This is a genomic window from Croceicoccus bisphenolivorans (genome assembly GCF_001634625.1).
In the GTDB taxonomy this organism is placed as follows: Bacteria; Pseudomonadota; Alphaproteobacteria; order Sphingomonadales; family Sphingomonadaceae; genus Croceicoccus; species Croceicoccus bisphenolivorans.
In genome coordinates, this window is record NZ_LRSE01000015.1 from 1 (window position 1) to 57671 (window position 57671).

At 61.5% G+C, this 57671-nt stretch carries 47 protein-coding genes and 1 pseudogene; 30 read left to right on the plus strand and 18 right to left on the minus strand.

What is annotated here, in order from left to right; genetic code table 11:
* Positions 1-223 (minus strand): hypothetical protein (locus A7A77_RS18265; RefSeq protein ID WP_216635590.1); only part of this gene is annotated, 223 nt, incomplete at its 3' end.
* A 305-nt stretch (positions 224-528) separates the two neighbouring features.
* Here A7A77_RS18265 and A7A77_RS14155 point away from each other — a divergent pair.
* Positions 529-3237, plus strand: coding sequence for a UvrD-helicase domain-containing protein (locus A7A77_RS14155; protein ID WP_245638494.1), 2709 nt, complete (start codon positions 529-531; stop codon positions 3235-3237).
* A gap of 31 nt (positions 3238-3268) precedes the next feature.
* Here A7A77_RS14155 and A7A77_RS14160 read toward each other — a convergent pair whose 3' ends face one another.
* From A7A77_RS14160 to A7A77_RS14170, 3 genes are all read right to left on the minus strand, one after another.
* On the minus strand, positions 3269-4957 hold the full coding sequence (locus A7A77_RS14160; RefSeq protein WP_066559729.1) for a DUF262 domain-containing protein: 1689 nt from the start codon (positions 4955-4957) through the stop codon (positions 3269-3271).
* A 222-nt stretch (positions 4958-5179) separates the two neighbouring features.
* A complete protein-coding gene (locus A7A77_RS14165; RefSeq protein WP_425388578.1) occupies positions 5180-5440 on the minus strand; it encodes a helix-turn-helix transcriptional regulator in 261 nt (86 codons plus the stop codon).
* Positions 5388-5870, minus strand: a complete 483-nt coding sequence (locus tag A7A77_RS14170) for a hypothetical protein (protein WP_245638496.1) — start codon at positions 5868-5870, stop codon at positions 5388-5390. The genes A7A77_RS14165 and A7A77_RS14170 overlap by 53 nt, the downstream gene beginning before the upstream one ends.
* A 381-nt stretch (positions 5871-6251) precedes the next feature.
* On the opposite strand from A7A77_RS14170, the gene A7A77_RS14175 reads away from it, so the two are divergent.
* The 18 genes from A7A77_RS14175 to A7A77_RS14260 are packed head-to-tail and all read left to right on the plus strand — an operon-like array spanning position 6252 to position 24036.
* On the plus strand, positions 6252-6566 hold the full coding sequence (locus tag A7A77_RS14175; RefSeq protein ID WP_066559731.1) for a hypothetical protein: 315 nt from the start codon (positions 6252-6254) through the stop codon (positions 6564-6566).
* A gap of 34 nt (positions 6567-6600) precedes the next feature.
* Positions 6601-6888, plus strand: a complete 288-nt coding sequence (gene traL, locus A7A77_RS14180) for a type IV conjugative transfer system protein TraL (protein WP_030538242.1) — start codon at positions 6601-6603, stop codon at positions 6886-6888.
* Between the two features lie 12 nt (positions 6889-6900).
* Positions 6901-7464, plus strand: a complete 564-nt coding sequence (locus A7A77_RS14185) for a type IV conjugative transfer system protein TraE (RefSeq protein WP_066559732.1) — start codon at positions 6901-6903, stop codon at positions 7462-7464.
* Positions 7465-7472: 8 nt separating this feature from the next.
* Complete coding sequence (locus A7A77_RS14190; protein WP_066559735.1) at positions 7473-8279, plus strand: type-F conjugative transfer system secretin TraK; 807 nt, start codon at positions 7473-7475, stop codon at positions 8277-8279.
* Positions 8279-9622, plus strand: a complete 1344-nt coding sequence (locus A7A77_RS14195) for a TraB/VirB10 family protein (RefSeq protein WP_066559749.1) — start codon at positions 8279-8281, stop codon at positions 9620-9622. Before A7A77_RS14190 ends, A7A77_RS14195 begins: the two co-directional genes overlap by 1 nt.
* Positions 9619-10488 (plus strand): DsbC family protein, encoded by an 870-nt coding sequence (locus A7A77_RS14200; RefSeq protein WP_066559751.1) that lies wholly within the window; start codon positions 9619-9621, stop codon positions 10486-10488. The genes A7A77_RS14195 and A7A77_RS14200 overlap by 4 nt, the downstream gene beginning before the upstream one ends.
* The gene (locus A7A77_RS14205) at positions 10488-11111 is read left to right on the plus strand and encodes a hypothetical protein (protein WP_066559754.1); all 624 of its coding nucleotides are present in this window, start codon (positions 10488-10490) and stop codon (positions 11109-11111) included. The genes A7A77_RS14200 and A7A77_RS14205 overlap by 1 nt, the downstream gene beginning before the upstream one ends.
* On the plus strand, positions 11108-13660 hold the full coding sequence (gene traC / locus A7A77_RS14210) for a type IV secretion system protein TraC (RefSeq protein ID WP_066559759.1): 2553 nt from the start codon (positions 11108-11110) through the stop codon (positions 13658-13660). Before A7A77_RS14205 ends, traC begins: the two co-directional genes overlap by 4 nt.
* Complete coding sequence (locus tag A7A77_RS14215; RefSeq protein ID WP_066559761.1) at positions 13660-14046, plus strand: hypothetical protein; 387 nt, start codon at positions 13660-13662, stop codon at positions 14044-14046. The genes traC and A7A77_RS14215 overlap by 1 nt, the downstream gene beginning before the upstream one ends.
* Positions 14039-14425, plus strand: coding sequence for a TrbI F-type domain-containing protein (locus tag A7A77_RS14220; RefSeq protein ID WP_066559762.1), 387 nt, complete (start codon positions 14039-14041; stop codon positions 14423-14425). Before A7A77_RS14215 ends, A7A77_RS14220 begins: the two co-directional genes overlap by 8 nt.
* Positions 14422-14943, plus strand: a complete 522-nt coding sequence (locus tag A7A77_RS14225; RefSeq protein ID WP_066559764.1) for a S26 family signal peptidase — start codon at positions 14422-14424, stop codon at positions 14941-14943. Before A7A77_RS14220 ends, A7A77_RS14225 begins: the two co-directional genes overlap by 4 nt.
* The gene (gene traW, locus A7A77_RS14230; RefSeq protein WP_066559766.1) at positions 14940-15569 is read left to right on the plus strand and encodes a type-F conjugative transfer system protein TraW; all 630 of its coding nucleotides are present in this window, start codon (positions 14940-14942) and stop codon (positions 15567-15569) included. Before A7A77_RS14225 ends, traW begins: the two co-directional genes overlap by 4 nt.
* Positions 15566-16579: a conjugal transfer pilus assembly protein TraU gene (traU, locus tag A7A77_RS14235; RefSeq protein ID WP_066559768.1), complete on the plus strand. Its 1014-nt coding sequence runs from the start codon at positions 15566-15568 to the stop codon at positions 16577-16579. The genes traW and traU overlap by 4 nt, the downstream gene beginning before the upstream one ends.
* Positions 16576-17331 (plus strand): type-F conjugative transfer system pilin assembly protein TrbC, encoded by a 756-nt coding sequence (trbC, locus tag A7A77_RS14240; protein ID WP_066559770.1) that lies wholly within the window; start codon positions 16576-16578, stop codon positions 17329-17331. The genes traU and trbC overlap by 4 nt, the downstream gene beginning before the upstream one ends.
* Positions 17328-19073: a conjugal transfer protein TraN gene (locus tag A7A77_RS14245; protein ID WP_066559773.1), complete on the plus strand. Its 1746-nt coding sequence runs from the start codon at positions 17328-17330 to the stop codon at positions 19071-19073. Before trbC ends, A7A77_RS14245 begins: the two co-directional genes overlap by 4 nt.
* 56 nt (positions 19074-19129) lie before the next feature.
* Positions 19130-19894 (plus strand): conjugal transfer protein TraF, encoded by a 765-nt coding sequence (locus A7A77_RS14250; RefSeq protein WP_245638497.1) that lies wholly within the window; start codon positions 19130-19132, stop codon positions 19892-19894.
* Positions 19884-21320 (plus strand): conjugal transfer protein TraH, encoded by a 1437-nt coding sequence (locus tag A7A77_RS14255; RefSeq protein ID WP_066559777.1) that lies wholly within the window; start codon positions 19884-19886, stop codon positions 21318-21320. Before A7A77_RS14250 ends, A7A77_RS14255 begins: the two co-directional genes overlap by 11 nt.
* Before the next feature lie 13 nt (positions 21321-21333).
* Positions 21334-24036, plus strand: coding sequence for a conjugal transfer protein TraG N-terminal domain-containing protein (locus A7A77_RS14260; protein WP_066559779.1), 2703 nt, complete (start codon positions 21334-21336; stop codon positions 24034-24036).
* A 4-nt stretch (positions 24037-24040) separates the two neighbouring features.
* Here the strand turns inward: A7A77_RS14260 and A7A77_RS14265 are convergent, their stop codons facing one another.
* The 6 genes from A7A77_RS14265 to A7A77_RS14290 all read right to left on the minus strand — a co-directional run bounded on the left by A7A77_RS14265 (position 24041) and on the right by A7A77_RS14290 (position 33956).
* Positions 24041-24247 carry a hypothetical protein gene (locus tag A7A77_RS14265; RefSeq protein ID WP_066559780.1) on the minus strand — a complete coding sequence of 69 codons (207 nt, stop codon included), beginning with the start codon at positions 24245-24247 and terminating at the stop codon, positions 24041-24043.
* A gap of 120 nt (positions 24248-24367) precedes the next feature.
* The gene (locus A7A77_RS14270; protein WP_066559781.1) at positions 24368-27766 is read right to left on the minus strand and encodes a TM0106 family RecB-like putative nuclease; all 3399 of its coding nucleotides are present in this window, start codon (positions 27764-27766) and stop codon (positions 24368-24370) included.
* Between the two features lie 18 nt (positions 27767-27784).
* Entirely contained in the window at positions 27785-29092 is a 1308-nt protein-coding gene (locus A7A77_RS14275) for an McrC family protein (protein WP_066559783.1), read from the minus strand.
* Positions 29089-31968, minus strand: a complete 2880-nt coding sequence (locus tag A7A77_RS14280; RefSeq protein WP_066559784.1) for an AAA family ATPase — start codon at positions 31966-31968, stop codon at positions 29089-29091. Before A7A77_RS14280 ends, A7A77_RS14275 begins: the two co-directional genes overlap by 4 nt.
* A 48-nt stretch (positions 31969-32016) precedes the next feature.
* On the minus strand, positions 32017-33504 hold the full coding sequence (locus tag A7A77_RS14285; protein ID WP_066559786.1) for a DUF2779 domain-containing protein: 1488 nt from the start codon (positions 33502-33504) through the stop codon (positions 32017-32019).
* 185 nt (positions 33505-33689) lie between these two features.
* Complete coding sequence (locus tag A7A77_RS14290; RefSeq protein ID WP_066559789.1) at positions 33690-33956, minus strand: DUF4258 domain-containing protein; 267 nt, start codon at positions 33954-33956, stop codon at positions 33690-33692.
* A 74-nt stretch (positions 33957-34030) separates the two neighbouring features.
* Between A7A77_RS14290 and A7A77_RS14295 the strand changes: the two genes are divergently transcribed.
* The 8 genes from A7A77_RS14295 to A7A77_RS14325 all read left to right on the plus strand — a co-directional run bounded on the left by A7A77_RS14295 (position 34031) and on the right by A7A77_RS14325 (position 47088).
* Complete coding sequence (locus A7A77_RS14295; RefSeq protein ID WP_066559792.1) at positions 34031-35023, plus strand: helix-turn-helix transcriptional regulator; 993 nt, start codon at positions 34031-34033, stop codon at positions 35021-35023.
* 182 nt (positions 35024-35205) lie between these two features.
* Complete coding sequence (locus A7A77_RS14300; RefSeq protein WP_245638495.1) at positions 35206-35379, plus strand: hypothetical protein; 174 nt, start codon at positions 35206-35208, stop codon at positions 35377-35379.
* Positions 35376-38888, plus strand: coding sequence for a helicase-related protein (locus A7A77_RS14305; protein ID WP_066559795.1), 3513 nt, complete (start codon positions 35376-35378; stop codon positions 38886-38888). Before A7A77_RS14300 ends, A7A77_RS14305 begins: the two co-directional genes overlap by 4 nt.
* Positions 38885-40216, plus strand: a complete 1332-nt coding sequence (locus A7A77_RS14310) for an AAA family ATPase (protein WP_066559798.1) — start codon at positions 38885-38887, stop codon at positions 40214-40216. Before A7A77_RS14305 ends, A7A77_RS14310 begins: the two co-directional genes overlap by 4 nt.
* 1 nt (position 40217) lies before the next feature.
* A complete protein-coding gene (gene ptuB, locus A7A77_RS14315; protein WP_066559884.1) occupies positions 40218-40856 on the plus strand; it encodes a retron Ec78 anti-phage system effector HNH endonuclease PtuB in 639 nt (212 codons plus the stop codon).
* Positions 40856-41368, plus strand: a complete 513-nt coding sequence (locus tag A7A77_RS17945; RefSeq protein ID WP_156500586.1) for a hypothetical protein — start codon at positions 40856-40858, stop codon at positions 41366-41368. Before ptuB ends, A7A77_RS17945 begins: the two co-directional genes overlap by 1 nt.
* Positions 41358-44255 (plus strand): DUF1156 domain-containing protein, encoded by a 2898-nt coding sequence (locus tag A7A77_RS14320; RefSeq protein WP_066559801.1) that lies wholly within the window; start codon positions 41358-41360, stop codon positions 44253-44255. The genes A7A77_RS17945 and A7A77_RS14320 overlap by 11 nt, the downstream gene beginning before the upstream one ends.
* Positions 44256-44265: 10 nt before the next feature.
* A complete protein-coding gene (locus A7A77_RS14325; RefSeq protein ID WP_066559804.1) occupies positions 44266-47088 on the plus strand; it encodes an ATP-binding protein in 2823 nt (940 codons plus the stop codon).
* Positions 47089-47192: 104 nt separating this feature from the next.
* Here A7A77_RS14325 and A7A77_RS14330 read toward each other — a convergent pair whose 3' ends face one another.
* Positions 47193-47378: a hypothetical protein gene (locus tag A7A77_RS14330; protein WP_066559812.1), complete on the minus strand. Its 186-nt coding sequence runs from the start codon at positions 47376-47378 to the stop codon at positions 47193-47195.
* 119 nt (positions 47379-47497) lie between these two features.
* Here A7A77_RS14330 and A7A77_RS14335 point away from each other — a divergent pair, with 119 nt between their 5' ends.
* The gene (locus tag A7A77_RS14335; protein ID WP_066559815.1) at positions 47498-48133 is read left to right on the plus strand and encodes a S24 family peptidase; all 636 of its coding nucleotides are present in this window, start codon (positions 47498-47500) and stop codon (positions 48131-48133) included.
* Positions 48134-48144: 11 nt separating this feature from the next.
* On the opposite strand, the gene A7A77_RS14340 is transcribed toward A7A77_RS14335, so the two are convergent.
* From A7A77_RS14340 to A7A77_RS14370, 7 genes are all read right to left on the minus strand, one after another.
* The gene (locus A7A77_RS14340) at positions 48145-49053 is read right to left on the minus strand and encodes an HNH endonuclease (RefSeq protein WP_066559896.1); all 909 of its coding nucleotides are present in this window, start codon (positions 49051-49053) and stop codon (positions 48145-48147) included.
* A 79-nt stretch (positions 49054-49132) separates the two neighbouring features.
* Complete coding sequence (gene mobF / locus A7A77_RS14345; protein ID WP_066559819.1) at positions 49133-52042, minus strand: MobF family relaxase; 2910 nt, start codon at positions 52040-52042, stop codon at positions 49133-49135.
* A gap of 43 nt (positions 52043-52085) precedes the next feature.
* Positions 52086-54416 (minus strand): type IV secretion system DNA-binding domain-containing protein, encoded by a 2331-nt coding sequence (locus A7A77_RS14350; RefSeq protein ID WP_066559821.1) that lies wholly within the window; start codon positions 54414-54416, stop codon positions 52086-52088.
* Positions 54406-54735 carry a hypothetical protein gene (locus tag A7A77_RS17535; protein ID WP_082836157.1) on the minus strand — a complete coding sequence of 110 codons (330 nt, stop codon included), beginning with the start codon at positions 54733-54735 and terminating at the stop codon, positions 54406-54408. Before A7A77_RS17535 ends, A7A77_RS14350 begins: the two co-directional genes overlap by 11 nt.
* 627 nt (positions 54736-55362) lie before the next feature.
* On the minus strand, positions 55363-55584 hold the full coding sequence (locus tag A7A77_RS14360; RefSeq protein ID WP_066559827.1) for a hypothetical protein: 222 nt from the start codon (positions 55582-55584) through the stop codon (positions 55363-55365).
* A 237-nt stretch (positions 55585-55821) separates the two neighbouring features.
* Positions 55822-56259: a hypothetical protein gene (locus A7A77_RS14365; RefSeq protein ID WP_066559829.1), complete on the minus strand. Its 438-nt coding sequence runs from the start codon at positions 56257-56259 to the stop codon at positions 55822-55824.
* A 123-nt stretch (positions 56260-56382) separates the two neighbouring features.
* Entirely contained in the window at positions 56383-56781 is a 399-nt protein-coding gene (locus tag A7A77_RS14370) for a single-stranded DNA-binding protein (protein ID WP_066559831.1), read from the minus strand.
* A gap of 236 nt (positions 56782-57017) precedes the next feature.
* Here A7A77_RS14370 and A7A77_RS17540 point away from each other — a divergent pair.
* Together A7A77_RS17540 and A7A77_RS14375 are read left to right on the plus strand one after the other, a co-directional pair.
* A pseudogene (locus A7A77_RS17540) lies at positions 57018-57212 on the plus strand (integrase core domain-containing protein); the annotation flags it as partial.
* 135 nt (positions 57213-57347) lie between these two features.
* Positions 57348-57578, plus strand: coding sequence for a hypothetical protein (locus tag A7A77_RS14375; RefSeq protein WP_054522874.1), 231 nt, complete (start codon positions 57348-57350; stop codon positions 57576-57578).
* The last annotated feature ends 93 nt before the right edge of the window (positions 57579-57671 follow it).

The following is a 57671-nucleotide window of genomic DNA, read 5'->3' on the forward strand; positions in this document are numbered from 1 at the left end:
CGAGTTGTGCCAAATGTTCTGACGACGGACACCCCAACTCGCTTTCGAGCCGGTCACGCGGGGATATCAGAGACTGCTGGGCACGATTGAGAACGGCTTCAGCTTTATGATTATCTGCCTCCAGAAGCGCATCTTGGTAGGCATCTTCAAGTTGCGCCCGATTTGCTCGGGGCGTCACATCCAATAGTGCGAAGGCATTTTTCGTTAAGTCAAACGCCGCCACCCCATTGCACTCCATACTTCATGTCGGAAAATTAGACCAAAGAAAGCTGACTAAGCAGTTCCTGTGGTTAAGAAAAGTTTAGCCGGCTGTCCCCCAATGCGTTACTTGGCATAAAGCATGGCGGCGGCCAGGAGGCAACGTTGAGAGTAAACTTACCAGCGCCGGATTTACATCCCGTTGCGAGCCCGAGTGCGCAGTCAAATTTCCAACCGCGCCCGTGACGCGCATTGGCGAATGTGGCAGCGAAACCCCTAATGCTTGGACGATCCCGCACATACCGGCCCAGCCTTTGGGCACGCCTTTTCTTGTCGGAGAATTGGAAGCTGGTCCTCAGCCCCGCTTTCCAGGATCGGCTTAGACTGAAATCGACTGGCCAGGACGAAATCCCGTGCCTTGGGGTCACCTCTGTTTCGTCAACCAAGGCCCTGCTTTGGCACACGGTCGAAATCCGGTCGAAGGGCCGTATCGATGCCCTGTCCGGCCTGACCGCCAAGGCAGCTCAGACTTTACGCGACGACTTGCTGGCTTTCGTGAACCAGCACCTCGCGGATCTCATCGATTCCGACAAGGAACGCCTGCGCGAGGTCGATAGCAAAATTCGCGCGATCACCGACAGCAACAGGCAATATCTTGCTCATGCCGACGTCAGCCGGGCGATTGCAAGCGTCCCAGGGAATGCGTCACTGGCATTGGCGCACCCCTTGTTCGATGCAGCTCTTATCCCGGATGCGCTCAGGGCCTATCTGCCAACCTCATTTGAGATGCTCACCGATCCGGGCGTTCGTAGCCGTTACAACGAAAACTTCGTTGTGCACGAGATGCGAAAGTTCGAGGGATTCTTCGCCGACCTTGGCGGATTTTCACTCTCCCAGGAACAGCGCGAGGCGTGCATCCGCCTGGAAGACAACAACCTGCTCGTTGCATCCGCCGGATCAGGCAAGTCTGCCACTATGGTCGGGAAAGTGGCCTATGTCCTCGAGAAGGGGCTCTACGATCCGAGCGAGATCCTCGTTCTCGCTTTCAACAAGAGCGCCGCTGATGAGCTGAAGGAACGGATCGCCAGACAGCTGACTGTCGAAGAGGAAACGCTGGAATGCCGGGTGACTACGTTTCATGCGCTCGGCCGGGGCATCATTGAAGAAACGGAAGGCCGACCACCGCAGCTGGCCAACTGGGTCGAGCATCCCGCCGGTGAAGCCCGTGTGATCGACAAAATCATACGCGAGCTGATGGAGGCAAACGAAGAGTTTCGTCGACTATGGATCGACCTCCTCTCCATTTTGCCGAAGGCTGACATCCCGGCGGAGGTCTTTGACTCGGAGGCGGATTACAATCGCTACATCGCCGATCGCAACGACAAGGGCGGCAGCACCATCGGCACGCTCGTCGAGGATCTATACGTCAAATCCCTGCAGGAGCAGCGGATCGCGAACTGGCTTTGGGTTCATTCGGTCGCGTTCGAATATGAGAAGCAAATTTCATTCGAAGAGGAGGATGGGAGCCGGCGATTTGTCCAGCCTGACTTCCACTACCCCCTGACCGACACGTTCCACGAGCATTTCGCAATCAACGCGGATGGTTCCTCGCCCTTTGCGAACTACGCTGAGCACACCAAGGGCAAACGCGCCGGTTACAAGCGCGAAGAATTGGATTTCTTCGAGACAACCTCGGCACAGGCGCGCGATGGAACGCTGTTGCCGCATCTTGAGGCAGAGCTGGTCAAACGCGAAATTCTGCTGACCGAGAAGAGTGTCGACGAAATCCTCAAGGCGATCGAGCCGGTGGTGATCACGCACTACCAGAAGCTGATCGGCGTGTGCATCAAGCATATCCGGGCTAGCCAGCTTACGCTGGAGATGCTGCTCGAGCGGGCCAAGTCCCTCCATGACAAACCCCGGGCGCAGCATTTCGCGCGTGCGGTCTGGCTGATCACCGAAGCCTATTCACGCAAGCTCGACGAGGCGAAGCGTATCGACTTCGATTCGATGATCGGCGACGCGGTGCGCCTCGTCGAGACAGGACGCTATCAGAGCCCGTACTCACTGATCCTAGTGGACGAGTTTCAGGACATTTCGGACCCGAGGGCCAATCTGATCAAGGCGCTCAAACACCAGAAGCCCTTCACGAAGGTTTTTGCTGTCGGAGACGATTGGCAGTCGATCTACCGCTTTGCCGGTTCGGACATTACGATCTTCACCCAGTTCGAGGCGAACTTTGGCGCTTGCTGGCAAGGTCGGCTCGAACAGACCTACCGCTGCAACCAGCTGCTCGCCGACACCGCAGCAGGCTTCGTCCAGCGTAATCCAGAGCAGATCAAGAAGACAGTGCGGTCGACGCGCGCCGCCATACCGCGATCAATCCGAGTCATTCCTGTAAGCGTCGAGTGGCGGAAACCGAGCTTTCCAAAAGCCTGTTTCCAGCTGCTCGATCGCCTGAACACATTCCTTGAAGGTATTGCGGGCCAATGGCGGCGTGAGGCAGGGCAAAAGCTGAAGGTGTTGGTGTTGTGGCGTTACAACCTGTTGGATCCATTTCACGGTCGGCACCCCGAATTTTCGGCAATCGAGGTCACCGGCCTGTCGTTTCATCGCTCCAAGGGCCTGGAGGCCGACTACACGATCCTGCTTGATGTCAGCGAAGGGGACTACGGCGTTCCAAGCCGGATCGAAGACGACGAGCTGCTCAATCTCGTCATCCCGCGTCCGGAGACGTTTGCCTATGCGGAAGAGCGCCGGCTCTTCTATGTCGCACTCACCCGCGCCAGCAGAGGGGCGTTCATCCTCTGCAACAGACGCAAGCCCTCACGCTACATTCGCGAGCTTTGCGAGATCGCCGGCAACGAAGTCCGGTTTGAAACCATCGATGGCAAGGAACTCGATCAGTGTCCCAGTTGCCTGGTCGGCGAGTTGGTTGAACGTAAAGGACGGAACGACACGACCTTTTACGGCTGCAATCAATTCCCCGAGTGCCGCCACACACAGCAGACAGCTCCGGCCTTGGCAAAGAGTGCTTGATCCATTGACAGGCCTGCGAGCGAAGCGTGCTCTAGGCCTCCTGGATGTCCCAATTCTCGTAGAGGATTTCGAGCAGTTGCTGCTGACGATCCTCTACAACCTTTGGGGTCCATTTCTTCTGCTTCATGACCTGGCTTGTTAGGGCATATGAGGATACATTTTTGGTTCCTGAGAAGTATATCTCGCATTTTGGGCCGAATTCGTAATTCTGCGCAGCCGAATTCTTCTTCTTATTAAGTGGAACGAGATTTGCGAGACGATGTACCCACTCCTTGCGTTCGGCTGGATCAGGCCACCATGTCCTCCACTCGCTGTCAGCTGGCACCGTCTGCGGGAGAACGTGCTCAATCGTGAGGACTGAGGGATCATAGGTTGCGGCCCCGTCAGAGATGAAGGAATCCAGGCGAAGGATCAGGTAATTGCGGCGCCGTGGCGTCAAATCATAAATGTCGCCGTCGAGTGCGTCGCGAGATGCTTCGTGATCCTCGTCGGTAAACTCGAATTGCGACATATCGTCTGGCTCTGCGCCTGACTGGATATCGCTGATGAGTTGCGCATAGACCTCGATGCGATCATTCACATTCCAGCGGCAAATGTGCATGTACGCGGCCAAACGCTCGAGCAATTCAAAGAAGCGCACGACCCGTTTGGGCTTGTTTCGCTGCTCCTTAAGATACAGCATTGCGGGCGGGATCCAGTCAGAATTGTCGATCCGCTGAAGCCATTTTATGTAATAATTGACATCCTCTGCATGAGACGTCGCTGAATACGAGGCATTGCGGATCGCATCCAAAGCATCTGAGAAAGGCTCGAGCACGTCATCGATGAAAATTTTGGGGTCCGGATTCTTCGGAAGGACGTGTGCACGGAACTCTTCAAGCAATATTCGCTTAGCCTTCTCCTTGGCGTAAATCATACGAATATATGTAAACAGGTCACGAAATCCGTCGCGTGTGAGCTCGACCTCCATCTCTTCCCATTTATCGTTATAAATTTGGCGATCATTCTCGCTTTTCAGCTTACCAATCGTGTCTGCCTTGATGATATCGGTCGGCTGAAGGTCGAGGCCACGGCTATTCATCACCGAGAATACGCGGAAAGCCGATTCCTGGCTGGCCGTCGAGACGGCAACCAGATAGCACCGCGTCAAAAGAAAGGTGACGAAAGCGCGCAACTTCTCTGGCGTCGGCAAGGCGTCGGCAACTGCCTGAACAAAATGCTTAGCGTTTGCCCGGATGTTGACCTGTGACTCGTTGTCCAGCGACGAAGGGTCGAGATCTATCAGAGCATCGAGCTTCAGACTCTGGATGTATTTGGCGAAGAAGGCTCTATCGCGCTCACGCAAGGACAGTCGGGGTTTAGGCAGGATTCCTTCCATCTTCTTGCCCGGCTCGAGGATGTACGGGCGGAGCTCCTCCTTGTCCTCACCATCGTTTGCGCAGGCCATTGCTGCCAGCAGAATTGTGAGTGTCGTTAAGCGCTGTTGTCCGTCGATGACCTGCGAATAAGCGCTATCCTCTGATTTGATCAGCACGATACTGCCAAGAAAGTAGCCTTCTTCCTCTTCAGCCCGAAAGAAGGTGATCAGGTCATCAAAGAGTTCGGCGGCCTGATCGGGAGTCCAGGCGTAAGGTCGCTGATAAGAAGGGATGACATATTCAAAATCGGACGAGAAAATCTTGGAAAGAGGATATTCGGCGCCACTAATCTTCTTCGACACGATCGTCTCCCTGCTGACAGGGCGAAAGTGCAGGTCGAGTCCGGACCTGTCAATCGGGCCCCACGGCAGGGAGGCCGGAACGTCGGACCTCAGGACTCAATATGCCTTGCGAGCGCAATACGAGAATTGCGCATAACGAAGGCATTGAACCAAAACGTTATCCCGCATTTCCCCGAAAATTGAAAATGCGGGATAAAAACATCTGCTTCAGGACATGAGCGGTTACCCAAGCCTGGTTGCGATCCAACCATCAATGTCCTCCTGAGCCCAAGCGACTGCGTATCCGCCAAGTTGTATGGGCTTCGGGAATTTCCCCTCCGCCATCCAGCGATAGATCGTCGATCGGCCAAGGCCTACGCGGTATTGCACTTCCTTGAGCCGGATGAGGCGTGTCACACGCCTCGGCTCTGGCATCACCTGCTGCTCCGCCTCAGTCATGGCGACCTCCCAACGTGGCAGCATAGATGTCGCCGAGCAGTGCATCTTTGCGCTCCAATTCGTCGATGTGATCGGCAAGAAGTCGTGCCACGCGATGCGCAGTGCCCTTGGCCCACCGCGGCTTCACGTCGTGCACCTGGTTCCCAAGAACGCGTTCGAGGGCCGCTGGCAGCTCGCAGATGAGTTCCTCGAAGAATTGGGCGATGTCGGTCTGAAGCCAGCGGGTCGCCTGGTCGCCGCCGGCACCCAAGAACAGCAGCAGGTGCGCATGCGGCGCCATGCCCGATGAGGCCAGGATACGCAGTGCTTCGCCAAGGCTCGGGCTTCTCTCGCCGCACAGCGTCCGGCGTAGCGCGTCTTTATGTAGGTCTGCCTCACGCGCAATTTCGCAGCGGTTGCGACCGCTCTGTTCGACGGCGGTGTGCAGAAGGTGCGCGAGGTCGCGCCGGGTCTGGCTTTCACCAAGTACGCCCATGTCGATCACTGGTGTTTCTCCTTTGTCCGGAATGATCGACTCACCGGCTATCGGATGAGGAAGGGTGTAGGAAAACGAAAAGAACATAAAAGGAACAAAGGGGAAGGCGCGAATCAGACGCTTCCCTCGATTCGCGCAGAAATCGGCCGACTTGGCGCGGATTCCGACTTCATTGGCGCGATCTTCGGCATGATTGACGCCCGAAGAGATCGAGGCAGCGCGATTGCCGGCTCGCGCTCCTCTTGATGTCGCTTTTTGCTTGGCCGGCAGGCCCCAGACGACGGTCGCGATTTCCTACAGGGGCATCGAGGGATCACGAAGAACAGACAGCGAACGGGTTGACCGCTTGCTGCTCCTTCAATCCTCGAAAGGCCTTGCCTCATGAATACCCCTCTCCAGCTTCCCCGGCGGACTCAGCTCAAGGACTACATCCTGCCCGCGCTGGTGGCGCTTGCCGGTGCTGGCGCGGCCTATGCCGGCGCCGACACCACCTTCGATCCCGCGCTCGTCAAGTTCACCGATTTTCTCGAGGGCTCGGGCGGCAAGATCATCACCGTGCTCAGCCTCGCGGGCGGCCTCATCGGCCTCGCTTCGGGTCGCTTCACGCTCGGCCAGATCGCCGTGCCGGTGGGCGTCGGCATCGGTGTCGGCACGGGCGTGCCGATCGTCACCTCGGTCGTGACCGCGGTCATCTGAACAGCGGATCCGGTCACGGCGGGAGGGCGGCAACATGGCCGACAAGTACCTCGTTCCCCAACGGCTCGACGATCCGGAGCTCATCGGCTTCTGGACCATCGACGAGTTCGCGGGGCTGTTGATCCCCTTTGCCTGGGGGATCCTGGCGCAGCACATCTTCATCGGGATCGCACTGTCCTTTGCGACCTGGTTCGTCTTGCGGAAGGCGAAATCCGGAAACGCGGGCTCGGCGCTGGTGCATGCTGCCTACTGGTACATGCCCGGGGGTTTCCTCGGGCTGAAGGCCACGCCGCCCTCCCATTGCCGCCTCCTGGCCGGCTGAGGGAGACAAGCGATGCGCGCAGAATTCGCATACGAAGAGGCCCAGAAATACCTGCGCCAGCGCAATTGGCTGGCGCTGGTCGCCGGCGGCCTCGCTGTCACCACGCTGTTCGGCGTGGGCGCGGCGGCGACCCGGGACCGGGAAGTCGTGTTGGTCCCGGTGACCAGCGAACGGCTCTCGCTCTCCAGTGCCGGACCGGATGCGCATTACCTCGAGCTCGTCACCCGCGACACCGCGCTGATGCTGCTCAACCGAAGCCCACAAGGCCTCGACTACTGGATGGCCGAGATACTGAAGCTCGCCGATCCGGCTTCCCACGGCCGCCTCAAGGCCGAGCTCGTCAAGATCGTCGACGAGCAGCGCGGCTCGGACATCTCCCAGGCCTTCGTCATCCGCAAGATGGAGGTCGACCCGGCCGCCCTCACTTCGACCGTCACCGGCACGCTCAAGACCTTCGTCGGCGCGCAGGTGATCGCCAGCAACGATCGCAGCTTCCGGTTCCGCTGGAGCCGGCATGGCCTCGCCCTCGGGCTCGTCGGCTTCGAGCAGCTGCAAGACCAAAGCCAGAAGGACTGAAGACGGCCATGAGCTATCTTACCCCAACGACCGCACTTGGTGCCGGTCTCGCCTGTTTCGGACTAGGCGTCACACGCCGTGTCGACATCGGTTTCAAGGCGCTTGGCGTCGCCCTGTGCGCCCTCGCGTTCAGCGCGTCCCCGGCCTTCGCCGACCAGTTCGTCGAAGCGGCGGACAACGCCAAGATCGACTGCGTGCTCTCGCGCGGCGAACTGACCCGCATTGCGCTGGTGGACGATGGCTTTGCCAACGTCTCGAAGATCGCCAGCGCCTATCCTTACAACGATTTCACCGTGACCCACGAGCCGGTCCGCGGCGACATCTACATTTCAGTGCCGCCCCAGTTTGCCGCCGACCGGGTCAGCTTCTTCGCCACGAGCAAGGCGGGCTACGTCTACAAGTTCGCGTGCCGGACGGCCGCCCAGGAAGCGAGCCAGATCTTCGTCACCAATCCGGCGCTGAAGACCCACGAAGCCGAAGACTGGGAGCAGACAGCAGGTCCCGATGAGGCGGCGATCCGCCTGATCGAAGCCATGGCAGGGGACGCGGTTCTTCCCGGCTTCTCCGCTCGCGCCGAACTGGGGCTCCCCCGCAAGACGGGCGGGATCGAGGTCCAGCTGGTCGCGGAATATTCCGGCGCCGAGCTCGTCGGCCAGCGCCTTGTCCTGCGCAACCTCGGCAAGGAGCCGCTCGACCTCGCAGCCGACCGTGAGGGTCCGGCCGGAACCATCGCCTTTGCTTATGGCCGCGATGCGCTGCGTCCGGGCGAGACGACCAGCGCCTTCCTTGTCTTCCGCAAGGGAGGGCTCGAGTAATGGCACACGAAACCGAACGGTCGGGCGGTGAACCTGCCGCCGACAGCAGCCAGGTGGCCGCCACTCCGGAAAGCCGGCGCGAAGTCGGACGCCGTAACCTCAATCGCCAGATCGCCCAGCGCCAGAAGGCTCTGCTCATTGGTGTTGGCGCTCTTGCCCTCGTCGGCGGCGCGACGTTCCTGTTCAGCGGCGACAAGGGCAAAGGCTCGGGTACTTCCGGCGAGGCGGTGACGATCGACACCGGCGGGCTCGTCAACCGCAACCTGTCGGAACGCGAGTTCGTCGCGACTTACGGCAACCGTGCCGATGCCCAGGACCGGGAGATCAAGGCGCTCAAGGAAGGCCAGGTCTCGCGTCCCGAGCTCGAACAGCAGCTTGCCGCGCTCAAGACCGAAAATGCGCAGATGCGCACCGACGGTCAGCACGCGATCGATGCAATCTCGGCAGAGAACGCGGCCTTGAAATCGCAGCTCGACCAGGCCTCGCGCGCGCCGGCTGCACCGGTCATGCCGCCGCCTGCCTATGGCCCTGGTGTTTCTCCGGGTACTGGCACCCCGGCACCAGGGACAAACCGGCAAGGTGCCGACGGCCCGGCAACCGACGCCAAAGTCAGCCTGATGAGCTTCGAGACCGGCGCTACCGGACCCAAGAAGCCGGGAGGCGACAGCGCGGCCCCGCAGCTCCTGCTGCAGGACAGCCCCGATTACCTGCCGCCCAACAGCTATGCGCCGGCGCGGGTCATTGTCGGTGTCGATGCCTCGACCGGCGTTGCCAGCCAGACCGATCCACTCCCGGTGGTGCTCAGGATTACCGGGCCGGCACGCTCGGTCATGCGAGGCGGCAAGGTGCTGACGACCGATATCACCGGCTGCCTCGTCAACGGCGCGGCCCGCGGCGATCTCAGCAGCGAGAAAGTCTATGTGAAGCTTGCGCGCATGACCTGTGCGCAGCCGGGCGGCCGCTATGCGATGAGCGAGGTCAAAGGCTTCATCAGCTTTGCCGGCAAGTCGGGCGTGCGTGGCCGTGTCGTCAGCCGCGAAGGCAGCCTTGTTGGCCAGGCCCTCCTCGCCGGGATCGTCGGCGGCTTTGGTCGGGGCTTTTCCGCCAATGCCAATGGCATCTTCACCGGCCAGATCGGGGCCGATGGCAAGCGTCAGGCGCTCTCGCCGACTGACATTGTCACAGGCGGCATCGGCCAGGGCGCCGGCGAGGCCGCCGACACGGTGAGCAAGTACCTCATCGAACGCGCCGAACAATACCAACCCGTCGTCGAGATGCCGACCGGCATCGAGGTCGAGATCGTCTTCCTCGACGGCGTTCACGTCAGGAGCAACACGAAATGAATTACACGGAATTCCGGCCGGGCTTCAAAGCCCGTGCCGCAACGGCGGCGCTTGCCGTCACCACAGCCTTTGCCGTCGTCAGCCTCGGTCTCGCTGCAGTGACGTCCGCGCCGGCTCAGGCGAGCGCCACGTCAAGCGCCGTGCGCGCCGCGCTCAAAGCGCGCCTTCCCAAGACGCCGATCGACGCGCTCACCTGCGAGGGCTTCGGCGGGCTGTGCGAAGTCGTGTCGGGGACTACGCTGTTCTACGTTGATGAGAGTGCCCGCTACCTCCTGGTCGGCCGGCTCTACGACATGGAGACGCGCCGTGATGTGACGGCAGCGCGGCTGCTCGAGCTCAACCCGGACCTCATCGCTGCCGGCGCGGCGCGCGCGGGCGGCGACAGCAAGGCGCAGCAAGACGAACCTGCGAACGCGGTCCCAACCAAGGTCGATCTCGCCAAATTGCCCGCCGATGGCGCCGTGCGCTGGGGCAATCCGGCAGGCCCCAAAGTCGTGGTCTTTTCGGACTTCCACTGCGGCTACTGCCAGCGCCTGACCGGTGAGCTCGCCAAGGCGGGCGTCCAGGTCGAGGAACGGCCGATCTCGATCTTCGGAGCCAAGAGCCGCGCGCTCTCCGAGGCCGTTCTCTGCGCGCTCGATCCGGCCGCCGCACTTCACGCCGCCTATGCCGGAGATGCGCCACAAGCGCGGCCTGGCTGCAAGCCCAAGGGCCTCGATGCGAACGAGGCTTTCGCAAAGGCGAATGGCTTCAACGGCACCCCGGTGCTGGTGCGGGCGACCGATGGCGCGGTTCTGCAGGGCTATCGCCCGGCAAGCGAGATCCGCCGCTTCCTTGGCCTCACTCCGAACAAGGGAGGCCAGTGATGGGCAGGCCCAACAGACTTTCACTCGCGCCGCTGCGTGTTGCGGCGCTCGTTGCCCTCGCTGTCGCGACCAGCGGCTGCGCGGTGCTCGGCGGCAACGTCAAGGGGAGCTTCTCGTGCCGCGCGCCGGAAGGCAATTGCGCGCCGACCTCGGTGATCGATGAAGCAGCCACCCAGGCTTCGGGCAAAGCGCCCGAAGCGATGAGGCCGCCCTCGGCACGCGTCCTGCCGCAGATATCCGAGGGACGGCTGCGCGTCGTGCTGGCGGCCTATCGCGACGACAATGGGCGGACGCATGAAGCGCGGGTCGTCGAGGTCCCGCTGCCGACGAGTGCTGCAAGCCAGTTTCAGGATCCGGCGAGCCGCCGCGAAGTCGCTCGGGCACTCGCCCGCGCGGTGAGTGCCGCGCGCCATCCCGAAAGCGCGGCGGAGCCGCCGCGCCCGATCGGTCCTCCGGCCGATCTTCCTGCCGATCCTACCACCACCGCCTTGCCGGACGTGCTCACTGCCCCCTTGCAGCACGCGCCGGCCGGGGGACCCGGGACTGCCTCCCTCCCGGCCCGGGTCCCCCAACCTGACGCACAGAAGGAGGAGCCCGCTCCTCAGGAAGGTCAAAAGCCATGACTCTCTCGCTTGCCAGGGCGCGCGACGCGCTGATGGGCTCGCTGTTCGCCGACACGGCCTCGGCCGAAAAGCCGCGCACGAGCTTTGCCCTCGACATGCTCTCGGACTGGCTCCCTTACCGGGTCTTCGACGAGAGCGCCGGGCTTTACCGCAATGCCCACTCCAAAGGTTTCATCCTCGAGGTGACGCCGCTCATCGGCGCCGATGAGCGCACCGGCGAAATCCTGGGTCAGTTCTTCTCCGAAGGGCTGCCCCAGGGAGCCTGCCTGCAGGTGCTCAATTTCGCGAGCCCGCGCATCGGGCAGGTCGTCTCACCGTGGTTCGCGCCTCGCTACGAGCAGGGCGGCGTCTACGAGGCGATCGCGCGCGAACGGATTGCCCGGTTCTACGATCTCGTCTGGGAGAGCGGTTCGGCGCATGCTCCCTTCCATGTCCGCAGCAGCCGTCTGATCGTCTCATTGGGCGTCCCCGAGAGCGCGTATGTCACCGATGCCGAACTCGCCGAATGCCGCGACGGGCTCCTGGGCCTCATCCATTCGCTGGGCCTTGAAGCCCATGCGCTGCGGCCGTCGGCGCTGATCGGGCTGATCGACGAGCTGACGTCGCCAACCACGGCCCGCGAACCCGAGCGTGAAAGCTGGAATCCGCTCGAGCAGATCGACGTCCAGGCGATCCGTAGCGACATCGAGCTCGAGGTCGAAGACGACCGCATGGTGCTGCGAACCGAGCGGTTCCGCGAGATCGGCCGCGACCGCGCTGGCCATCCCGAAGTCGGCGAATGCCTGCCCGACAGCTTCGATCTGCGCCATTTTGCCGTGCGCGCGTTTCCCGAACGCTGGGCGCCATGGGAATGCGCGCGCCTCATCGGCGACATGTTCACCGACAAGCTGCGGTTTCCCTGTCCGACCGCAACAATGCTGTGTCTGGTCTATCCCGACCAGGAAGCGGCGTCGGCGCGCGCGGGCTACAAGTTCATGCGCACCACGAGCCTCAGCCAGACCAAAAGCGCGCGTTTCCTGCCCAAGCTTGCCGACCAGTCGGCTGAGTGGCGGCATGTCCAAAACGAGCTGCAGGCCGGCAAGAAGCTGGTGAAGCTGTTCTACGGTCTCACCAGCTATTCGCCGCTCGGCCAAGGCGATGCACACGAGCGGGTGATCAAGGCGATCTTCAAGGCCGCGGGCTGGGATCTCGCTGACGAGCGCTTTCTCCAGCTCCAGGGCCTGGTCGCGGCCTTCCCCTTGAGCCTCGCCGATGGGCTGGCGGACGACATGCTTCGCCTGAAGCGCATGCGCACGATGCTCTCGACCACGGCGGCCAATATCGCGCCGATGCAGGGCGAGTATCTCGGCCGCTCCGTGCCGCATCTCCTGCTTGTCGGCCGCCGGGGCCAGCCCTTCTGGTGGTCGCCGTTCGAGAACGGAGCGGGCAACCACAACATCGCGATCTGCGGCAAGTCGGGTTCGGGCAAGTCGGTCCTGCTCCAGGAGCTTTGCGCGGCCTTGCGCGGTGCGGGCGCCAAAGTCGTCGTGATCGACGACGGCCGCTCGTTCGAGCACTCGGTCAAGCTTCAGGGCGGCCGCTTCGTCGAGTTCACGCTGGCGGCCGGCTTCTCGCTCAACCCCTTCTCGATGGTCGACGATGCCCGGGCGGCGAGCGATGAAGACTACCGGCTCGACTGCTTTGCCATGATCAAGGCGATCATTGGCCAGATGGCGCGGCACGATGACAAGCCGAGCGATACCGAGCGCGGCCTCATCGACCGGGCGGTGACGACGGTCTGGGACACGCTCGGCAGCGGCGGCAGCATCGACGATATCGCGGCCGCCCTTGGCGCGGGCGGCGGCGAGCTTGGGGCTAACCTGGCGACCGCCATCGCCCCCTACTGCCGTGGCGGCAGCTACGGCGGGTTCTTTTCAGGCAAGGCCAGCTTCGCGCTCGACGATGATTTCACCGTCTTCGAGATGAGCGACCTTGCGAGCCGCGAGGAGCTGAGGAGCGTCGTCCTCTCGGCGATCATGTTCATGACCGGCCAGGCCATGACGCGCACGTCGCGAGCAACGCGCAAGCTGCTGCTGATCGACGAAGCCTGGTCGATGCTGCGGGGCGGCTCGATGGGCGAGTTCGTCGAGACCTATGCCCGCACCGCGCGCAAATATGGCGGCGCGCTCGCGACCGCCACCCAGTCGCTCAACGACTACTACAAGTCGGACGGCGCCCGCGCCGCGCTCGAGAACAGCGACTGGATGCTGATACTCCAGCAGAAGGCCGAGACGATTGCCGATTTCCGGCAAAGCGCCCGGCTCGACATGGACGATCGTACTGAGACGCTGATCCGGTCCCTGAAGCGCTCGGGCGCGGAATATTCCGAGATCTTCATCAAGGGCCCGGAGACCGAGGCGATTGGCCGTCTGGTTCTCGATCCGCTTTCGGCGACGATCTTTTCGTCCGACCCCGACACCTACGCCGCGATCCAGGCGCTCGAGGCCCGCGGCATGCCGCTCGCCGACGCGATCCGCAAGGTTGCGGGTCTGCCGCTGGGAGAGCGCTGATGGCCTTTCACCAGACGCCCTTCGACCACATCGGCGTGTGGTCGCCGCCGCAGCGCTTGCTGCCGTTTCTGCAGGGGACTTGCTTCGTCCTCATCGAGGCCTCGCGTTTTGCCGTCACGAGCCTGCTGATCGTGCTCGGACTGCCGCTCTTTGCCTTCCTGTTCCTCGCGGGCTGGGACTTGGGGCTGCTCTTCACGCAGCTCGGCAACCTTGCCGACCATTACCGCGAAGCGAGCGCGATCCGGCGGATCGCCTTTTCGCAGGACCTCCAGGGCGTGTTCCTCGCGACCTCGCTCGGCGTGCTGCTGGCACGCGCACCGCGGTTCCTGAAGCGCCTCGAAACCGCGCTCGCTCCGGCCGCTCCCCGGGAGACCGACAATGGCTGACACGACCCTATTACAATCTTTTAATCGCCCACTGGCGCTGCGTCTGGGCGCGGTTCTCCTCGCGGTCTGCCTCCTTCTGTGGGGCGCCTGGGTCAGCCGCGAAGTGGCGCGCCCTCGCGAGCAGATCGTCACGGTTCGTCTGTCTGAAACGATTGCGCGCTTCGTCGATACCGAAGCGCGCAGCGGCAAGGCGCCCGAGGATGGGCAGGCACGAACGCTGGCTTACCTCCAGGCCGCCGAGGCCGCCGTGCGCGAGATGGGCAGCAATGGCAGGGTGGTGCTGGTCGCCGAAGCGGTATTGGCCGGCGATGTCCCCGATGCCACGGCCGAACTCGAGCAGCGCGTCGCCGCCAAGCTTGGCCGGGAGAAACGGCCATGACGGATCTTGTCGCCCGCACGCTGCGCCGGGTCCGGCGTCCGTTGCTCCTCACCGCGATTGTCGCCTTGCCATTTGCCTGGGCGCCGATTGCCGCTTTCGGCGAGGACCATGCGTTCCTCATCAATGCGAGCCCGAGCCTGCCCAACTGGGCCTTCTGGCTCGACAAGTCGGCGCCGATCGCACGTGGCAGCCTGATCTTCTTCGAGCCGCCAGCCTCGCCGCTGCTGGAGAGGCATTTCGGGAAAGGTCCGCATCTTTTCGGCAAGCGCGTGCTGGGCCTGCCGGGCGACGTGGTGAGCCACGAGGGCGCCGAGGTCCTGGTCAACGGGCGCAAGGTCGGCGCGCGCCTGGCGAAAACCCGGCTCGGGCTCAAGCTCAGCCCCGGACCCGAAGGCGTCATCCCGCAGAACTGCTACTATGTCGGCAGCGACCACCCGCGCGGCTTCGACAGCCGCTACGCTGAAGTGGGCTTGGCCTGCCGTGGCCACATTCTTGGCAGCGGGAGGGCGATCCTGTGAGGCGCGCGTTTCTCCTTCCGCTCTGCCTCGCCTGCGTCCCTGCGGCCGAGGCCCGTGACTATGGCCAGCACGGCGCAGTCTTCCCGGTGATCGAGCGCGATCTCCTCGAGCAGATCCATACGCGGCTGACCGCCATGGAAAAGTCGGGCGAGACCGCGCGGCTCAACCAGGAATTGCAACGGCGCACGGCGGCCCGGGTCAACCGGCCCGAGCCGGTCGGCGGGCTTGTCCGCGCGAGCGCCGCCCGCCGCTGGAGCTTTGATCCCACGATCACGCTCGAGACCGATATTCGAGGACCCAAGGGCGAGCTCATTCATGCCCGCGGCACGCGGGTGAACCCGCTCGACAGCGTGCCCCTGCGCGCCGAGCTCCTGTTCTTCGACGGCGATGATCCCGAGCAGCTCGCCTGGGCGCTGAGCCAGTCTAGGGCTGCGAAGCTCATCCTCACCAAAGGCGCGCCGCTCGAGCTGATGAAGGCACGGCAGCGGCGGTTCTACTTCGACCAGGGCGGCAAACTCATCCGCCACTTCGGGATCGGGGCGGTGCCGGCGCGGGTGCGCCAGCAAGGCCGCGCGCTCGAAGTCAGCGAGATCGTCCTTCCACCCCGTCAAGGAGCCCGCCCATGACACATCTTCGTCGTCTGGTAGCGGCTGCGCTCGGAGCGCTGGGCCTGATGCTGGCCAGTCCAGCCAGTGCAGATGCGGGCCCCGGCCGCTGCACCGGCAGCTTCGTCAACCCGATCACCGATATCTGCTGGTCCTGCCTGTTTCCGATCTCGGTCGGGGGACTCAAGATCTGGCCGTCGAGCCGTCCTGATCCTTCCAACCCGACCCTGCCACTGTGCCTATGCGGCTTGCGGCCCGGCATCGCCATGGGGTTCTGGGAGCCGGTTCGGCTTGCCGACGTCAGCATGAAGCCCTGGTGCTTCGTTAACCTGGGCGGGATGAAGCTCGATCCCGGCTTCGATATCGGGTTCCGCTCGATCAAGGGTCCGTCGGCGATCGGCGGGGCCAGCCAGAACTACTCGAGCTGGCACGTTCATTGGTATGCCTATCCGCTGATCTACTGGATGGAGATCGTCGCCGATTTCCTGTGCCTGGAATCGGGCTCGATCGACATTCTCTACATCTCCGAGATCGATCCGCTCTGGCAGGACAGCGAACTCACCGCGATCATCAATCCCGAGGCGGTCCTGTTCGCCAACCCGCTCGCGCTCGCCGCCTGCGCTGCCGATTGCGTGTCCTCGACGGTCCACCTGCCGGTCGACGAGATGTTCTGGTGCGCTGGCTGCCAGGGCTCGATGTACCCGATGAACGGCAATGTCTCGGCCTCGATCGGGCACGTCCAGGCCTCGCGGCTCGTGCTCTCGCGCTTCGCCTATAAGCTCCACCGCGAGCTCGTCGCCTGGGGCACGATGGGCAGCAAGGGGCTTTGCGGCAAGTACCTGATGCCGGTGATGCGCAAGCAGCAATACCGCTTCCAGGCCACCAATCCGAACCCGGCGACCAAGGGGCGCTATGCCTGCCCCCCGATCGGCGCCGCCACCACCTTTCAATCGGCTGGACAGGTCATCCCCGCGATCGGCGAGGACATGGGCTACCTCGTCTGGCGCAAGCGGAACTGCTGCGCGCTATGAACCGGAAACTTCTCCTCATCCCGCTGGGACTGGCTCTCCCTCTCGCAGGTCTCGCGCTCGCCCAGAGTGCCCCCGACGGCATCGATCTCGACGCCATTCGCGCCCGCTCGGCCGAGCACGCCGAGGACGCGGCCGCCCTGGCGGCGGCGGTCCGCGAGCGGGCCGAAGCGGTGCACGATGACGCACTCCAAACCCAGGACCAGGCCCAGGCCGCTGGCGCGCGCTATGCCGACAGTCTGCCATCCGCCACGAACAGCACGGACGTTCTCGATTTCGATGCGATGGTTCGCGAGCGGGCCGAGGCGGAAAAAGCGCCGCTTGGCGAGAGCCCGCGCTTCATCGCCTTTGCCAGCCTGTCAATGCCGCCCGAGGCCTTGAAGGCATTGGTGCGCGACATGGGCCGCGCCGGCGGCGTGACCGTGCTGCGGGGCTTTCCATCCGGCGAATCCGCGCGGTTTAAGGCGCTCCTGACCGAGATCTGGCAAGGCGAGGATGCCCCGCAGGCGCTCGGCATCGACCCGCGCCTGTTCCGCGCCTTCCACATCGAGGCAGCGCCGAGCTTTGTCATGGTGGGGAGCGATTTTTCTCCTTGCGATGGCTTTGATTGCCAGGACGTTCCGCCGCCTCACGACCGGCTGACCGGCAATGTGTCGGTCGGACAGGTCCTCGAAACCATCAAAGACGGTGCCGGCCCCGGCGCCGCGCTGGCGCGCCTTCACCTGGCCCGCCTCGAAGAAGGAGCGGATCGATGAGAAAGATCCTGACGCTGCTCTGCGCCGGGCTCCTATGCGCAGGCACAGCGCAATCTGCCACAGCCCAATCCAATTCAGGACAGACGACCGCGGATGCGAAGGCCGACGGAAAGGCGTTCGGCAATGCGGTGATCGACCAGGTGAAGAGTGCAGCGACGACTTCGCCCGATGCCTCGCGCGTGCCCGGCTTCAATCCTGCCGCAACGCAAAGCCTCGAGGATTTGGCAGATAATCCGGACCGGATCGAGGGCGCGGCGCGCAGTGCCGCCACCAGCAACACTGCCGTCCGCACGATCGAGGATTCGATGAACAATCGGGCGCGCTTTTCGCCCCAGGAGATCAAGAGCATCCTCGCGCGGTCGGGCGAGATCAGCGAGACCCCGCTCGACTACACCAGCGGCATGTCGGTGTCCGGCTCGAAGGGCAATTGCGTGCCGCTGCCGCCGGGCACCGGCTCGGTCGGCACTTACATGGCGACCTGCAACACCGGCTATACGGCCGAGCAGAAGTCCGCATCCTGTCCGATCACGCTCGAGGCCAGCGTGGCCCCGCGACAAATCTATGGCTATTACTGCGTCGGCGGAAGCGGGGTCGATCCCGCCAGCATCTACGCCTGCAATCATTATCCGGCGCCGCAGTGCACCGTCACCCAGTCCTGGCCGATCAACCTCTGCGATCCCTATCTCGGGATCTATTGGGGCTGCAATTACGGCGACCTGCACGTCGACCTGGTGAGCTGCACCGCGCCGGTTGATGGCGCAACGCCTTACACCACGACCACCGAAACCGTGGTGACGACCCAGCGCAACGAGAGCCAGTGCTCAGGCCTTGTGGGTGATAGCAATTGTTCGCAGGACAGCGAGGTCTGCACCGACAGCGATCCCGTCACCCGGATCGTCGACGGAGTGTCGGTGACCCAGCCCTGCTGGGGCTGGCAGCGCAATTACACCTGTTCGGCCAGGATCGCCGGCAATGATTGCAGCGAGCTCGAGGCCAACGGCAGCTGCCGCTTCGTGCGCGAGGATTGCCTGACGGGCGACAGTCCCTGCTCGACCGCCGAGCGCGTCTACGAGTGCCCGGTGCCGCCGAGTGAGAGCTCGGGCCAGCAATATGTCTGCGACGGCGACGTCTACTGCATCGACGGCTCGTGCGAGACCATCACCCGCGAGGCCAACGACGAATTCAAGGACGCGGTCGTCGCCTTGAACGCGATGGATCAGGCGCGGCGCGAATTCGATCCCGAGACCATGACCCTGTTCAAGGGCGAGCGCGAGACCTGCTCGTCCAAGGTCTTTGGCGTGCTCAACTGCTGCAAGGGCAAGGGCTTCCCGCTCATCCCCGGCGTCCAGCTGCTGGTCGCGCTCGGCTGCAGCCGCGAGGAAATCCTGCTGCACGAGCGCGATGCGCAAGGCCTGTGCGCCTATGTTGGCACCTATTGCTCATCGAGCTTCCTCGGCGTCTGCCTGACCAAGAAGAAGGTCTACTGCTGCTTTGAATCCAAGCTGACTCGTATCCTGCAGGAGCAAGGCCGCGCGCAGCTGCCCAAGCCCTGGGCCAAGCCAAAGTCCGAGCAGTGCCTGGGCTTCACGCTCGACGAGTTCGCCCGCCTCGATCTCTCCCGCATGGATTTCTCGGAAGTCTACGCCGAGTTCACCGACGCCGCGCGCCTCCCCGACGAGCTGCAGACCTCCGAGCTCATCCAGCAGAAAATCCGCGACTATTACGAAAGGAGCAATCCGTGAGCGCGTTTCGTACCTCTGTGAACGCCGCCCTCATGGCTGCGCTGCTCGTCCCGACAATGCCACTTTCGGCCCAGGACCATGGCCCGGAACAGGCCGTGACCGCCGACGAGGCCGATGCCTTCTACTGCGGTGAGCGGCGTCTCGGGTACTGGTTCTACTGCGTGCGGCCCAAGCGGGCCGAACCGCGCGAGCAAGGGCCGGCCCCTCAAGCGCAGTCGGCAACAGCCCAACTGGAAGCCGTCACGGCCGAGCTGCGCGAGTTGAAGGCCCGGGCGATCATCGAGCCGACACCTCAGAACGTGACCGCCTATATCCGCTTCCAGCGCGAGCAGCTCGATCGTGCCTCGCTGTTTTCCGACGTCTGGCAGCGCGCGATCTGGCAGGAGCCCGAGCTCGACTACACGCTCGAGCGCCCGGTCGGCACGCTGGCCAAGCGGCAATGGCAGGACGCCCGGGCCGCCGAGCGCGACACGGTCATGGCGCATCTCGGTGACCGCTATGGGCTGTTTTATTTCTTCGCCCAGACCTGCGGCGCCTGCGAAGTCATGAGCCCGATCGTCAAGGCGGTCGCTGATCGCTGGCACCTGACCGTTCGGGCGATTTCCACCGATGGCGGCCCCTCGCGTCATTTCCCGCAATACACCGTCGAGAACGGGCAGCGCCCCCGCATGGGGCTTGAACCCAAGATCACGCCGGCGCTGGTCCTGTGGGACAGCGAAGCGGGGCGCGCGATCCCGATCGGCTACGGCGTCCTCTCGGCCGACGAGTTGCAGGACCGCATCTTTCTCCTGACATCAAAGGAAGCCGGCCATGATTTCTAAGCTGCGCACGGCGGCGCTCGCGCTTGCCGCCACGAGCCTCGTTGCAACGCCTCTCCACGCCAGTGTCGGCGACAGCATGGACCGCTTCATGAACGACATGGGCGGCGCGGCGAATGTCACGGGTCCGAGCGCCTTCCAAGGGCAGTCGGCGGGCTACTACAGCCTCGGTAATGTCTGGACGCGCTTCCCGCAAAAGACCACCAACATCGCCAATCTCCAGCTGCCCCGCGCGCGGGCCGGCTGCGGCGGGATCGATATCTTCGCCGGCAGCTTCAGCTTCATCAACGCGAGCGAGATGGTCGCGCTGCTGAAGGCGGTCGCGAACAATGCCGTGGGCTTTGCCTTCAGCCTGGCGATCGACACGGTCTGCCCTGAATGTTCGAAGATCATGCAGGAGTTTGCGCAGAAGGCGCAGCTCATGAACAACCTGTCGATCAACTCCTGCGAGATGGCGCAAGGGTTGGTCGGCGGGATCTGGCCCAAAGGCGACCTTGCCGACAAGGCGATCTGCGAGGCGATCGGCAACAGCGAGGGCATCTTCACCGACTATGCCGCAGCCAAGCATGGCTGCGGCACGCGAGGGCAGCGAAGCTCGACCAACTCGGGAGCCGGGGCAGACTATGCCGACGTCAACCCGGCCGTGGCGCGCAACTACACCTGGCACGTCCTCAAGAAGTCGGCCTTCTTCACGTCCAACGGTTCATTCGACCGCGAGCTCGCCGAATATGCAATGACGCTGATCGGCACGGTTATCTACGTGCCGCCCAAGGACGATGAACCGGGCAAGTTTGTGCCGTTTGCGGGCGACGCCTCCTCGACGCTGGTCACGGCACTGCTTGATGGCACCCAGGGCCAGACCGTCCGGGTCTTTTCCTGCGATGAGGCCGACCAGTGCCTCAACCCGACCTTCCAGGACTTGAGCCTCAGTTCCGCCAAGGCGATCCGGCCGCGGGTGGCCGCGCTCATTGGCAGCATGGTGACCGCGATCCGCTCGGACACCGCGATTGGCGATGCCGAGAAGGAGTTGCTCCAGGTGGCTTCGGTGCCGCTCTACAAGATCCTGACGGTCCAGGCCGCCTATGGCCGGGGCATGGCGACCGATGATCGCGACACGCTCGCCGAGATCACCAGCATCGACCTGCTCTACGCGGTGCTCGACCGGATCGTGTCCGAGGCCGGCCGCTCGATGGCGAGCTTTATCGCAGCCGACGAAGCCAAGCTCGCGATCTGGCGTTCGCAAGTCGCGGACGTCCGCTCGAGCCTCGCGCAGCGCCAGGCGACAGGGCAAGCCAAGGTCTCGGCCATCATGCAGATCATCGAGAAGACAGCGATGATCGAGAACATGCTGGCTGCCTCGATGTCGCCCTCAATGGCGGCATCGCTCGACTGGTCGCGCGCGCTCCAGTCCCGTTCCATCGTCCCCTAAGGCGAGACAAGTCATGATCGAGATCTTCACGGTCGGCGGCGGCGAGTACATCGTCAATGTCCTCAATGCCGTCGCCAGCTGGACGGGCGCGGGTGGCTACAAGAGCCTGATCCAGGTCACCATGGTCATGGGGCTGGCGCTCGCGGTCATCGTGCTCGCCTTCAACCAGGATTGGCGGGCCTGGCTCAACTGGTTCCTTGGCGCGACGCTCATTTACATGTGCCTAATGGTGCCGCGCATGGACGTCCATGTGACCGACCGGGTCAACCCGAGCCTAGCCCCTGCGAACGTCGCCAACGTGCCGCTCGGCCTCGCGCTCATGGCGAGTTTCACGAGCCAGGTTGGCGACTATCTCACCCGCTCGGCCGAGCTCGTCTTTGGCCTGCCCGACGACCTCAATTACTCGAAGAACGGCATGATCTATGGTGCGCGGCTCATGGAGGCGACGCGCTCCCTGCGCATTTCGGACCCTGAGTTTGCCGCTAATCTCGACGAACATGTCCGGCAATGCGTGTTCTACGACCTGCTGCTTGGCCGCTACTCGATGAAGCAGCTCGCCGAGAGCGACGCTGTCTGGACCACGATCGCGCCCGGAAGTGCGGCGCGGGCGCAGAAGTTCCTCACGCGGCAAGCCGATGACAGTGTGACCGCGTCGATCGTCACCTGCCGCGATGCCTACACCGCGCTATCGAACCAATGGGCGGGCCTGATCGATTCCATGGCGCTCAGCGCCGGGCGGCAGCTCTATCCGCGCCAGACCGCGGCGCTCGCCAAGACCAAGCTGCTCGCCGACCTGCCAGTTGCCTACCAGTATCTCTCAGGCGTGTCGAAGAACGCGAGCGACATCTTCCGTCAGGTCCTGACGATCAACGCGATGAACCAGGCCATGCACGGGTTTGCGGGTGCGAGCGGCACCTCGAGCATCGACGTCTTCGCCCAGACCCGCGCCGACATCCAGACAGAGCGGACCTATGCCTCGATCGCGGAGAACGCGATGAAGTGGGTGCCGATCCTCAATGTCGTGCTGACCGTCGTTTTCTACGCGATGTTCCCGGTGATCTTTCCGCTGTTCCTGATGCCCAAGACCGGACCGGTAGCCCTTCGCGGCTACATCACCGGGTTCTTCTACCTCGCGGCATGGGACCCGCTCTTCGTGATCCTGCACATGATCCTGATGTTCAAGGGGGCGAGCGATGTTGCGGCGGCCGGCGGCGGCACCGGGCTCTCGCTCGCGACTTTCGCGGGCATGACCGACGTCAACCGCGATATCGGGCTTCTGGCCGGCTATCTCGTCGCCTCGGTTCCGTTCCTGGCAGGCGGTGTCGCCAAGGGCGCGCTCGCGATTTCCGGGCAGGCAACTTCCTACCTCAACCCCTCGCAGAATGCGGCAGAGGAAGCGGCGCGCGAGGCAAGCACCGGCAATGTCTCGCTCGGCAACAGCAATCTCGACAATTCGACGGTTTTCTCACGCCAGTTTGCCCAAGGGGCGCTCAACCCGAGCATTTCCTATGGCGCGCCGCAGACGCGCGGGTTCAGCGACGTGGGCACCCAGACGACAAGCTTTGGCGAAGCGGAATTCGCGACCGTGCCGAATTCGCAGTACCCGTTCACGCCAACGCTGGGGCAGGATTTCACGAGCAGGCTCTCGACCATGGCGAGCCAGAGCCGGGGGCAGAGCGAAACCTATTCGAACCTTGCCCAGCAATCGACCAGCTCGGCTGTCACCCGGTTCAACGAGATCCGCAACGCCTACAGCCAGGGACGGTCGTCGGAGACGGTGAGCGGCACTGGCAACAACGACAGCATCGGCACGGCCTTCAGCGAGGTCGACAACGCCTCCACCACCCTGCAACGGCAGTTTGGTCTGTCGCGCCGGGCCGCCGACGACATCACCGTGTCCTGGTTCCTCAATGGCCAGGCAAGCGCTGGCGTCGGAGGAAGCCTCGGGCCTGTTGAGCTTGGTGCTAAAGCCAGCGGGGGACGAAACCAGAGCTGGACCGACAGCGACGTCGGCATTGCTTCTGAGGATCGCAACCGGATTACCGGGACGTTGCAGCAGCTTTCGGACACGCGGAACTGGTCGAGCACGCGCGAAGGATTCCTGCGCCAGACGAGCTCAAGTTCGAGTTCGCAGGTCGCTACCAGCGCAGCCGGTCTCAGCCACTCTCTGACCGAAGCGCAGACCTACTCAGTCGAAGCACGGCGAGCCGAGGAACTGGCAAGTCGGCTCGAGAACCAGGCCTCCTGGTACGAAGGCGCGAACGCTACCGGTTCGCTCAACCTCAGCCAGGCTTACCGGGAATGGGGCATGGCGGAGGTCGAGGCGAACCGTGACTATTACGGCCCGGTCCGCTTCGACGACATCAATTTCCAGATGAGCGCACAGGGCCAGCAGCTCCAGGCACGGTTCGTGGAGACCTACGCCGACCGGCTGCACGATGACATTGAAGGGCAATTGACGCTGCCCGAGTTCGCGCCGGTCAGCCGTCCTGCCGTTGCGAGCCAGGCCAGCGTCCGCGCGCGTGGGCCCAGTGGCGGCGGTGGATCCGGCAGTCTTGGTGCTGCTCCTGACACCACGGGGATCAGCGAAGAAGTCCGTGCGGCGCAGGCGCGGGGCCGTGGCCGGATCGGTCAATCCAGGGGCAATCTCGATGCGACCACCCGAGGGGCCAAGGGAGCTTCGGAAGAGGCCGCAGACGAGGTCAAAGAGTGGTGAGGCCTTAAAGGATCAAATCGTTGATGATCACAAAAATGACGTACGCTGTGAGCAACGTGAAGACCGTGACCATTGCGGCGCGCCCCCACGGATCGGCCCAGGTCTTCTTCCACGTGTACGCAGTCAGGCGATTTTCCGCGATGGCCCGGTCGATCTCTTTGAGACCCTTCCAGTCCTCGGTCGCAACCGGGTCGTCAGATGACTTCAACATAGGGCACCTATTCAGCAGGCCGACTGCTCCAAAATCGCTGCAATATCGCAGATTTCCGGGCTTAATGCAGCGATTCTGACACACAAAATCATGGGTGCCAAGCGATGTTCGGCGGCATTTTCATGAACTGAGTTCAAGATATCGGCAGAAGGCGTTCGCAAGTTGCATCTGACGAGGTGTGCGGCATTCGGCTTCGAAAACTTGCGGAGAACCGACAAGGATCGTGACGCATTTTGCGCGTGAGGTCGCAACATTCAATCGGTTCAGGCTATACAGAAATTCCATCCCGCGCGGCGCATCGGCGTGCGAGGAGCTGGCCAGCGAATAGATCGAGATCGGCGCCTCCTGGCCTTGGAACTTGTCGACCGTCCCGACCCGCGCCTGGGGTAGCCGACGTTGGATCTCGAACACCTGGGCATTGTACGGGGCGATGATCAGTATGTCTGCGATTCCGAGCGGCTTTTCATTCCCCTCGCGATCGATCCAGGTCGCACCCTGTGCCAGTATGTCGGAGACCAGTTCGGCAATGACGTCAGCCTCTTCGGATGAGCAATTCTGGTTGCCGGAATGCTCAACGGGAAGGAACCTCAGACCCGTGCCATGGGCGATCCCCTTCGCGTTCACCCGCTGCCCGGCCGCTTCTGCCTTCGCTCCGAGCTTGCCCTCGTAGAACAGCTCGGATGTGAACGCACAGATATCCGGATGAAGTCGCCAGGTGACGTCGAGAAACAGGCCTTCGTCGGGTGCGATGGTCTGCTTGCCCGAAAGCAGGTGGTCGAGCGCAGAGCAGCCGGTGCCGTCCGGATGGCTGCCTTGCATGGGTTGGTCGAGTTGCTGCGGGTCTCCGAGCAGAACCAGCGTTTTGGCCGCCTGCGAAACGGCAAGCACATTCGCCAGGGACATCTGTGCCGCCTCGTCGACAAAGAGAACGTCGAGACTTTCGAAGGCATCCTCCGTCGACCACAGCCAGGCGGTTCCTCCTGCAACGCTGCAATCCGCGCTGAGCGCGGCGAAGACCTCCGCATTGCTCTTCTTCGCGAACCGCAGCCGGTCGGTCGCGTCCTCCTTGGACCCGCCCTTCGGCTTCTGGATGCAGATCAGGGGGGTATCGGTCTCCTCGGCGACCTCAATGACCTTGTTCAAGAGGTTGCGGATCACCTCATGACCGTTGGCCACGATCCCGACCTTGTTGCCCTGTCGGACAAGCTCGCAAATCATATGCCCTCCGGTGTGGGTCTTGCCGGTGCCAGGGGGCCCCTGAATCGGCAACACGCCTGCTGAGATGAGCGGTCCGATGCGCACGCCCGCATCGAGGGGCTTTTCACCGTCGAGCCGAACGGCGCTGCCATCTGCAATGCGCGGCGCGACGCGCATCAGCATGTCGCGCGCTGCCTGGTAGGCTTCGCCCTGGGCCATGCCATGCTCGCAGACGTGGGTTGCCAATCTGACCAGCGATTCCTGCATCGGTTTGGACGGCACATGCTCATGCACGAAGACGGCAACAGGATGTTCGCCCGCCATTGCCGAGGCCTTCTTGATGTCGATGGTGCGCTGTTCCCTCGAGATGTCCTCAACGGTGCCCAGCGTCTGGCCGCCCTGTGCTCGCAGCCCTTTGCCTGCGCGGATATCGGCTTCCTGCACCGGGAAGCTGTAGCGGTCGATCGGGCACTTGGCTGTGCCACCTACCGTTTCCAGGAAAGCGAGACCTGCAAGACCGGCGCGCTCGTCGATGAGCTCATCTGCGGAGAGGTCGCTGAGGCGGAAGTATTCCCACCAGGTCGCCTTTTCCTCGCGGCGATGCCACTCGAGAAGATTGGCAAGGAGCCAGCGCGCATGCTGCTCGGCGGTGCGCTCTTCCGGGTCGACAGGGACGTCGGCCGTCAGCTGCTCAATCAGCGGCGTGATCCGCTCGAGCCATTCGGAAAGGCCCTCGCTGGGCCCGCTCTCACCTGGCTCCGGTCTCGTGACCTCGATCCCCCGAGCAATGAGCTTGGCGCGTTCGGCCTCCAGCCAATCGCGTAGAGCCTCGGTCGAGACACAGTCGTCGCGGTTGTAGGCTTCTACGGTCTGCTTATCCTCTGGCAGAATTCCGGCCGCGTCGTTCAGTTCAAGGCTCACCTGCAGGCGGTTGAGCGCCAGGTTGGCATCGGGAAGGCTGGCGTCCCGAACATAGCCATAGAGCGGTTCGAGCTTCTTGATGGAATAGCTCTCCACGCCCGCGCGAAGCGAATGGCGGACGACGCTCAGCAAGTCGACGAACACGAGACCACGCAGCAGCGAATCCAGTTCGTCTTCGCGCGTGCCATATCGCCCCATCAGCCGCTTGAGCGCCCCAGGTTCGTACCCGCCGTAGTGGTAGACATGAAGCTGCGGAAAGAGCTTCATTCGCTCGAGCACGAAATCGATGAATGTCTCGAAGGCTGCCTTCTCGCCGGCACGGTCAAGCGCCCAGAGCCCGCGGTACTGCGGCTCACCCTTCTCGCGGAAGTGAAAGCCCAGGAGATATTCCAGCCCATGCTGGCCGACGAAGGAATCCCCCTCGAAGTCGAGAAAGATATCGCCGTCGCAAGGCTCGGGCAGGCAATTGAGGCCGAAACCTGCCACCGGCGCCAGCAGTTCGTATCGCAGTTCGCCACTTGCTTTGGTTTCAAGCTGGATCCTGGCCTGCTCGCGGACGCGGGTCAGAGATTCTTTCGAGCCACGCTCCGGCTTCCATTGCAGGGGCAGCGGCAGTTCCGCCAGCGCCGTCGCCGTCGTGACGCCGTGATCCTTGAGCTCTGCGATCTGCATCGAGGAGATGCCGGCTACGAGGCAAAGGTGATCGTCATCCCGGCGTTGCTTGTCGCAGCGCGTGCTCCAATTGCAGATATCGCAGTTTGACGTCGGCTCCGGGTAGGTCTGTCCGGGCTTGTCGGTTCCGATCGCACCAAGCAGTCCCTGCTTCACCTGACGATGATAGGCGGCGAAATCTGCGAGCCGATACCGCTCCGGTGCAAAGTCGGTCCAGGGCGGGATGACGCTGGCGAAGACCGGCATGGTGCCTTGCACTTCCCCGATGAGCTCGGAGTAGAGGCACAGCTGCAGAACAGTGCCGCCTTTCGTTTCCCTGGCGAGCTTGGTGTCGGCGGCTTCATAGGACCAATCGCCGAGGTCGCTTGGCGTATCGACGCGCTGAAGAATGTCGGCACGGCCGGCCCAGGATCCCCCTCGCAGCGCCCCCTGGACGATCACGTCAACGCCGGCCCGCATGGCGGCGATAGTTTGAGCGACGGCCTCCTCGGTGACATCCACACCGTCGATCACAACGGATGATAGGCCTAGGGCGCGCAGATGCTCTACATAGGCCAGTTCGTGCTGCTTGCCGCGCTCCCAGAGCGCCTCGAGAGCTGGATCGAAGAATTTCGGACGCGAAAGCTCACCGCGCGCTGCCGAATGCTCCAATTGGGTCAAGTGCCGGCAGTTGAGATATCCCACCAGATCGGTAGCGCTGAGGCGCGGCGTTCCATTTTGAATTTGCACGATTTAGCCCCCGAAAACTCAGCACACTTCAGCTTCGGCAAACTCGAGCGTGAGCTGCCGTAATTGTTGGATGACGGCCTGCCGGGAGCCGAGTTCGACGCTCATCGTGTGGAGCCTGGTCTCATCCGCGCCGATCCGGTGCGAAGCCAGAGCACCAGGGCTGTCAGCCAGTGCGAAGTGATGCGGGTAGAGCAGACTGAGGCAGTTGCAGTGGTAAATCTGACCATAGGCCATCATCTGATAGACGTCGGCTTGGGAGACCCCCTGCTTGGGATCATCGATCCGCGAGGAAATCCGCTTCCACTTGGTGTCGATGATCTGCACGACCTCGTTGCCACGCTTCACCAGGATATCGGGCCTAGTCTGAAACACCTGGCGGCCATCGGTCTCATTCTCGAGGCAGAAGAGACGTCCGCCTTGAAGGCTGACGCTGAATCCTGTGCCCGAGAGCGCGCGCTTGAGCAGGCGGCCGACATACTCCTCGAAGAGGGTATTCATTTCAAAAAGAAGCGAGAAGCCGTCCTGCCGGCCCATCGAACTTGTCTGGAACCGGTCGCCGAGGAGAAGCCGGGCTAAGGTGATCAGCTCTTTCCAGCGCGCGTTGGTGCGATCCAGATGCACGTCATCCCAGCGCAGCCTGCTTACCGGAACATTGGCAATGTCGGCATAGGCGAAGCCCAACTCGGCCAGCCTGCGCTGGTTGTCCGCATTGTTCGAAACACGCAGCAACCGGGAAACAGCGGCTTTCATGATCTGATTGAGCGGGGTGTCAGGCGACAGCTCGTCGAAACGGCAGGCGAGACGCTGGGGCGAGGCGGCGAGACGCGTAAACTGCCGCACCACATCAAGGCGCCCACGAAGCGCGGGCAATTCATCCTCGCAGGCCATGTAGCGACGCGGCATGCCCTGACGCAGGGCGTCGGCAAGCTTTCGGGAAAACAGGCCGATCAGGACTTCGAGCAATGTGTCGCGTTGAGACCCAAGCGCCGTCAAGGTGCCGCTGTCGATCTCCAGATCGAGCGCTACGGCCAGCATATGCACCAGGCGATCCCGCAAGTAGCCGCGATTGTCGGGATCGCTCGCTGAAGGCTTGGCATCAATTTTGGGCAGGATTTCCAGCGCACACCCATCAGCGACAATCACGCCCACCACCTGACGCGCCCCAAGGGAAAGCCGGCCATGTTCCAGGATTCCCTTGCCATTCTTCCCGGCCAAGGGGGAGCGGCGCGCAACGGCGACAAGCCTGTCTGCTGCCCATGCAGGGATGCATTCCTCACCGTCGCCATAGGCGAGCGATTGCCATTCGAGGAGTGATCGCCGGATCACGCAAAGCCCTTGTAGGCATCATCTGCAAACGGCTGCCGGACCTGCCAGCGCCAACGAGCCGGAGCATCGCCATCGGAGTCGAGGCCGTTTGGGGCCTTCAGTTCCCGCCGTTCCAAGAAGCGCTCGCCGGTCGTGTCGCCAAGCACGGCGGCGACCTTGGACCAGTCCTCGTAGAAGTACTCGGCGAGGAGCGGGATCACCTTGTGCCGCATGCATTCATCGACGTCGGAGCGGGTCGCACACCCCATGAAGTAGGCGTGCCCGATCTGGTGTTCCCGATCAAAGAGGTACTCGATGCGCTCGTTGAGAGCGGCAAGCAGCTTTCTGAGCGCAATGCCATCGACATCCTCAGGCAGCGCTTCGGTGTCTGGCATGAGCTCGCGGAAGGTGAAGCGCCGACGCAATGCGGTGTCGAGCAAGGCGATGGAGCGATCCGCCGTATTCATCGTGCCGATAATGTGGAGGTTCGACGGAACGCCGAAGATCTCACCCGAGTAGGGCAATTTCACGCGAAGCTCGTTTTCCTCACCGATCCGCTTGTCCGGTTCGAGCAAGGTGATGAGCTCACCGAAGACCTTGGAAATATTCGCGCGGTTGATCTCGTCGATGATGAGCACATAGGGCTCGGGTACGCCCGTGGTGGCTACCGCATCCCCACCTGAGGTAACGATCTGTTCCAGCGCGTCCCAGTCGATATAGCGATTGTTCAGCTGGTAGACCGAAACCTGGCTGAAGATCTTCCCGTATATGCGTTCACGCGGGAGGCTTTCATCCGAGTGCCACAGCCATTTGACCGATCGGCGATGGTTGTACTCGCCGTTGGGGCCGGGAACAAAACGATAGCCCCCAGTGACCTCGCCAATTGCCCGGAACTTCCTGTTGCCGTCCGACACAACGACTAGCGAGCCGACCTCCATGTTGATCCTGAAGGCGTACATCTGGGACATGTTGGGATCGTTGCCGGTCGCTTCAGGGTGATCCTCGCGCCACCGTTCCTTGATCGCTTCCCATTTGTCGAAGCGGGGATCGGACCAATCGACGTCGCCGCCATATCCGAGGACAATGTACCCATCGCGGATTGCATCCTGGAAGATTGCGTCATCTTCTGCTGCCCAGCTTCGCCCGAGCGACATCTTGAAGATCTTCTGGCTTCGATCGAGCAGCGGTTTCTCGGCGCCGACCGCATGGCCGCGGTTTTCAGAGGCAAGATTGGCAATCTGCTTGAAGATGCCGTCATGGGGCTTCAGGCTGAACCCTCCACTGGCCGGACCATCATCGCTCTCCTCGCCCGTGACGGGCCTCAGTCCCTCGACGAACTCTTCGTAAGAGAAGGACTGGTGGAACGTGACAAAGCCGATGCGCCCCTTGCGATGAAGGGACTGATAGACATCCATCAGCTCCTTGCGGCCAAGCTGCGCCGATCCTGGACCGTTACAGATTTCCACGGCCTCTGCCGCCGTAGCATAGGTCTTTCCCGTTCCCGGAGGCCCGTAAAGGATCAGGTTGGTTGCAGTTGGCATGGACGGCCTCATTTCTGAAATTTCTTGCGTTGCATCGGCAGCTTGGTCTTCCTGGCTCACGACCCAGAGGAAGCTCTGGACGTCCCACAGGTCTCGGGGCTGCCATCCCCAACCGACCATTTCCTCGTAGAGCTTGTGCGCGAAGCGGAGCACTTCGGCGTATTCTTCGGCTGACAGCGGGCTCCAGCTGAACAGCGGCTTGTGAACCAAAGCCTTGTAGGCCCTCGAGAGCGGGTCGGTGTTGATGCCCAGCGCCTCGCGCGGTCTGACCAGCGCCAGAAACATCGATGGGATATTGCGGCTCTCCGAGTAGGGTTTGCTCTTCTCCTGGCCCTCCAGAAGGGCCGGCCAGATCGCGTCGACCATTCGTTTGGCCGCCGCCGGCGGGTCATCGCTTGAGCAGGCCAGTTGGGCTGCAGCTTGTTCAAGAACATTCGGATGCTGCTGGCGAATGGCAGCCAGACGGTTGTTGGTCCGCCAACCGGGAAGATCGATACCCGTCAGGATGTCGAACAAGGCGCCGCCCAGCGCCTCGGGCGCCAGCGGCGGCTCTGACTGCATGAGTGCCGCCACCTTGGCGACCGCCTCCCGCTTGTAGTTGATGACATCGCTGAAGACTTGCGAGGTCGCACCGGCGAATCCTTCCGGTTCAAAATCGGGATAGGTCCGCAGGAAACGGGCCTTGAGGTCCGCAAGCACGGCGGCGTCAAGGATCAGCTCGTTACCGTGGATCGACCCTTTCGCAGGAATGCCGAGAGCCTTGGCGATCTCGGGGTCGATCTCATAGGAAGTCAGCTTCTGTTTGCCGTATCCCAGATAGGGTCGCCGGCCGTTGTTGGACCGCAGCACCCGGACCAGACGCTGCTCCTTGAACAGCGCCCGAGCCACCGCCAGGACATCGTCGGTTTCAATAGCATCTTCGGTCTTGTTCGAAACGCCCATGATCCGGAAGGCTTTGACCCCCGATTGCCGGTTGGTTTGGCGAATGGGCCAGTGAACCGTTCTGGAATCATCAAAGAGTGCGATCCGCTTCTCGGCATCGACACTGTCGAACCCGTCACCCGCAGTCCCCGAGCGGAACTGAATGTAGTAATTCAGCGTCGAGCGGTAGTGCGAGAGGTTCGCATAGAGATTGCCGTCAATCGGAAAGCGAGCCGGGTTCTCCCGGCCTGCACGCTCATCGGCCTTCGAATAGGCAAGTTCCGCCTTGATGCCTTCGAGGCCATCGGCGTCGTAGGCTTCGTCGAGATCGCCGTAGTGCGCCTCAAGACGCTTCGCGTCCTGTACCTGCGTGTTCTGCGTAGACAAGGAATGACCTTGATCCACCATCCACTTTCGAAATTCGGCTTCTTGCATCAGTGCTTTCTCAAAATTCTTTGAACGGATCGGTGCATCAGTTGCAGTCTATTTTGTATCCGTGAGGTGGCGAACCACTTCGACCATGGCGAATGTGTCTTTTGCACAGTAACTTCGGAGCGATTGCGCTATTTCAGCCACCCGGGCCTCGGTCGTGACCGGCGCAATAGCTTCGAGATAAGCAAGCTGCGCTGCAGAGCCATCCGCAACATCTAGCATGGCGTAGTCGCCGCTATTGCCGATGGTCGGCAGAACGGCCTTGATGGACCAGCTGCCGCCCTGGTCACGGTGGTACCAGTGCTCTCGGGTCACTGGCAGCAGATCGACGATGCGCGCTGCAATCGCCTTGAGATCGTCGGCCAGATCCGAAAACCGCTCCGCCAGCCGGAGGATGCAAGTCCGCTCGAAGGCTGCATTGTACGCGATGACGGTCCCGTCCTGCGGGATTTGGCTCACCAGTGCTTCGGCGCAGGCGCGGCGAGGATCTTTGCCATCCAGGCTCAAAAACTCACGATGGTTGATCTGCCCTTCGCGATCTTCGAGGTGCGCTGAAAACTGAAAGGGGACTTGCTCCCAGGGCTTGGTTCCGAGCCAGCGAGGCAAGGCAAAGGCGATCGTCTCGAAATCGAGATAGGTTCGGGGATATACCCAATCGCCGATGATCCGCCGCGCGCCATCCACGTCGTGGTAGGGGACGCCCGACAGGGTCGCTTCATGAATGCGCGCGTGAATGGCATTGGTGAAACTGCCAGGCGGGACATCCTCGAGCTCAACAATGCCGTGCTCGGCCCACTTGGCGGCGAGTTGCCGACCCGTTCGGGGTAGCGAGGAGACCGGATACCGCGCCGTTTCCAGATCGCGCGAGCAATAGGCCACAAATTCGCAAGGAAACGGATCATGGCAATGATCGCCGGGATCGCGAGCCGGCTCGTTCCCGCCAAGGACCGACCGAATTTCCGCAACCAGCTTGGGGCGCTTTAGGGCCAGTGGCTTGGCATCCTCCAGCGACGGCGTATCCACGAATGCGCCTTGGTAGTTGCCTTCCTCGGTCAAGAAAAACTGGTTGTTGAGGTGCCGGATGGCGGCTGAACTGACCTGAACCCCCGCCTCCCGCAGCACCAAGAGCTGGGTCGCCAGATCGGCGACATGATAGTCCTTGCGGCTCGTCGAACTCTTCACTTCGGCAACGTGCCAGCCCCCGAGGCCGTCGGGCTCCATGATATCCACGCGCACGAGCACGCCATCGTGGGCGAAGGTGGCCTCGAACAGCGGGTCTAGGGCCGATGCGGACGTGAGCTCCTGAGTGCGCTGAAGTGCAGCGGCAAGATCCGGCTCGGCCTCGATCATAATGCCGCCGGAACACAGTGTGCAGGCCGCGTCCCCGACTTCATGACCCGCAGCAAAGCGCGCCTCAGCACCGGCATCGAGCTTTGCAAGGTCAGGCCGATGCGTCTGCAGCCACAAGCGCTTCGGGCACTGCTCGAAGGAGGTGATTTTTGATTTGGAAAGGCCGAATTGCCGGCTGCCAGAACTCATTGAACTACGTCATGCCCCCTTCATTCCCACCATGCATCCCGTCCACTAGCACTTCAGGATGACAAAATCTGTCGCCTCCACTCAGACATCTCTGCGTGCCGATTGATAAGTCCGCTCTCCGGTTCTTTCTTTGACTAGCGGCCCGAACACGTAATGGCGTCCAAGCCCGGCCAAAGAGTTAATTGTCAGAATTTCAACCGATGGTGGCGATGGCCGGCAGTAATGATCGCTCCATCGTCACCGACGACGAGGTACGCGTCCAGCGCCTTTTCCAGTTTCAGGAATGCCGACTTACCCATGTCCTTGAGCATGTGAGAGCGGCTCTGCCGGGTGAAATAGCAAACCTCAGCGCCGCGGTGACGGCGGTATTCGCCATATGCCATCAGGGCGTCGACGGCTTGCTGAGAAATACCGCGCTGCTGCATGCGGGCTTCGGCGTGGTGCGTAAACATTTGATCGTCCTTTCCCTTGGTGATGAGTTGTGTCTAAATCACCGGGGTGACAGAAACTGTCATGGGGGACTTCTATGTCATTTGCCAAGGCGGTGGATCTCTTGCGTCTCGCAATGATGGCCACGTCCCGACAGGGGGTTTGTCTCAGCGATGTGGAAGCAGAATTCGGCGGTGTCCGACGGACGGCACAGCGCATGATCGCGGCTCTGGAAGAGGCGTTTCCAGCCACCGAGCATTATGTGGGTGACGACGGACGGCACTATTGGCGCCTGCCGTCTCGGGCGGTCGCGCCGCTACTGACCCCGTCGGCGGAAGAGCTCGTCAGCCTCAAGTCGGCGATCACCGAACTCGAGCGGGTCGACATGAACGGCGAGGCCATTCAGCTGCGCAGCCTTGAGCGCAAGGTCCGCGCGCTCATTCCCAGCGACCGCACACTCCGTCTGGCGACCGACGAAGAAGCCCTGCTCGAAGCCATGGGCTTTGCCGCAAGACCTGGCCCGCGCCCGTCGATGAATGAAGCCGTCGACCTCGCCATTTCGGAGGCGCTGAAGGGGCCGTTCGAACTGAGAATTCACTACCAAGGCAGAGGGGACGCGAAGCCGAGTTGGCGAACAATCGAGCCACTTGGCCTGCTCCTGGGTTCTCGTCGCTATCTCGTCGGTATCGATACGGCCAAGCGAGATGGACGCTACCGCCACTACCGCGTCGAAGACATCATGGAGGCCCAGGTCCAGACCAGGATCTTCACTTACCCGGACGAATTCGACCTCGGAGAATACGCGACCCGTGCCTTCGGATCATATCATCACGAGGCCGAGTACGGGGAGGTAATCTGGAAATTTTCGCGCGAGGCGGCCGATCGAGCGGCGAGGTTCCAGTTCCACCCGAGCCAGGAGATCGAGCGTCTGGATGACGGGTCGATGCTGGTGCGCTTCAAGGCTTCGGGTCACCTCGAGATGAGCTGGCACCTCTATGCTTGGGGCGACAGCGTGGAGGTCATTAAGCCAGCCGATCTGGCCACCATGGTGCATCCGTACCGCAGAAATGACTTTGCTGCGTTGCCATGAAGCCGGGCGAGCCTGAGAGGCCGGTCGTAAAACCAAGCCTTGGCGCCGCGGCGGGCTCGCCTGTGTCACTTGGCGAGAGCTCACATCAGCGAGAAATCCGGTCATCCAAAGTAGATTGCTCTGGTTCCAGCCCCGAGTTTGCACTACCCAAATGTGCATCCATTGGATACACAGAGATCATCATGAAGGATTCCGGCTTTCGCATCAGAGTGCAGAGGGAGCTGCGTGAGCAGTTCTTGGCTGCCTGCAAGGCGCAGGACAAGCCGGCGGCGCAGGTGCTTCGTGAGTTTATGCGCGACTTTGTAGAGGCCCATCCAGCGCAATCGCTCTTGGATGAGCAGAAGGACAGGAAATGAAGATCGAGGAGCTGGCACAGGGCCAAAGCCTATCCGGCGTGGAGCCCAGCGAAGTCGTGACGGTTGTCGCGATCGTGCCGCTTGGCGAGGGTTCGGTGCAGCTCATTTATCGCACCCCGGACGGCTCCATGAAGGAGAGGATGCTTGGCCGTGTCGACGAGGAACTGATTGAGCTTGCGACGACAGAGCGCCCATTTTCCTTCGATGGCGACGGTGATGCATTCAAGCTGACTTGCGAGGCCAAGAGGATCGATCTCGCATTCCTGTTTGATCCCATGATGGCGGTCCACAGTTCAAACGTGGACCCTCTCCCTCATCAGATCACCGCTGTTTACGAATCATTGCTGCCTCGTCAGCCATTGCGATTTGTCCTCGCAGATGACCCCGGTGCCGGTAAAACGATCATGGCGGGGCTCTACATCCGCGAGCTGATCATGCGAGCCGACGCGCATCGCATTCTGATTGTCGCGCCAGGCAGTCTCGTTGAACAGTGGCGTGACGAACTCTATGAAAAGTTTGGGCTCGAGTTCCACGTCTATTCCAGCCTGATGGAGCAGACCTCCCCGAGCGGTAATCCGTTTGACGACTACGCTCGCCTTATCGTGCGGCTCGACCAGCTCTCGCGGAACGAGGAGCTGCAGGAAAAGCTCTGCGCACCTGGTTGGGACCTGGCCGTCTTCGACGAAGCCCATAAGCTCTCAGCGCACTATTTTGGCTCCAAGCTCGAGAAGACCGGACGATTCCGCTTTGCTGAAAAGCTAGGCGCTCATGTGCGCCACCTGCTCTTGATGACGGCGACGCCTCACAACGGCAAGGAGGAGGACTTCCAGCTCTTTCTGTCCTTGCTCGATTCCGACCGCTTCTACGGCAAGTTTCGGGACGGTGTGCACAAGGTCGATGCATCCGACCTCATGCGCCGGATGGTCAAGGAGGAGCTCGTCAAGTTTGACGGGACCCCGCTCTTTCCCGAGCGGAAGGCATATACCGTCAATTACGAACTCTCTCCGATTGAAGCAGCTCTCTACGAAGCCGTCACGGAATACGTGCAGACCGAAATGGGTAAGGCGGATCAGCTCGAAGGGGCGCGCAAGGGCTCTGTCGGCTTTGCACTCACAGCGCTTCAAAGGCGTCTTGCGTCTAGCCCCGAAGCGATCTTCCAGTCGCTGAAGCGCCGTCGTGAGCGGCTAGAAAATAGGCTTCGCGACGAGAAGCTCGGGATCAAGGGCCGCCAGGCCAAAGCCGAGACCTATCCAGGAATCCCCGAGGATGATGATGACCTCAGCGCCGAGGAGCAGGAAGACCTCGAAGAAAGCCTGATCGATGACGCGACAGCCGCAAAGACGGTCGTCGAGTTGGAAGCTGAGATTGTCATCCTGAAGGGGCTCGAAGACCAAGCAAAGGTTGTCGTCGCGTCCGGCCAAGACCGCAAATGGGATGAGCTTTCGAAGATCCTTCAGGACCATCCTGAAATGCGCGATGCTTCGGGACGTCAGCGCAAGATCATCATCTTCTCCGAACACCGCGACACCCTGAACTATCTTCAGGCGCGGATAGCCGGCGTGCTGGGCAATCCCGATGCGATCGTCTCGATCCATGGCGGCACTCATCGCGACGAACGGCGGCGCCTCCAGGCACTATTCCGCTCCGATCCTGACGTCCGCGTGTTGGTGGCGACCGACGCCGCGGGGGAAGGCGTGAACCTTCAGAATGCCAATCTGATGGTGAACTATGATCTGCCATGGAACCCGAACCGGCTGGAGCAGCGGTTCGGCCGCATCCATCGCATCGGTCAGACCGAAGTCTGTCACTTGTGGAACCTGGTCGCCAAAGAAACGCGCGAAGGCGCCGTCTACCATCGTCTGCTGGAAAAGCTCAGAGTGGAGAGCGATGCTCTCAAAGGCCGCGTTTTCGACATTCTCGGTGAGGTCTTCGAGGAAACCAGCCTAAAGGATCTGCTGCTTCAGGCGATCCGTTACGGAGATCAACCTGACGTTCGCGCACGGCTGTCGCAGAAGATCGATCAGGCCCTCGACCACGATCATCTGAAAACCCTACTCGACCGCAATGCTCTGGACCAAACCACGATCAGCCCGGAGCGGCTCTTCGCGGTCAAGGAGGAGATGGAGAAGGCCGAAGCGCGGCGCTTGCAGCCCTTCTTTGTTAGGGCGTTCTTCTTGAAAGCGCTCGATACGCTCGGCGGGACTGCGCATCCACGAGAAGCGGGGCGATACGAGGTCACGCACGTCCCTGCCGCCATTCGTGAGCGGGACCGCCGGATCACCGGTCGGAACCGCCGAGAGCACGAACCCGTTCTGCGCCGCTATAGCCGTGTGTGCTTTGACCGAAACGCCATCCAGCCACTCGACAAGCCGGGTCTGGAGCGCGCCCTGCTGATGCATCCCGGTCATCCGCTGATGTTGACCCTGTCCGACATGATTTTGGAGCAACACGCCAATCTCTTGCGCCAGGGCGCGGTCCTGGTGGATCCGTCAGATGAAGGCCTTGATCCGGCTCTCCTCTTTTTGCTGACGCACGAAATCAAATCCGGGGACGGCAGCGTACTTTCGAAGCGCCTGCAATTTGTCCGTGTTGCTCCGGATGGCACTGCGCAGTTCGCAGGCTGGGCACCGCACCTTGATCTCGAGCCGTTAGTTGAAACCGAACGTTCATTGCTCAGCGGCGTGATCGATGCGCCGTGGTTGTCTTCCGGGCAAGAAGCTCGGGCGCTCTCGCTGGCAGCTACGACGCTGGTGCCCGAACACTTCAACGAGGTGGCGCAGCGCCGGATCGATCATGTCGAAAAGACGATCAATGCGGTTCATGAGCGCCTGAGCAAAGAAATTGCCTTCTGGCAGGACCGCTGGGTCAAGCTCAAGGAAGACGGGGAAGCTGGCAAGGACGTGCGCCTCAATCTCCAGAATGTCGAACGCACGCTCGGAGACCTTCAGAGCCGATTGGAAAGCCGCAAAAAAGAGCTTCAATCTATGCGGCACGTCGTCAACGGGACACCGGTTGTGCTTGGCGCAGCCTTGATTGTGCCAGGCGGGCTCATGAACAAGCTGCGCGGCGACGAACCCATCGACCCAACGGCGGCGACATTTGCCGCCGACGCCGCGGCCCGCTCGCGCATCGAGCAACTCGCCATGCAAGCAGTTACCAAAGCCGAGGAAGCGCGTGGTTGCCGTGTGGTCGACGTGTCCGCCGCCAAGTGCGGCTGGGACCTGAGTTCCTATCCGCCCGCGGTTGACGGTAGACAGCCCGACCCGCGGCATATCGAGGTCAAGGGCCGTGTGAAGGGCGCAGGCACGGTTACCGTTTCGCGCAACGAGATGCTCTATGCCTTCAATCAGGGCGACAAATTTGTGCTCGCGATTGCGCTCGTCGATAGCGACGACAGCATCGATGGCCCTCACTACGTTCGAAATCCATTTGATCGCGAACCGGGCTGGGGCGTGGCGTCCATCAATTTCAATTTGAGCGAACTCCTTGCCCGAGCGGAGGCCCAATGACAGCCCTCCGTCTCGACACACTTTCACTCAGAAATTTTCGTTGCTTTGAGCAATGCGAGATTGGCTTTCACCCCAATCTCACGGTTCTGGTCGCCGAGAATGGCAGCGGCAAAACTGCCATTCTTGACGCTGTCGCCACGGCACTTTCAGTTTTCGTCAACGCGATGAATCCAACTGAAAAATCAAGAAAAATGGAGCGCAGTGATGTCCGGCTCGTGCCCGACGGCAATGGAAAGATGACATCCTGCCTTCCGACCGAATATCTCGCTCAGGCGACTGTCCGCGATAAGCAAGTGATATGGAAGAGCACCGTTAGGACTTATGGGGGCAAAGTGCGCCCTAGCTTCCGCGAACTCGCGCCATTGAAGGACGCTGCGCTGAAATTCCGCGCTGACTCCGAGATTCTTCCGCTGGTCGCGTACTATGGCACAGGTCGCTTGTGGAGCGAGCACCGCCTCACCGAATACCGTCGTTCATCAGTGACGAATGTCGAGGAACGAGTAGCGGGATACACCGATTGCCTAACGTCGTCATCGTCCTTCAAGGACGTTTCGACCTGGTTTGAACATCGTTTCAGGCAGACGGCCTCGCCAGCCTTTAGGGAAAGCCTGTCAACCAATCTTGCGATGATCGAGGGCGTCAAGCGAGCGACTAGGGAAGTCCTTGAACCAACGGGTTGGTTAAACTTGGCTTGGGATTCCGAACTTGCCGCGTTGTCGGCAGAACATGAAAGTCAGGGTCGTCTTCCCCTCATCATGCTGAGCGATGGCGTTCGCACAATGCTGGCGCTCGTCGCGGATGTAGCGCGGCGGTGTGCAAGCTTGAATCCGCAGCTCAGCGATCAGGCATCCCTTCAGACGCCTGGCGTTCTCATCATCGATGAAGTGGACATGCATCTCCACCCGCGATGGCAGCAGCAGGTGCTGGGCTTGCTGCAAGGCGCCTTTCCGGCCCTACAAATCATTGTCAGTACGCACAGTCCGCATGTGCTTTCAACTGTTGAAAAATCTTCGATCCGTGTGCTTCGTGCTGAAGAAAATGAAGTGAGCGTTGAAACACCGCTATTGCAGACGCGTGGCGTTGAAAGTGCGGATGTCTTGGCAGCTGTAATGGGCGTGGATCCAATCCCGCAGGTGGAGGAGTCAAAGAAATTGAGCGCCTATCGTGCGCTCATTGAGGACGGCAAATCCGAGGGGCCTGATGCCCTGGCACTACGCTGGCGCCTTGTAAGCCATTTCGGCGAGAGACATCCCGTAATTCTAGAATGCGATCGGTTGATCCGGTTTCAGCAATTCAGGCTTCGCCATGAAAAGCCGGATGGGGCCTGACATGCGCTATCTTGACCGCGCGGCAGTTCCTGCCCCCCCGTGCCTTGCTGCCTACAATCACGGTGTCCAAATATGGCAAAACTTGGCAGACGCTGACAGAGGGCAGATTCACGACCATCTTGAGCAGATGCAGGGCCGCCGCTGCGCCTATTGCGAAGGTAGCATCGACGAACTCGGGCAGCACATTGAACACTTTCGGCGCAGGCACGATTATCCGGCACTTACATTTTCCTGGGGCAATCTCTTCCGGTCTTGCAATCAGAAAAATTCTTGCGGGCATTTCAAGGATAACGGTGCGGGTGCTTACAACCCAGACGATCTAATTGATCCTTGTCTCGACGACCCTGACCAATTTTTCCTGTTCCGTGCCGATGGAACGATATCCGTGCGCGAAGGCCTCGCTGCCAACGAACAACATCGAGCAATTGAAACCTTGAGGGTCTTTTCACTCAACCCTCAATGGGGGCGGTTGAGGAACATGCGTCAGGCCGCAGTCGCCGGGTTCATCCAAGCGGTGGATGAAGCCGCCAGCGCCGGATTTACCCCGGACGAAATTCGCGCCTATTTTGCGGATTGCCTCGAATATACCAAGGACTACCCATTCTATACGGCTATCAGGCACGTCTTGACGGAAAGATAATGAAAATGAACGCGGAAAAACCGGAAGCAAAGGCGCTGACCTTGGATGAAAGGTCTAACGCTATCATCGTGTCATTTGACTCGAAATGGCATCAGCCCTTCCTAAATTCCGAGTTCAGCGTCGTCATTCGCAAACGTGTTCCAAGAGACCGAACCTTCGAGTGGATTTACGCGCATATTAAGAGTCCGATAGGTGCGATTTGCGGACGTGCCAGAATAAAAAGCATTGGCACGATGGGGGCTGACCAAGCCCTGAGTCTGTACAAGAGTATAAATCTGTCAAAAGATGAAATAGCGGAATATATATCAGGCGAAGATTCAATAGGATTTTATGCAATAGACCAATATGACATTGCAATAAATCCAGCAAATACCGAATTAATTAACGATTATTTAAAATATAGTCCGCCACAGAGTTTTACAATTTTGTCTACAGTCGCAAAGAAAACCATTGATGAAATTTGCGGATTTGACAACTCTTTTCCCTTGAAGGCGCTTAACCTTGAAGCCTGAAATCATCTCCCCCCGCAAGCTTATTGAGGTCGCACTGCCCCTCGACGCAATCAACGCGGCTGCGGCCCGCGAGAAGTCGATCCGGCATGGTCATCCGAGCACATTGCACCTTTGGTGGGCGCGTCGTCCATTGGCTGCCGCACGTGCCGTTATTTTTGCCCAGATGGTGAATGACCCGTCCTGGAAATGGGAGCTTGAGCATCCTGGGGCAATTCCTCCCGGCAACCTCAAGGCGAGTTGGGCGGCTAGCCGCAATCGGCTCTTCGCCATCATTAAGGATTTGGTGAAGTGGGAGAATACTACGAACGAAGCGGTGCTGGAAAAGGCCCGCGCGGAAATCGGCAAGTCGTGGCGCGAGGTCTGTGATCTCAACAAGGATCACCCGCAGGCGGCCGAACTGTTTAATCCTAATAAGCTGCCCGCCTTCCATGACCCGTTCGCCGGTGGAGGCGCATTGCCTCTTGAGGCGCAGCGTCTTGGGCTGGAAAGCTATGCCTCCGACCTTAACCCCGTCGCCGTCCTTATCAACAAGGCGATGATCGAGATTCCACCGAAGTTTACGAGCCACCCACCGGTGAACCCGGAAGCGCTTGCCAGTCGCGATGCTTGGAGTAAGCAATGGGAAGGCGCGCAGGGCCTCGCCGAGGACGTACGCTTTTACGGCCAGTGGATGCGCGAGGAGGCACAAAAGCGCATCGGGCACCTCTACCCGCCCGTGGCGATCACGGCGGACATGGCGAAAGAGAGGCCCGACCTTTTACCGCTTGTCGGCCAGAAGCTCACAGTCATTGCTTGGCTGTGGGCACGCACTGTGAAAAGCCCCAATCCGGCGTTCCGGCATGTGGATGTGCCGCTGGCTTCTACCTTCATCATTTCCAGCAAAGCAGGCAAGGAAAGCTATGTGCAGCCCGTGATTGATGGCGACCGCTATCACTTCATGGTGAAGGTAGGGAAGCCGCTCGAATCGGCGAAGGAAGGTACCAAAGCGACTGGACGAGGAGCAAACTTCCGCTGCATTCTCTCGAACACGCCTATCAGTGGTGATTACATCAAGGCTGAGGGGCAGGCTGGCCGGATTGGCACAAGGCTGATGGCCGTTGTTGCTGAAGGGGCGCGTGGCCGCGTTTATCTGACGCCGTCTAGAGAGCATGAAGCTACGGCCCGGCAGGCCCAACCCACTTGGAAACCCTCCGGCAATGTGCCGGCTCGTCTCACAGGTGGTACATGCGTTCCCTATGGCTTGACCGAATGGGGTGATCTCTTCACTCCACGCCAGCTTGTAGCGCTTACTGCTCTCTCTGATCTAGTGAGCGAGGCGATCGCCAAGGCCAAGGCCGATGCTTTGGTCGCCGGTTTACCCGACGATGGCGAGCCCCTCGAAGGACTCGGCGTTGGCGCAACGGCATATGCGCAGGCGGTGGGAGTGTACTTGGGACTAGCAATTAGCCGAACGACCAATACTGTAAATGCTCTTGCTGTTTGGTCGCAGAGTCGCGAGCAAAGTGTAAATCTCTTTAGCCGACAAGCTATCCCAATGGCATGGGACTTCCCAGAAGTTAATCCCTTTGCACGTGCGGCAGGTGATTTTGGCTTAACGACAACATCTATGAGCAAGATTGTTGCTGAAGGAAGTGAGCGCCCTGCTTTCGTTCAGCAAGCAGATGCTCAGAACCAAGCCATCAGTGCAAACAAACTCATCTCTACGGATCCTCCATATTACGACAATATCGCATACGCTGACTTATCGGATTTCTTTTATGTCTGGCTGCGTCGCTCGCTCAAACCGATTTATCCTCATCTCTTCGCGACAGTCGCGGTGCCCAAGGCTGAAGAATTAGTCGCCGCGTCCTATCGTCACGGCAGCAAGGAGCAGGCCGAGAAGTTCTTCCTTGGTGGCATGACCGAGGCGCTACACAACTTGGCAACGCAGGCTCATCCAGCCTTTCCTGTCACCATCTACTACGCCTTCAAGCAGTCTGAAACCAAAGACGATGCGGGCACTTCTAGCACCGGCTGGGAAACCTTCCTTGAGGCGGTACTGCAAGCAGGCTTTGGAATCGCTGGCACATGGCCCATGCGTACTGAGCGTCCAACAGGAGTTAAAGTCTCCACCAACGCGCTCGCATCCAGCATTATTCTTGTCTGCCGTCAGCGCCCGACGACAGCAGAGACTGTCTCACGCCGTGTCTTCCTACGTGAGTTAAATCAGGTTCTCCCGGAGGCACTTGATGAAATGACTCGCGGCTCCGGGGACGACCGTTCGCCAGTTGCGCCGGTAGACCTCTCGCAGGCCATCATCGGCCCAGGTATGGCGGTGTTCTCTAAATACGCGGCTGTGGTTGAGGCCGATGGCACACCAATGACCGTGCAGACGGCGTTGCGCCTCATCAACCGCTTCCTCGCCGAGGATGATTTCGACCATGATACGCAATTCTGCCTGCATTGGTTCGAGCAATACGGTTGGAAGGAGGGCAGATTCGGAGAAGCCGACACGCTGGCTCGTGCCAAGGGAACCAGTGTCGATGGCGTGAAGCAAGCTGGGGTACTGTATGCCTCCGGCGGTATCGTTCGCCTCTTGAAGTGGAAGGAGTATCCTGCCGACTGGAACCCTGAGACAGATGAACGCCTACCAGTATGGGAAGCGCTTCATCACTTGATCCGCATCTTCAAGACTGAAGGCGAGAGCGGTGCCGGAAGGGCACTTGCAACCGTTGCGGGGAAAGCGGAAGTGACGCGGCAGCTCGCCTATCGCCTATATACGCTGTGCGAGCGGGCGGGCTGGGCTGAAGATGCCCGAGCCTACAATGAAATTGTAACAAGCTGGAGCGCAATCGAATCCGCTGCAGCGGCGGCACCGAAAGCGCAGCAAACTGATATGTTTGAATGAGGGATCATCGATGAAACCGTGGAGAGAGGTCGCTGTTCCTCACCAAGACGTTCTGGAAGGCACCTTCCAGCAATCAGAGTTCGCAGCCGATATCACGGCCGTGAATACCGGCAAGGCAAGCCGCGAATACCAGGATGCCGTCGCGTTCTACGAGCGCACCTTTATTACCGAAGGCATGGCGATGCTGCTCACTCAGGTCGCGCAGCGCCTTGCCGGCAAGGGCGGCGAGCCCGTCGTTCAGCTTCAGACCGCGTTCGGCGGCGGCAAGACCCACACCATGCTCGCGGTCTACCACCTTGCTACCCGCAAGTGCGCTCTTGCCGAGCTTTCCGGGATACCGGCGCTTGTCGACCGCGCCGGACTGATGGACGTACCACAGGCGCGCGTTGCCGTCATTGATGGCACCGATCGCGGGCCGAGCCAGCCGCGCATGTATGGCGGTCAGGCCGTGAAGACGCTTTGGGGCGAGCTTGCGTGGCAGCTTGGCGGCGCTGAAGGCTTTGCGCACGTTGCGGAGGCCGATGCGACCGGGACTTCGCCGGGCAAGGAAGCGCTGCGTGCGCTGCTGGAGCAGTTTTCGCCCTGCGTTGTGCTGATCGACGAGCTTGTCGCCTATGTCCGCCAGTTCCCTGAATCCCAGGCGATCAGCGGCGGCAGCTACGACAGCAACCTGTCCTTCGTGCAGGCGCTGACCGAGGCCGTCAAACTCGTGCCCCGTGCCATCGTGCTCGCTTCACTGCCGGAATCGGAAGTAGAGGCCGGTAGCCAGCGCGGCGTTGCGGCACTGCGCGCCTTGGAGAAGACCTTTGGCCGCGTTCAGGCCCTGTGGAAGCCGGTTGCCACCGAGGAGGCGTTCGAGATCGTGCGCCGCCGCCTGTTCGAGCCGGTGCGCGATGAAAAGGCGCGCGAGGAAATCTGTCGGGCATTCGCCGACACCTATATCGCTGAAGGCGCGAAGCTTCCTGCCGAAACGCAGGAGCGGCGCTATTTTGACCGCCTCCAGCAGGCTTATCCGATCCATCCGGAGGTCTTCGACCGGCTTTACGAAGACTGGACGACGATCGACGGATTCCAGCGCACGCGCGGCGTACTCAAGCTCATGGCGAAAGTGATCTTCCGCCTGTGGAAGGACGATAACAGGGATTTGCTCATCATGCCGGGCAGTCTGCCCTTGCATGACGGCAGCACGCGCAATGAGCTGACCTATTATCTTCCCGCGGGCTGGGATCCCGTCATCGAGCGCGATATCGACGGTGATCGTGCCGAAACCACCGCCCTTGAAAACAAGGAACCTCGTTTCGGGCAAGTTGGTGCAGCCCGGCGCATAGCCCGCACCATATTCCTGGGTAGCGCCCCTTCGTCCGTCGTTTCAAATGTTGCTGCTCGGGGCATTGACCGCGCTCGCGTCATTCTTGGCTGCCTGCAACCCGGTCAGGCCTCGTCGGTTTTCGCTGATGCGCTGGGCCGTCTTGCCGACCGGCTGCACTATCTCAATGCTTCAGGCGACAAGAGCCAGGACGCGACGAGATTTTGGTTCGACACCCGTGCCAATCTCCGTCGTGAGATGGAAGATCGCAAACGCCGATTTGACGACCGCACTGAGGTGCGCGGTAAGATTGCCGAGACCCTGAAGAAGACCGTTGGAAATGCAGCGTCCTTTGACGGCGTTCATATCTTCACGCCGCATAGTGATGTGCCGGATGACACGGCGCTCCGCCTCGTCGTTCTTCCCCCGGAGTCCTGGTACACACGAGATGAGACCCGCTTGTCCTTCGACGCCGTTCTCGACATGATTGCCAAGAATGGGGCGAAGCCGCGCTACCGCGCCAACCGGCTTATCTTTTTGGCCGCAGATCACGGTGCGCTTGCTCGACTTAATGATGCTGCCCGAACGGCGCTGGCCTGGGGCTCGATCGTTGACGATGTGAAGGAAAGCAGGCTCAACATCGACCTGCTGCAAAAGAACCAGGCCGAAAAGGAGCTAAAGAGCGCAGAAGAGGTGCTCCCTCGCGCCGCCCGTGAATGCTACCGTTGGTTGATGTGTCCAATGCAGGACGCGCCGACCGATCCCAAGCCTGGAATCGAGGTGTTTGCTATCAACACGGCAGGCAGTTCTGTCGGCAGTGAGATTGAGCGGGTTTGTACTGACAACGAGTTGGTCATCTCAACCTGGTCGCCAATCCACCTCCGCGCAAAACTGAGAGAGCTCTACTGGAATGGCGAGGCTCGATCAGCAAATGCCGCCGCGTTCTTCGAGGACACGCTTCGCTATCTTTACATGCCGCGCTTGCGGGGGCGGGACGTGCTTACGCAGGCAATACGATCAGGCTCGGCAAGTCGCGATTTTTTTGCGACCGCTTACGGCGAGCACGAAGGCAAGTACGAAGGGTTCTCGTTCGGCGGCGGGGAGGCCGTTTTTGACGATACGTTGCTGCTGATCGACCCTGACGCAGCAAAAGCATACGAGGAAACCAGCCGCCCGACGGAGCCGGTGACACCAGTTGATCCGCCGACCACTCCCGTTCCGAGTGTTCCTACAGCGGGAACGCCGCCATCTTCCGAACCGGGAACACCAACGGCGACGCCTCAGCCGACCTCGGCGAAGCCAAAGGTTTTCTACGCGACCGCTGAAATTCCGCCAGCGACCGCCAAGATGCACTTGGTCAATCTTGCGGATGAGATAATCGCATTGTTGGCGTCCGATCCTAATGCAAACGTCCGGCTGACGGTCGAGATCTCTGCAGAGTTTCCTGACGGTGCGAGCGACAGCATAAAGCGAGCCGTCTCCGAGAACGCGACTAGCCTTCGCCTGAAATCAGCAGACTGGGAGTAGCGTCTTCTGAACCCGGACAACGCCCGTCTCCGCCACACGTATCAGCTCAAACTGACGGTGTGGTGGACGCCTATAGATAGTTAGATCAGGGCGATCAGAGGGCGTCAAAGCCCGGTGGGCTCATGGTTCTGCAGGTAGTGCTCCACCTTCTCCAGCGTCCGCCGACGTGGCCGCCGTCCCAATCGTAGGTCCAGCACAAAGCGCGGATCTCCGACCGCCCGCCGCCCGAAACGGGTGGCGGACATGTGGGTTTCCTTGAGATGACGCTCGATGCGATCCAGCAGCTTCATGGCCTACCTCGAATCCGATTCCACTTGTGTTCTTGTTATGTTCTTATTAGGAAGACTCCATCGAGTCTAGGATGAATTCCTACACGCCAACCTGGACCGCCCCTTGAAAGGCGCCGCCGATGGAGAATGTGAGAGAAGAGCTGGATCGCCTAATCCGGCAGAGAAACGTGGGCTATTCCGCGATTTCGCGGCTGCTCAATCGTAACCCCGCGTACATCCAGCAGTTCATCAAACGCGGCTCACCGCGCAAGCTGGACGACGAAGACCGGCGCATTCTTGCCCGCTTCTTCGGCGTTGACGAGCAGGTGCTCGGCGGCCCCGCACTTCCCGTGCGCGATGGCCTGGTTGAAGTGCCGATCCTCAATGTCGATGCTTCGGCCGGCTTTGGCGCGATCGCGGAGAGCGAGACGGCGCATACCCGGTTCGGCTTTGACGAACGGTGGCTGGGCAAGCTGACCCGGGCCAAGAGCGCGAGCCTGTCGATCATCCATGTTCACGGAGAGTCGATGGAGCCGACACTGCGAGACGGCGACGAAGTTCTTGTCGACGCGTCCGATCAAGGCTCGCGCTTGCGCGATGGCATTTATGTGCTGCGCGCCGACGATGCACTCGTGGTGAAGCGCGTGACCATCCAGCCAGGTGGGCGGCAGATCACGATCTCGAGCGACAATTCGGCGTATCCGACCTGGACCGACGTCGACCGCTCGACGATCCATGTCGTCGGTCGGGTCATCTGGTTCGGGCGTTCGGTCTGATCTGCCGGGCGTCAGACCCCAGCAAATCGCTCGCGATGCCGCGCAACGAAGTCGGGACGCGGGTGCAAGCATTTGTCACGCGGCAGGCGGATTTGCTGCCCTGCTGGCGGGAAGAGTTGCAAGAGCTCTGAAGGCACCTTGTTGTGCGACACCAGCAGGCAGAGATTGTCATCGAAAGTGATGAGGTGGCGATCGAACAGCCAATGGGCGGTGGCTGACAGCGCTACGCCGTTCTGGACAATGTCCGGCCCACCGTCGGCAACGGACCAGATATGCGCGGCCTGGGCTTCGGCCTTGCCGCCTCCATTGACTATTCTGAGGCCTGTGACCGCACAGGTATTCTCGTAAGCGTCGAGTACATGATTGCGGAAGTTTGCGTCCCGGATCTTGCGGTTTACTAGCATCTGCTCGACGCGCCGTTCCGCGAAATGATCGTCGAGCAGCAGATTGGTTTCCGGGTCGATGCGCGGCGCGTCGAGTTCAAGCCGGATCCGGTTGTCGGGATCGAGGGTCTCGGCGAGCCCTGCATTGACGATCGCCACGAAATCTTCGTTCTCGAGCACGCGGACCGACTTGCCGCGGAGGCTCCGTCCGGCATCGCCTGGCCTAGCCATCTCGCGCAGGAACCGTTCAGCAAAGCGGCCGCTGCCATCCCGGTACGGCACGGGCTGGTCGAACTCGAGATAGTCGCGGACCCGTGCGTAGAAGTGGCTGGGGTCGCTGGGATCGGCATCGATCCGCTCGACGAAGGCGGCCGCGATATAGGTCATGCGGCCGCCAGCCACGCGGGTCTCGCGATAGACGATCCAGTCGCTCACCAGCTCTCGCGCGATCGATAGGTAATTGCTCGGGAAGTGATACCGTTCGGTGATCGCGTCATCGTAGCGCGAATTGCCGCTGATCTCGAAAACGCCCTTCACAGTCCCGCCCATAGCCCAAGTCGATGAGCGCCAGGGTGCCTGGAGAACGCTCCGCCGTCCAGGCTCACCATCGAAAAGTTCAAATGCCGATTTCGAAGGGTTTGGTCCGCTCCTTGGTCAGTTCGGGCGGCTTCTTCGAATGATCGTCCTTGTTCGAGGCACCAGCGGCCAGGCCCTTCGCGGCTGCCTCGCGGAGCCGCTCGGTCACTTCCAGGGCCGAGGTCTTTTCGCCGGTGTTGTGGGCCACGGCCTTTCCAAGCTTATCGGCACTGTCGACTACAAGGGTCAGGTGATCGCGCAGGCGTGTCACCGTGACGAGGAAGGTCTGCTGGTTGGCAAGGCTGCGTTCGCGGCTATCCATCACCGCAATCCCGCGATCCGAAGTGAGACCCTGGGCCATATGGGCATTGAGCGCGTAGGCGAGGTCGAGCCGCCTCAGCATCGGGTCCCCGCGCTCGAGTTCATGGCGCAGGCCGGATGACGTCACCAGCGTAACCCGAGCGCCGTCAACAGCCTCGATCCGCGCCTGGTCCGCATTGAACAGGCCCCGCCGATGATCGTTCTCGGTCCAGCGAATCCGGTCGCCGTCATGGACCGAAAGGCGCTTCTCTTCGAACAGCGCGAGCCGATCGCCCTTCTCGCCGGGGCGGATGCGGCTCGGGCGAAGGCTGCGCATCCTGCCCTTGCCATCGCGAAGGCGGACCTCGCGCGATCTGTCGTCGATGCTCTCGATCTTGTATTCGCCGCGCGGGAGGCGCTGCTGCTTGTCCGGGCTGCGAACCTCAAGGACCATGCCTGGGCGGTAGACAGAGAGGTATCGGAGCTCCTCACGGGTAGCATTGACTCGCGACAGCACAGTCAGCTCCAGCGCGGCCGTACCAAGCTCGCCATTGGCCTTGAGCCCGCGTTGCACCGCGTCGTTGACCGCGGTGCGCAAGAGCCGGCCAGAGGCATAGATCGCAGTCCCGTCGCGTTCCTGCGGCGCCAGCGCGAGCCATTGCTCGGCAGCAACCACTGCGCTGTCGCCCCTTGTCTCGATCGTCGAGCCTTTGAGATGGCCAAGGGCAGTATGGACATCGCCCAATTGTGCAGCGGCCTGGGCGAGACGCAGCTGCGGGTCCCGGCCGCGCAGGTTTGTCGTCATGTCCGCGCGCGCGATGCCCGCCTTCTGGACGAGATCGAAAGGCTTGCCCGCATCGACCGCGCCGAGCTGGCGCGTGTCGCCCACAAGGACAAGCCGCCGGACGCCGGCAAGATTGGCCAGCGATACCAGGCGCTCCTTGTCGTGGTTCGAGACCATTGAAGCTTCGTCGAGGACCAGCACCCGGTCGCCGAGCGCTTCCTTCGCCTCAGCCTGAAGGCAGGCATTTCCGAGGTCTTCCAGCAACGGCGCCCAGCTCTTAAGCAGCCGCGCCAAGGTCATCGAGGTGATGCCGGTATCGCGCTCCAGCATCTGCACCAGGGTGTTCTGGACTGCGAGCCCGATGATCTCCTTGCCTTCCTCGCCGAGGATCTGCGCCACGGGTTTCAAGACACTGCTCTTGCCTGCGCCGGCGACGCCCTGGATGGCAATCGTTCGGTGGGTCGATGCCAGGATCAGGCGTGCAGCCCCTTCCTGGCCTGCATTGAGGTCGATCCCGTGATTGATGGCAGCGACGGCCTTGACCCTTGCGCCTGCTTCATTGCTGTCGAGAAGCGGAGCAACTGCATCCCTCCCAGCTTCGACCGCGGCGAGAATGCGATGCTCGCTAGCGAGCGCATCGCGCGAGGTCAGCCAGCCCTTGTGCTCTCCTGACCCTGGAACAAGATCGCCCGAACGGACCAGCGCATTGACCCGCGTTTCGACGGCCGCGATCGTTGTGGGCAACCCGAAATCCAGCGCTGATTTGTAAAGCGCCTCGCGCGGAAAGGCCGCTTCGCGCTGAGAGAGGTGGCGCACGGCAGAGGCTGTTGCCTGGGCTGCGGCAACGGTTTCACGGTCCTGTTTGAGCACGTGAGCCGGGATAAGCGGATCGGCAGCATTGCCTTTGATCCGCTCGGCAAAGTCCCGAAGCCACGCCTTGCCGCGCTCGATCAGGCTGGCGCCGGCTGCGAGTCCGCGAGGTGCTGAATTTGCCAGGGCCTGCGCCGTTTCAATCATGGCCGGCAGGTCGAGGCCTGCGGCCTGGGCATGGCCTTGCCAGCTCAACAAAAGCGCGCCCCGATCGGCGACTGCCTGCTTGGCGCTGCGGGTGTCGAGGGCAGCAATCTTGCCGGCTTCCAGCCCCGGGCCGCGCCGCGCGTCGAGCACTTCCTGCCGCCGCGTGGAGAAGGACATGACCTGCTCGCGGGTAAAGCCGGCAGCCTCGAAATTGCCGTGCTTGCCGACGGGGCCCACCGCATAGCCGAGCTTTTCAGCCGAGAGGCGGAAGCGCGCCATCGTCATGCTGTTGAGCAGCGTGTTGAGCGACCAGAGCCGGTCATTCTTCAATGTCCGCCATTTGCCATCGGCGCCTTTCGTGACGTTGGCGACCACGGCATGGAAATGGAGATTGGGCTCCTGGTTGCGATTGGTATCGTGCTGGAACAGCGCCACGGTGAGGTTGCCCGTTGGAACCGTGCGCACTTTCCCGTTTTCGACGAGGCGCGTTTCGGCCGCGTTCCTCTCGGCCCATTGAAGCGTCTCGATCACCGCTTCGCGATAGGCTTCGATGATCCGCTTATCGCCGCCAACAAGGGCGAGGACCGACCAGCTCTTGGGCAGCGAGAAAGTGAGATCCGTACCGGCACGATGCTGGTTTTCATGGCCGACCCTGGTTCCGTCTGGGAGTTCGCCTTTGAGGAGCTTGTCGAAGACCACAGCATCAACTTCTCCGGAAAGGCCAAGGGCTGCGGCGCCTGATCCGACCCATTGACCCGATCGGTCGGCGTCGGCGCTCGCATAGTAGTTGTCGGCAGCAAAGTAGCTGGCCGCGCCGGAGGCTGACCGGACATTGGCGACCGAAAGCATGGATCCTGTTCCTTCAAGCAAGGTGCCCCCTTGCTTTCGGCCCTCAAAGATCGGGTTCGTAGAAGTCCTGTTCTCCGCTCTCGACGCCGCCTTCGAGCAAGTCCCGTTCGGCCCTTTCGCGGGGATGTTCTCGCTCCTGCGGCCGCTCGACTGGCGGTGACTTGAGGCCAGTCGAACCGGGCTTGTCGCCTGGTGTGGTCGCGTTCTCCTCAGGCCCTGGCTGCGCCCCATCGGCCGCTTCACTTCTGCCTGAAAGAAGCGGTCCTGGTGGCAAGGTCGCGACTGTCCGAGCCGGCCCGATTGCTTCGGCATCTGCACCGGCCTTGCCTTCGTCGGGCGCTCCCCGCACCTCACGGGTAGGCATGGCTCGGGGATGTTCCTCGCCCTTTAGGCTTGCCTGATCCGCCGCAGGTTTCACGCCCTGCAGGTCGAGCTTAAGCTGCCGGGGGACGACCGGCTTGCCAGCACCATCGTCATTCGCGGCTGGCGCACCTTCTGCGGCTTCGGAAGGCGATGGGGGCGAAGAGGTGCCCGCCGCGGCTCCCTCATCCGGGGCAGCCCGCTCGGGAGCAGGTTCGGAGGCGCGCGCAATGAACCCCTCAGCGAGCCGGGGCAAGCGGCGCGGCACGAGCGTGACTGGAGCGGCCGGGAATCCGTCGGGGAACTTAAGGTAGCCGGAGAGCCTCGGCAGGTTCATGAACTGGTCGGGAAGGAGCAGTGGTTCAATCTGACGCCGGGGTGTCAGACTGACGGCGTCGCGAGCATTGTTGTACCCGTAGCTGTACCCTTCCTCCATATCGCGCACTTGGCGATGTCCAATGAAGTCGGAGCACCAGGTTGCCGTCTCCCGGTCGGCGGTTGCAAGGATGAGTTTGCTTCGAGCCAGCGAGGACAGGGTCATCGCCATGTTCTCGCCGTAGACCTCCTTGAGCTTGGCAAAGGCATGGACGCCGGTGACTATCGCGCCGCCAAAATTGCGGGCGGTCTGGAGCCCTTTTTCGAGCGCGGGAAGGCGGTGGAGTGCCCCCAGTTCGTCGACGAGGAACCAGAGCCTGAGATCAGGCGTGCGCTCCAATGTCATCAGCGTGTTCATGGCCGTGTCGAGCCATAAGGTGAGCAGCTGCGAACAGATCGACATGTCGACATAGCGTGCGGAGAGGAACAGGATCGAGCCCGGAGCGGAAATGCCGCGGGTCCAGTCCCGTACCGAGAAGCGCGGGCTATTGTTGGGCAGCAGCTTCAGCGCCTTGGCATTGGCGTTGAACACGGCCCGGATCGACTCTGCCATGCGCGCTGCTTCGGGAGCGGTCAGCGGGTCGGCCATGGTGCCGCGCATGAGCTTGTGGACCTGCGCAAGATCGGCGGTCATCAACCGGGTGGCTAGCGCATGGTTGGTGGCCTGCCCGGTGCGCTGGAGATGCAGGCACATCTCCACGAAGAGCATGCGGGCCGCCAGCACCCAGAACTGCTCCGAGCCGCCGCCGTCGTGCGGAACGAGCGCTTCGGCGGCGGCGTGGAATTCGCCCTCGCTGGTGCAGTCATGGAACACGCTCCAGGTCGGACAGCGGGAATCGAGCGGGTTCAGGATGATGTCGCGCTCGGGGTCGTAAAAGGCTTCGATAAAAGCCCCGGTGAGGTCGAAAACGACCGCGCGTTGCCCCCGCATCCGGGCCTCGCCGAGGAGCTGGCTAAGGGCCACGGTCTTGCCGGTGCCAGTTGTGCCGATCAGCATCGTATGGCTCTGCTCAAGGCGCCAGGGCCAAGACACGCCGGCGAGGTGAGCCGGGCCATAAAAGCCTGCTTCTTCGGTCGCTGCAGCGCCTGCCAGCCGCCATTTCCAGCCGAGCGCGGCTTGCAGTTCGCGGGCACGCTCCGTGCGGTTGTGCCGGTCGATTTCTGCCTCGAGCTCGTCAAGGGTGACGAGCATCGCGCCGCGCTCGTGCTTGCGCTCTTTGGACTTGCCGCCGAACCGTTCGGCGAACCACCAAAAGGCGATGAAGGCCGGGACGAGGACGAGCGCTGAAAGGCTCATGCCGCGCCGGATGGCGGCACCGAGCGCAGTTACGGCCTCGCGCATCGGAGGAAAGTCGCGAACGACATCGAATGGCAGACGGACGGTGCCGCCACCGGCCAGCTTGAGCTCCACCAGCTTGCCGGGATCAAGCTCCATGAAGGCGTAGCCCGAAGCGTAGAGATGCATCCACGCCAGGTAGATCTGGTGATCGGTAAGCGCCGAGGTCACCTCCCAGTAGGAGAACCAGGCGGCGACGATGAAGGTCACCAACAGCGGGCCTTTGAGGCCGGCCGCGAACATGAAGCCGAAGTGGCCGAGGAGCTGGCTGCCGCGCGTGAAATTGAGGAGATTACGCTTCATCGCTGCCTCCCCCGGGTGCGGAGGCGCTGAGCCCGAGCCGGGCGAGCCGGCGATTGTAGGCCTCGTGCGTACGCTGCCTCAACGAGCCATCGGTATGGCTGGCCAGGAGCGCTTCGAGGGCTACCGTGATGAACAGGTTTTGCCGTACCGGGTCGAGGGCCGCAGGCCGCTTTCGCGCTTCGTTTTCACGCTGCCAGGCATCGATCAGCTGATCGCGAATGACGATGCTGACGGAGACCTGTTGGTCCCGGGCTTTGCCCTTGATCCAATCAGCAAGTGGGCGGGGTACGTAGGTCTGAAGACTGAGATGCCGATCCATGTTCTGGGGTCCAATTGACCCTTGCGAACCCGGTTCGATCTTGCGGAAGACAGCGATGAGAATAAATCAGGAACATTGGCGCGTCAATCTCGATAAACCGACCACACATCAGAGAGTTAGGCGGTCCCAATTTGCCCATAAATCGCGAATCCAAGGCATGCTTCACCCTCAAATTGGTTTGACACCAGCCCGAAAATTCAGCGTATCACCCTGATATACCTATACTAAATCCGGCAGTGTCACTGCGTACGGTGTGCCTGTCAAGTTCCAATGTGCGCGGGGGTTTCCAGCACGCCCTGAGTTCCGTTCAATCGCTTGAATTCGCATCCTTATTCTCGGAGCGTGAGCAACCGGGTCGTTGCAGGGAAAAACGAAATTCAGGGCAAAAACGCCGCTGGGCTACCAACTGGCCTTAGTTATGTGGGAATTCCTCTCGGCGGGCCATTGCTCAGGGGGGGCAATTGCCCGGTCGTTTGAGCGGATCATGGGGACCAAGTAGTCATTACCGAGCCGTCCAGAGATCGAAAGGAGCTGGGGCGCATAACGATCGGGGATGCCCATCACTCCTACCCCTGCGAACAAGAAAAAGGGCAGGAACCGTTCCCGGTCCCTGCCCTGCTTGTCCGGTCAGAACTCATCGAGCATCGCCCCGTGGATCGTATGCACCACGCGCGCTGCCAGATGCGCTGGAAGAGCGTTGTAGTCGCCCTCGTCAAGAGCGAAGTATCCAAGTTCGCGGTCCTCAACGATGTGCTGATCGAAGAAGCTGTGCAGCGCCCGCCGCTCTGCCACAGCCAGCGCGGCAAAGTAGCGTTCCGAGTTCGAACTGGTTCGAAAAATTGAAGCCATGATATCCTCCTGATGTCTGCCGTTGACGGCAGGAGCAGGACGGATGGGCGTGTGACCGGCGGGTCAGGGATCGCCCAAAGGGCGACCGCGAAGCGGCGGTAGGGGTAACGATTTTGTCGGACCGTAGCGCAGCGAAGGGGAGGCAAAATGGTGGGACCCTGCCGTCCTTGACGCGCCGGTTGCACGGCCATCAGAATGGGAGAACGTGAGCCAGGCCCCCTCCCCTCCAGTCCCGAGCTAGATTGCTGCCGAGACCTTCTGCGCGACCTCTGTGAGCGTCGCCTGAAGACGATTGATCTCCGACAGGGTGGTTCCGCCGGGCACATATCGCGTGACAAGAAATTCGCGTGACTGCGACATGGTATGCAGGTGTTCCCGCGTCCGCTTCCTTAGCACCAGCCCAATCTGCACCGCTAGGTCCGCCCTTGCCGCGAGGTTGTGCTGGAGACCCCGCACCTGGCCCGCGCTGTGACCCGATCGGAGAAGGAATGCGTTGAGGTAAAGCTCGACCGCATGGATTGCGACCATGCGAAACGGTGCCCGCGAGCTGGGCACTTTGGGCCGTCCATTCTGCACGAGAAACTGGGCCGCAATCCGATACTCATCGGCAAGAGCCACCATCTCGGCAGCGGTCGCACCCTCACCCGGATAGCAAGTGATCGTCTGGTCATTCATGGCATTCTTCGTAGCACCGCTTTTGCAAACGATTACTGAAAAATCTCTGGGTTTTCATACACCACAAAGGGGCCCTGTCCCACATGGACAGGACCCCTTCGGGAGAGAGATCTACGGGAGAGGTCAGTCGATCCCGGGAGCATCCTTGTTGTCGGCGTTCTCGCCGGAGCCGTTGCCGCGGGAGAGGAAGTCGACCTTGTCGGCGAGGATCTCGGTGCCGTAGCGCGTGACCCCGTCCTTGTCCTCCCACTGGGTGTAGTGGATCCGGCCCTGGACCGATACCAGCTGGCCCTTCGAGCAGTACTGGCCGACGGTCTTGGCGAGGCCGTTGAAGCAGGTCACGCGGTGGAACTCGCTTTCCTTGGCGGTGTAGCCGTTCTCGTCCTTGTAGGTATTGCCATCCTTGTCGCGTGCGGGGCGATCGGTGACGACGGTGATCCCGGTGACGTTGGTGGCGCTCTGGGTCGTACGGGCTTCCGGATCGCGGGCGAGGCGGCCGGTGAGGATGGCGATATTGGTCATGAAATAGGTTCCTTCAGTTCCTCAAACCGGAGACCATCTCCGGCTTGCGAACATCCAGAAGAAGCAGGGCATGGGAGGACTGCACCGAAGGCCTGAAGGGCCGAAGGGAAACCTGTTCATGACGGGTGGTGCGGGCAGGCAGCGCAGCTGCCAACACGGCCGGAAAGGAACGGGTTGCCGTCCTCAGCTGACCTGGTTCAGGACTGTTCGCGACTAAAGCCGGATGGGTATCGGGTGCCCGTGTCGAGATCGCCGCCTGGGTGGATGACTACAATCGGGACCGACCGCACTCATCCCTTGGCTACGCAACACCGGCGGCGTTCGCCGCAGAACTGGATAAGCAATGGCCTGCTTCGCTACGCCCTGCGGGCTCCGCTACGCAGCCCATTGCTTCAACCGCGCTCATGCGCAACAACGCGGTCCGGCTCTAATCCCAGCTGGAGGAAAGCTGGGGGTCACGTCACGAGTTCCCAAGAGTTACTAGCACCGCCCTTTCCGAGGCCAGCAAGCTCGACAGCGACGGCTTTGTCTCAGCGGTCCGCGCCGCCCTGCCCAAACGTGAAGGCTTGACCCCGACCCAACTCCGTCGGCTGCGCGAAGCGTTTGCCGAGACCGCCGAGCCTGCCCGGCAGGCACGGATCGAATTGCTGGCCCATGAGCGCAGCCTCGCTGCCATGGTCGAGCGCGCCTATGGCCTGACCGACGAGGAAGTTGCTCTCATGTGGCGCACGGCCCCGCCCCGCATGCCGCTGGCCCCTCCACCCGGGTTAGATCTAAGCGATGACACTGGTGACTGAACTACTCTAGGTTTTTGCTGTCACTGCTACAGTCCGCAACCGGCGCACTTCCTGACCTTTCCGCAACTGAACTCCATTGGCTGACTGTGGGCC

Coding starts and splice junctions, on each gene's coding strand:
- A7A77_RS14305 (WP_066559795.1), top strand. CDS start 35,376: ATGAAGATCGAGGAGCTGGCACAGGGCCAAAGCCTATCCGGCGTGGAG.
- traC (WP_066559759.1), top strand. CDS start 11,108: ATGACTCTCTCGCTTGCCAGGGCGCGCGACGCGCTGATGGGCTCGCTG.
- A7A77_RS14300 (WP_245638495.1), top strand. CDS start 35,206: ATGAAGGATTCCGGCTTTCGCATCAGAGTGCAGAGGGAGCTGCGTGAG.
- A7A77_RS14245 (WP_066559773.1), top strand. CDS start 17,328: ATGAGAAAGATCCTGACGCTGCTCTGCGCCGGGCTCCTATGCGCAGGC.
- A7A77_RS14195 (WP_066559749.1), top strand. CDS start 8,279: ATGGCACACGAAACCGAACGGTCGGGCGGTGAACCTGCCGCCGACAGC.
- A7A77_RS14280 (WP_066559784.1), bottom strand. CDS start 31,968: ATGCAAGAAGCCGAATTTCGAAAGTGGATGGTGGATCAAGGTCATTCC.
- A7A77_RS14220 (WP_066559762.1), top strand. CDS start 14,039: ATGGCTGACACGACCCTATTACAATCTTTTAATCGCCCACTGGCGCTG.
- A7A77_RS14225 (WP_066559764.1), top strand. CDS start 14,422: ATGACGGATCTTGTCGCCCGCACGCTGCGCCGGGTCCGGCGTCCGTTG.
- A7A77_RS14215 (WP_066559761.1), top strand. CDS start 13,660: ATGGCCTTTCACCAGACGCCCTTCGACCACATCGGCGTGTGGTCGCCG.
- A7A77_RS14365 (WP_066559829.1), bottom strand. CDS start 56,259: ATGAATGACCAGACGATCACTTGCTATCCGGGTGAGGGTGCGACCGCT.
- A7A77_RS14285 (WP_066559786.1), bottom strand. CDS start 33,504: ATGAGTTCTGGCAGCCGGCAATTCGGCCTTTCCAAATCAAAAATCACC.
- A7A77_RS14250 (WP_245638497.1), top strand. CDS start 19,130: ATGCCACTTTCGGCCCAGGACCATGGCCCGGAACAGGCCGTGACCGCC.
- A7A77_RS14265 (WP_066559780.1), bottom strand. CDS start 24,247: ATGTTGAAGTCATCTGACGACCCGGTTGCGACCGAGGACTGGAAGGGT.
- A7A77_RS14360 (WP_066559827.1), bottom strand. CDS start 55,584: ATGGCTTCAATTTTTCGAACCAGTTCGAACTCGGAACGCTACTTTGCC.
- A7A77_RS17945 (WP_156500586.1), top strand. CDS start 40,856: ATGAAAATGAACGCGGAAAAACCGGAAGCAAAGGCGCTGACCTTGGAT.
- A7A77_RS14165 (WP_425388578.1), bottom strand. CDS start 5,440: ATGCACTGCTCGGCGACATCTATGCTGCCACGTTGGGAGGTCGCCATG.
- A7A77_RS14290 (WP_066559789.1), bottom strand. CDS start 33,956: ATGTTTACGCACCACGCCGAAGCCCGCATGCAGCAGCGCGGTATTTCT.
- A7A77_RS17535 (WP_082836157.1), bottom strand. CDS start 54,735: ATGGATCGGCATCTCAGTCTTCAGACCTACGTACCCCGCCCACTTGCT.
- A7A77_RS14190 (WP_066559735.1), top strand. CDS start 7,473: ATGAGCTATCTTACCCCAACGACCGCACTTGGTGCCGGTCTCGCCTGT.
- A7A77_RS14200 (WP_066559751.1), top strand. CDS start 9,619: ATGAATTACACGGAATTCCGGCCGGGCTTCAAAGCCCGTGCCGCAACG.
- A7A77_RS14330 (WP_066559812.1), bottom strand. CDS start 47,378: ATGAAGCTGCTGGATCGCATCGAGCGTCATCTCAAGGAAACCCACATG.
- ptuB (WP_066559884.1), top strand. CDS start 40,218: ATGCGCTATCTTGACCGCGCGGCAGTTCCTGCCCCCCCGTGCCTTGCT.
- A7A77_RS14335 (WP_066559815.1), top strand. CDS start 47,498: ATGGAGAATGTGAGAGAAGAGCTGGATCGCCTAATCCGGCAGAGAAAC.
- A7A77_RS14175 (WP_066559731.1), top strand. CDS start 6,252: ATGAATACCCCTCTCCAGCTTCCCCGGCGGACTCAGCTCAAGGACTAC.
- A7A77_RS14295 (WP_066559792.1), top strand. CDS start 34,031: ATGTCATTTGCCAAGGCGGTGGATCTCTTGCGTCTCGCAATGATGGCC.
- A7A77_RS14260 (WP_066559779.1), top strand. CDS start 21,334: ATGATCGAGATCTTCACGGTCGGCGGCGGCGAGTACATCGTCAATGTC.
- A7A77_RS14205 (WP_066559754.1), top strand. CDS start 10,488: ATGGGCAGGCCCAACAGACTTTCACTCGCGCCGCTGCGTGTTGCGGCG.
- A7A77_RS14255 (WP_066559777.1), top strand. CDS start 19,884: ATGATTTCTAAGCTGCGCACGGCGGCGCTCGCGCTTGCCGCCACGAGC.
- A7A77_RS14370 (WP_066559831.1), bottom strand. CDS start 56,781: ATGACCAATATCGCCATCCTCACCGGCCGCCTCGCCCGCGATCCGGAA.
- A7A77_RS14350 (WP_066559821.1), bottom strand. CDS start 54,416: ATGAAGCGTAATCTCCTCAATTTCACGCGCGGCAGCCAGCTCCTCGGC.
- traL (WP_030538242.1), top strand. CDS start 6,601: ATGGCCGACAAGTACCTCGTTCCCCAACGGCTCGACGATCCGGAGCTC.
- traU (WP_066559768.1), top strand. CDS start 15,566: ATGACACATCTTCGTCGTCTGGTAGCGGCTGCGCTCGGAGCGCTGGGC.
- A7A77_RS14185 (WP_066559732.1), top strand. CDS start 6,901: ATGCGCGCAGAATTCGCATACGAAGAGGCCCAGAAATACCTGCGCCAG.
- mobF (WP_066559819.1), bottom strand. CDS start 52,042: ATGCTTTCGGTCGCCAATGTCCGGTCAGCCTCCGGCGCGGCCAGCTAC.
- trbC (WP_066559770.1), top strand. CDS start 16,576: ATGAACCGGAAACTTCTCCTCATCCCGCTGGGACTGGCTCTCCCTCTC.
- A7A77_RS14170 (WP_245638496.1), bottom strand. CDS start 5,870: ATGGGCGTACTTGGTGAAAGCCAGACCCGGCGCGACCTCGCGCACCTT.
- A7A77_RS14310 (WP_066559798.1), top strand. CDS start 38,885: ATGACAGCCCTCCGTCTCGACACACTTTCACTCAGAAATTTTCGTTGC.
- A7A77_RS14325 (WP_066559804.1), top strand. CDS start 44,266: ATGAAACCGTGGAGAGAGGTCGCTGTTCCTCACCAAGACGTTCTGGAA.